This is a genomic window from Endozoicomonas sp. ALD068 (assembly GCF_049310145.1).
Classification (GTDB): Bacteria; Pseudomonadota; Gammaproteobacteria; order Pseudomonadales; family Endozoicomonadaceae; genus Endozoicomonas_A.
On sequence record NZ_JBLYNU010000004.1, the window covers coordinates 6,425,589 to 6,483,259 of the forward strand.

A 57,671-nucleotide genomic window follows, 5' to 3' on the forward strand; every position below is an offset into this window, starting at 1 on the left:
GCATAGCCTTCCGGGGCAATGGCAGTAGGGCTCAGCCATTCGCTGATATTACTCTGGTTAATAATGATTGGGTTTCCTGGTGCATTATCAGAGCAGGAGAGGCTTTGAAACAGTGAATAAAGCTCGTCATTGCCAACCGGCATTTGATAAAACTGAACATCGTCGGGTAACGGACAGACCTTGCCATTGCTTTCAAAGCACTGTTGCGCCAACAGCTGTCGAATCGTCTGCTCAAAAGTCAGGTCCTGCCAGTCGGCTCCTTTCAGAATGACCCGTTGTCCGGCTTTCAAAGACTCAAGCCTGCCGGGTATATGCTGGATTCGCCCCTGTTTATCGACTCCGGGACCGCCCATCAGTAACTGTCGCCAGTGACTGTGCAAGTGACAGTTAATTAAAATTGTGTTGTCGTCTATAGTGCTTTCGCTGGAGGGGAGTTCAGCCAAAACCGGAGGAACCTTGTTGACAGTCATCGACGGGTGATTGCTGATTCGAGCTTCGAACTGCCAGGTATTACCTGGCCGATTAATGCGCCGCCAAAAGTCAGCGCCTGGTGCGCCGACCGGCGAAGCTTCGTCACGCTTGCCAAGCGATGCCAACTGTTTAGGGTCTGCCACAACCAGCACAGAAACATGCTCACCCAGAGGGCGTTTCTTCTGGCTGACTTTGTCGTACAGACAGGGGGTGTCCGGGTCCAGCAGATCGTTAAATTTGGGTAAATCCTCGCTGCTGAGTTTTCGGATATCTATCACCAGGGTTGATGGCTTTGAACCTTCAAAGAGCTTGCCTGAATGCAGAGTATGGCGACCCTCCCCGGAAATGCTCAACCGGGTCACCAGATTAGCCTGTGAAAGGTCATCGGGGTGAGAAATGAGGGTGACATCCTGATGTTCATCGCAGGTTCGGGCAACCAAAAGCTGTCGGACCTCATCATCACTGGCGACAAAACGAAAATCGAAGGCGTGAGGTTTTTTTTGCAGTGAGGAATCGGCTGAGGATACGGTTCTCGCTTTGTCAGGCATTGCCACCGAAGAGGGCGATGTTTTCAGTTTGCACTTCACCTGGTAGCAGATTTCTATGCCCTTTTCCTTTTCCTCTGATGGTGGCTTGGCTGGCACACGTCCATCAGGCACGTATCTCTCAGGAACAGGACTGTCTGTTTTTTCACCTATCTGATCATGCATAGTCAATCTCTCTCCCGGAGGACTGCTTGAAGTTGTTTAATCGTTTGACCTTCAGACAGGAGAAAAGTTCTATTGGAGGGTTATCCGAAACCATTAAAGGGAAATCACTGGTCTCGAATAACTCATCACGATCCGGCTACTACCTGGTCCATCACTGCGTCACAAAGCGAATTCAAATTCACGCTGTGCAAAAACTCCTTGGCAATTTTTGTCAGCTCGTGGGGTTTGAGCACCAGGGCGGTGCTGGCGTTTTGAACCTGCTTTAAGTAGTCAACCTTAACAAAACACTGAAAATCGAAAGAGCTTCCAATTCGATCCATCATGGCATACAGCTCTTTGGCTGAGGATGGGTCACGAGAGCCATAGCAGCTGCCCGGATCATGCGACCCGTTGATGAGTGCATTACCCCAGCAATACGTTAAATGACCACCCTCCGAGAGTGTCAAGTCACAGAGATAATGACAGAAGGCCTGCTCAACCGCTTCCCGACATTTATCTTTCAGGCTATATTGCGTATCTGTCGCAAAAAAGTTATTTATCCTCCCATCTTCGAAGAACTGCTTCATGCGAGGGCTGTTGCTGACTTTTTGAAACAGGGCTTCATACTTTTCACACATGTCTCCGTCGCCCCAGTTAGGTTTCCCCAAGATAATCACCGGACGGCGGTTCACCTTGCCCGACTTTAACTGCTCAAACGCAGGATCATGTACCAACATTCGTTCTATATTCGGAATGCCCTCAGGTACCTCAGTCCAGGCGATCTGCATAGATGGATCGAGAATTTTCTTTTCAAGGAGTGACGAACTGCCATCATGACAATGAGTGATGAAGAAGGCGTTATTTTTTTGCTTTTGGAAGCTTTCATAGACCGGCGGCCATACCTGGCTACTCTTTCCTCTGGGCAATAATTTCCTGTACCACATTTTCAGGCAGTGGGCGGCTCTAACCTTGAGTTCATCGATTCTTTCCAGAGTCAGCAACAGATTATGATGTTCTCTGGTCATCGTAACAGGGTTCTCATCGTCCGGAAGTGGATTAAGCCAACCCGATTTCAGTGCTTCATCGGCAAGGCGAATAAACGAAGGGGTTTCCTCATCACTCTTTGCCAATATATCCACTATTGATTTCATCCACTGGTGAGGGCTGGCTCTGCCCTGAACAATCATTTTTGAATACAATGACCTGAGTGGATCAGTGACCTGATCTTCGTCACTGTCGGACAATATTTGCTTTACTGCTTCCGACATCGGTTTATAGGTATACCCAGGGCCGTAACGCACATCACCGACCAATGCCTGCTCGTCAGGGCCCAGTGCTTCTGCCTCTAGCGACTCTAATAGTGAAACACCCGTTGCAAAACCGGTTAAATCTTTTTTCTCCCAAAGTTTCCTTACTATTTGGGCTTGGCTCAGATCATCGGTTACTGGCAATGCACCGCCTGTTTCAAGAGCTTTCTTCAGCTCCTCAATGCTGATACCACAGGCTTCAGCCAAAGCCTGCTGTTGTGCCGAATCAGCCCCTTTCAGGAGATTCTTAATCCTCCTTGACTCAGTGCCACAACCACTGGCCCAATGGGTGGGCTGGAAGTCAGGCAGGATTTCTGTTGCCTCGACAGGCTCCCCGCCCAAATCCACGAACTCCCAGGTTTGGCCTCCGTCCAGCGAATACTCTGCAAAGGCGTGATCGCAGTTAACAATTTGTCGGCATGGAATCTCAAAATAACGACAAAGAGCGACAAAAACAGGCGTACGGTGACGACAACTGCCTTGCCGCTGTGTTACCAGGAATCGAAACAAATTTTCACCGTACGCTGGTACAGAATCACCGGTAAACTGTTCACAATAGTCCTTGATTGCCTGGATTTGTTGCCTGTTGTCTCTGGCTTTTTCCACTGTCTGCAAAAGCTGCTTTAATTCCTCAGATTGGTCCTTAGTGGCCACAAACGGTTCTTCCAGCACTGTTTTCATACCTTCGCAGCAGTAGGCGTCAAATCGTTTTGATTGTTCCGATAGGGCTTCTTCAGCGGATGTTTTTATGCCAGGCTCCCTGGGTTCTACGACATAAGCAAATTTAATTATCTGGTTGGCTTCGGCTTCTGCAACTGTCAGTGTGTGAAGCCCGGTATATCGGTCCCTGACCAGGGTAAATGGCAATTCGGGTGTTATGCGCAGGGCTACGATATAGTCGTCAGGCGTCAGGCTGGGCAATGCATATCGACCATCGTCCGATGACCATTCAAAGGTCGCCAGCGTTTGATCTGTGGTTAATGTCACTTCCTGGTCAGATTCTGGTAACAGGTCCGGTATCAGGACTTCGGCCCCCTGCATGTGTCGATCATTAATATCGATCCATTTGATATCGCCCCCGGCAGACACAAAAATATCCTTTGCCCACCACCGATACATTCTGGAAGGAAGGCCCGGCCTGTTAAAAATTATATGATTGTCAGTCTGTGACTTACCCCGTTGCCCGTAGCTTGTTCTCCGGTCCAATACCAGAGCTTCTTCCTCGTGGTCTTCCGGATTGTATTTTTCAGGCCTGTTATCATCGCCAGTGCTCAAGGCTTCGTTAACAGGTTGTGGCTCATGGCTCGTGCTCTGAGACAATGCCGGAGCCTGTTCCTCGTCGATTTTTGCAGCCCGCGCCTGGTCAACATAATGGTCAGCCAGATGGCTCGGCAGATCACTCAGCTGATGCCAAAATGCAGGCCATAGTTGCACGGGATTGGCGTTCCATGCACTTATCCGCCGATCAGCCTCCCGAAGGTAAGGCTGGTTAGCCGTTAATTTCAGCGTTTGTTGCTGCTCTTCCGTAAGGGGAAATACACGATTAGCGTTTATAGCCGTCTGGCCAAACTCACGATCAAACCAGCTTTGCTGCCAGTGACGGTATATTGCCCCGGTAAGAATATCGGCTGACTCATACGGCTTCAGGGAAAGACCGGATGCCTGCCATCTGGCCTGAGCTACCCTGTCGATGATTTCCGCTTTGGTTTCCTCATCGGTCTGAAGAGCGTTAAAGAAAATTTCATGGTTTTTTTCATCCATACTGATGTGATCGCTGCGTTGTATCAACCAGGGGCGATCAATGCCCGGTATCGTTCGGTTGAACCACTCGCAAAACTCAGTATCAAGCTTACCTCTGGCCATGGCAAAAGCCGATGACCCGGGCAGTTGCTCCAGCGTTCTTCTGGCTGCCATCAGGTAAAGCCTGTAGTGCTGATTGAGGTATTGATGAAGTCTTGTTTTGGTAAAATCACCCCCTCTGTTAATGGCCTTCGCCACATTCTGTAAATCAAGGCTGGTGGGCTGCAACGGCAGTTTTTTCTCTTGCAGGCAGGCCCTCAATCGACAATGCTGCCGGGTCAGCTCTTCAGCTACGCTTTTCCCCTGCTCATTGTGTGGTAACACTTTCTGGGCAATGGTCTGCAGTTCGGTCGGGATGTACTGCCGGATGGGCAAATGTCGAAAACGTCCTTTGAGTGCCGGTGATAAGGGTTTTCGGCCACTGTACTCAGGCGGGTTGATGGTAGCGAACAGGTGGAAACCCGGATGGGCGTCACCGGCCAGAATATCGTTTAACTCACCTTCCAGATGCTGGCTGTCGATCAGATTCATTTCCGAAATGACCAGGATGCCGCCATCGACTTTTGCCTTCTGGATCGTTTCACACACTTTGTCCCAGGAACAATCACAGGCATTCAGGTAAAAGACCTCCGGCATGGATTCTTGCCGTTGCTTTGCCTGCTGTCTGACACTTTCAATCATCAGATTCAGCGTGGCATCCTTACCCCGTCCAGCCGGGCCTGCAATCAGCGTCGCCTGTCGTCCGCCGTGTTTCCTGTCGAGGTGATAAGCCTGCTGACAGCGGCTTAAATCTTGCCCAATCTGTTGCACCAGTTCACTGACTGCCGATCCGGAGGTATCAAACTCAGGTCGGTTTTTTTCAGTGAATTGCATGAAGGGTTGCTGTATATCCTTGAGGTTCTGTGTACGAACTTTGTCGCTCAGGGTGTTGTCCAGTTGGTAACGGGCAGCAAACCAGATTTCCAGTGCCAGCAGGGCATCCTGATAAGTCTCGGTGATCTCGGGACCCAGAAGATCCCTAAAGCTCTGCTGGATCAAACTGTTTATTTGCTCACAGGTAACAGGGGCAACGGTGGGCAGCGCACGATCCAGATACCAACCCACCCAGCTGCAGATATCCGTTAAATCCCTGGGGGTAAACTCATGTTCTGGTAACAGTTCCTGATAATATTGCCAGAGAGCCATCACGCTCCCGGTGGTAGTGTGTGCAATGTCGTTTATTTGATGGCGTTGCAAATGACTGAGCAAAGCGGGTTCCACTACTCTGTCCCGAAGGAAAGCCCGGTCCAGACGTGGGTAGTAAGCCCTTGGCAGTTTCTCTTTCAGGGCCGGGTCCATTTGGCGCCCGGCGTAATGATCCGGGTTGCCGGTGAGAATCACCCGGTGTTTCGGGCCGACCTTGACAGGATGACCATTCACATAAATACAGGGTTCCGGTTCCCATAAGCCGTTCAATGATGCCAGTAATCCGGTTTTGGCCAGGTTGGCCTCATCCAACACCAGTGTTATGTATTCGTCGTCTTTGTCGGATTCGATCTTGGCCCATTCCATCAGCGCCCTGTTTTGCTGCGCCATAGAGCGGTCGCCGTCGGCGTGCTCTTGCCACTGCCAGCGTTTCATCAGGGTCTGTTCGCTGTCGGAAGGTCCAAGGGAAATGACCTTGGCCTGTCCTGAAGCCCTGGCCATTTTGGCAGAAAAGTAACTTTTCCCGGTGCCGGTTTCTCCCTGCAGGAATATAACGGGAGAGTCCGCAAATCGTTCATGGAGTCGCGACAATCGACGATTTTCACGATCCTTCTGACTCGTCTCGCCGTGATAAAGATCCCGGGCCAGTGCTGACAAGGGCTTATCAATGGAGCTGGTCCATTTCAGTGATTCAGACAGTCGCTGTTCTACACGTTCAATGCCTTCTGTCCTGGAATTCGTTGTTCTGGCTATGTGAAAACAATCGCTGGCCAGAGCCTGAATGGCATCGGATCGGGTCTGCCCCAGCGGCAAGGACAACTGCCAGCCAGAGGCCAGTGCATCCTGTAAACGTTTAATCTGTCTGGTTGGTCTGATGGCTAACGATTGACAGGGCTCTGTTGCCTTCGGATCAACTTCCAGCTGATAGGCCATTGCCTGTTGTTTTTCTTCAGGAGTATGGGCCAGGAGCATGGCACAGAAACTGTCCGGGACTCCTTCTTCGTACCATTGCGGAAATGGATTTTCAAAGGACAGCTGTAAGTCGCCATTAAAGACTGCCGGGTCAAAGGCTCTCGCCAGAGGCCACAGGTTCTGCTCGACAAACGTTCTATCCAACTGCAGGGTGCTACTAATGATGTCATTTAATTGATCCGGATCTACCGAGGCGGCTTGATCCTCATCCGGCGTCTTATCCGGTAACAATTGCCAACAGGCCACTTTCATAAAATCTCGCACGGAGGGGTGCTGCCGGGTGCCATGGGTAATGACGCTATTGATTGCCTTGCGCCAATGGCAGGGCAGGAGATGTGGCGACTGGTCAACCTGCTGTGCTCGCCTGGCGGCCAGAATCAGGTTATTCAATAACCCTTCGGTCATTTCAGGCAGAGGGTTACAAAGGTCAGCAGGTACGGTTCTAAAGGCTGCGTAAAGTTCATTAAGCGCTTGTTCTGGCAGCTCAGTCCGGGAGATTTTATGCCTGAGGACATTGATACCCCAGATATCGATCTCAGGACAAGGGGTGGCTGCGGCTACCATCGAACCGAATACTGAAGATGGGCTGTTCGCAGACTCAGGCCAAAGTATTGTGACATGAGCCTGTGGGTAGGCCTGTAATTGGCCATTCACCATCAGAGGTTGCCCGACAATCAGGGGCTCCAACAGCTGCTGAAGGCTTGGGTTACCCTCGAGACCCAGCATTACAACCGGCTTGCCAGCCGTTAATGCCTCCTGCAATTGACTCTGGCGTCGCCTGAAATGGGCCTTTAGTTCCGAGGTGATATGGATCTCATCAAATAGCTGGCTGAGGCTGGTCTGGTCATTGACCTGAATGATCAAAGGGGCTTCCAGGTGATCTTTTATCCACTGACTTACCTGGGCATGGTGCTGATAAGTGACGGTACTAAAAGCGGCCTGATTCCTGCCTTTTTTATCTTGCTGATGGCTCCCGGGGAGCGGGCACTCATCATTTTCTGTCAATCCCAGGGCTTCCGGTTGTTGCCTTGAATTGACCACCTGAAGCCGAGGCTCCATGCCGGTCGTTTCGCGAATGGTCTGCAGTGAACCCAGCAAACGAAACCAGAGTGCCTCGGTGAGGGGAGAAGTTACGGTGACGATCCCCCCCGCCTGAACCTGTTCCAAAAGACAGGTGTTAGGGACGGCATAACCTTCCGGGGCAATGCTAATCGGGCTCAGCCATTCCCTGATATTGCTCTGGTTAATGATGATCGGGTTTCGTGGTGCGTCGGGGGAAAGTCCTTCCTCATCGTGTTTGTCAAAAGAGCAGGACAGGCTTTGGAACAGTGAATGAAGCTCGTCATTCCCCACCGGCATTTGATAAAACTGAACATCGTCCGGTAACTGACAGACTTTCCCGTTGCTCTCAAAACACTGTTGCGCCAGGATTTGTCGGATCGTCTGTTCAAAGGCCAGGTCCTCCCAGTCGGCCCCTTTCAGAATTACCCGTTGCCCAGCCCTTAATGACTCAAGCCTGCCGGGGGTGTGCTGGATTCGCCCCTGTTTATCGACTCCGGGGCCGCCCAGCAGCAACTGTCGCCAGTTATTGTGAAAGTGGCAGTCAATTAGAAGGGTATTGCCGTCTATAGCGCTTTCGGCAGAAGGGAATTCAGCCAATACCGGAGGAACCTCGTCGGTTTCCATCAACGGCTCATTGCTGGTTTTTGTGTCAAACTGCCAGGTATTGTCCGGTCGATTAATTCGCCGCCAGAAGTCTGCACCCGGTGCGCCGCCTGCGGGCGCATCGCCATGCTGGCCAACCGCTGCCAATTGCCCGGGGTCTGCCAGGACCAGCAGAGAAACATGGGGTCCTAAAGGGCGTTTCTGCTGACTGACTTTGTCATACAGACAGGGGTTATCCGGGTCCAGCAGGTCGTTAAATTTTGGTAGCTCATCGCTGCTGAGTTTTCGGATATCTATCACCAGAGTTAATGGCTGTGAAGTGTCAAACAGCTTGCCTGAACGCAGAGTCTGGCGACCGTCGCCGGAAATGCTCAACCGGGTCACCAGATTAGCCTGTGAAAGGTCATCGGGGTGAGAAATGAGGGTGACATCCTGATGTTCATCGCAGGTTCGGGCAACCAAAAGCTGTCGAACCTCATCATCACTGGCGACAAAACGAAAATCGAAGGCGTGAGGTTTTTTTTGCGGTGAGGAATTCGTTGAGGATACGGTCCTCGCTTTGTCAGGCATTGCCAACGGAGAGGGCGATGTCTTTAGTTTGGACGTCACCTGGTAGCAGATTTCTATGCTCTTTTCTTTTTCCTCCGATGATGGCTTGGCTGGCACATGTCCATCAGGCACGTATCTCTTAAGAGCAGAGCTGTCTGTTTTTTCACCAATCTGGCCATCCATAATCAATCTCTCTCCCTAAGGACTGCTTGAAGTTGTTTTGTTGTTTGACCTTCAGACAGGAGAAAAGTTCTATTTGCAGGGCTCTGTAGGGGACACTCGGGGATGACAAGGCTAGAGGGGGCACCGGGCAGTATGGTTCTGGTGGTGAGTCAGTTTGGATTCCCGCCTTCGCGGGAATGACGGGAGTGAAGCTGGGAATGACGGGAGTGAAGCTGGGAATGACGGGAGTGAAGACGGGAAAGAGTATGTGGTCGTCATTCCCGCGAAGGCGGGAATCCAGCGCCAACATAGGGTCACCGACTTCTCCGGCATGACAAGGTCAGGGAGTCACCGGGCAGTATGGTTCTGGTGGTGAGTCAGTTTGGATTCCCGCCTTCGCGGGAATTACGGGAGTGAAGCTGGGAATGACGGGAGTGAAGACGGGAAAGAGTATGTGGTCGTCATTCCCGCGAAGGCGGGAATCCAGCGCCAACATAGGGTCACCGACTTCTCCGGCATGACAAGGTCAGGGAGTCACCGGGCAGTATGGTTCTGGTGGTGAGTCAGTTTGGATTCCCGCCTTCGCGGGAATTACGGGAGTGAAGCTGGGAATGACGGGAGTGAAGCTGGGAATGACGGGAGTGAAGACGGGAAAGAGTATGTGGTCGTCATTCCCGCGAAGGCGGGAATCCAGCGCCAACATAGGGTCACCGACTTCTCCGGCATGACAAGGCCAGGGAGTCACCGGGCAGTATGGTTCTGGTGGTGAGTCAGTTTGGATTCCCGCCTTCGCGGGAATGACGGGAGTGAAGCTGGGAATGACGGGAGTGAAGCTGGGAATGACGGGAGTGAAGATGGGAATGACGGGAGTGAAGCTGGGAGTGACGGGAGTGAAGACGGGAAAGAGTATGTGGTCGTCATTCCCGCGAAGGCGGGAATCCAGGGCCAACATAGGGTCACCGACTTCTCCGGTATGACAAGGCCAGGGAGGCACCGGGCAGTATGGTTCTGGTGGTGAGTCAGTTTGGATTCCCGCCTTCGCGGGAATGACGGGAGTGAAGCTGGGAATGACGGGAGTGAAGAAGGGAATGACGGGAGTGAAGACGGGAAAGAGTATGTGGTCGTCATTCCCGCGAAGGCGGGAATCCAGCGCCAACATAGGGTCACCGACTTCTCCGGCATGACAAGGTCAGGGAGTCACCGGGCAGTATGGTTCTGGTGGTGAGTCAGTTTGGATTCCCGCCTTCGCGGGAATGACGGGAGTGAAGCTGGGAATGACGGGAGTGAAGCTGGGAATGACGGGAGTGAAGCTGGGAATGACGGGAGTGAAGAAGGGAATGACGGGAGTGAAGACGGGAAAGAGTATGTGGTCGTCATTCCCGCGAAGGCGGGAATCCAGCGCCAACATAGGGTCACCGACTTCTCCGGCATGACAAGGTCAGGGAGTCACCGGGCAGTATGGTTCTGGTGGTGAGTCAGTTTGGATTCCCGCCTTCGCGGGAATTACGGGAGTGAAGCTGGGAATGACGGGAGTGAAGCTGGGAATGACGGGAGTGAAGATGGGAATGACGGGAGTGAAGACGGGAAAGAGTATGTGGTCGTCATTCCCGCGAAGGCGGGAATCCAGCGCCAACATAGGGTCACCGACTTCTCCGGCATGACAAGGTCAGGGAGTCACCGGGCAGTATGGTTCTGGTGGTGAGTCAGTTTGGATTCCCGCCTTCGCGGGAATGACGGGAGTGAAGATGGGAATGACGGGAGTGAAGCTGGGAATGACGGGAGTGAAGAAGGGAATGACGGGAGTGAAGACGGGAAAGAGTATGTGGTCGTCATTCCCGCGAAGGCGGGAATCCAGCGCCAACATAGGGTCACCGACTTCTCCGGCATGACAAGGCCAGGGAGTCACCGGGCAGTATGGTTCTGGTGGTGAGTCAGTTTGGATTCCCGCCTTCGCGGGAATGACGGGAGTGAAGATGGGAATGACGGGAGTGAAGCTGGGAATGACGGGAGTGAAGATGGGAATGACGGGAGTGAAGCTGGGAATGACGGGAGTGAAGACGGGAAAGAGTATGTGGTCGTCATTCCCGCGAAGGCGGGAATCCAGCGCCAACATAGGGTCACCGACTTCTCCGGCATGACAAGGTCAGGGAGTCACCGGGCAGTATGGTTCTGGTGGTGAGTCAGTTTGGATTCCCGCCTTCGCGGGAATGACGGGAGTGAAGACGGGAATGACGGGAGTGAAGCTGGGAATGACGGGAGTGAAGCTGGGAATGACGGGAGTGAAGACGGGAAAGAGTATGTGGTCGTCATTCCCGCGAAGGCGGGAATCCAGGGCCAACATAGGGTCACCGACTTCTCCGGTATGACAAGGCCAGGGAGGCACCGGGCAGTATGGTTCTGGTGGTGAGTCAGTTTGGATTCCCGCCTTCGCGGGAATGACGGGAGTGAAGATGGGAATGACGGGAGTGAAGCTGGGAATGACGGGAGTGAAGCTGGGAATGACGGGAGTGAAGACGGGAAAGAGTATGTGGTCGTCATTCCCGCGAAGGCGGGAATCCAGCGCCAACATAGGGTCACCGACTTCTCCGGCATGACAAGGCCAGGGAGGCACCGGGCAGTATGGTTCTGGTGGTGAGTCAGTTTGGATTCCCGCCTTCGCGGGAATGACGGGAGTGAAGCTGGGAATGACGGGAGTGAAGATGGGAATGACGGGAGTGAAGAAGGGAATGACGGGAGTGAAGACGGGAAAGAGTATGTGGTCGTCATTCCCGCGAAGGCGGGAATCCAGCGCCAACATAGGGTCACCGACTTCTCCGGCATGACAAGGCCAGGGAGTCACCGGGCAGTATGGTTCTGGTGGTGAGTCAGTTTGGATTCCCGCCTTCGCGGGAATGACGGGAGTGAAGATGGGAATGACGGGAGTGAAGCTGGGAATGACGGGAGTGAAGATGGGAATGACGGGAGTGAAGAAGGGAATGACGGGAGTGAAGACGGGAAAGAGTATGTGGTCGTCATTCCCGCGAAGGCGGGAATCCAGCGCCAACATAGGGTCACCGACTTCTCCGGCATGACAAGGCCAGGGAGGCACCGGGCAGTATGGTTCTGGTGGTGAGTCAGTTTGGATTCCCGCCTTCGCGGGAATGACGGGAGTGAAGATGGGAATGACGGGAGTGAAGCTGGGAATGACGGGAGTGAAGCTGGGAATGACGGGAGTGAAGCTGGGAATGACGGGAGTGAAGACGGGAATGACGGGAGTGAAGATGGGAATGACGGGAGTGAAGATGGGAATGACGGGAGTGAAGATGGGAATGACGGGAGTGAAGCTGGGAATAGTGGAGGTAAAACTCGGGGGGGGATTTTGCAAGCGGTCACTGAATATTATCCCACAGGTTGTTCCATTGTGGGTTTTCTTTTTCAATCAAATCAATCTTCCACTGGCGATTCCATTTCTTCAGCTGTTTTTCGCGGATAATGGCCGACTCCATCGTTTCATGCTGCTCAAAGTAAACCAGCTTGTGAACGCTATATTCTGCTGTAAAACCAGGAGCCAGGTTGTTTTTGTGTTGCCATATCCTCTGAATCAGGTGACTGGTTACACCAATATACAGTGTTCCATTTCTCTTGCTGGCAAGAATGTAAACGCAAGGCTGCTTAAGCATTGATACTCCTTCGATCGTCATTCTCTCAAAGGCGGGAACCATTCAGCTTGAGTTAATAAGCTTGCAGTTATACCTGCTGGCGAGTGCCCACTCTCCCTTTTCTATCAAGATTCGTTACGAAATTGTCCCCTCAGAGTTTGGAGGGCTACCCGAAACCATTAAAGGAAATCACCGGTCTCGAAAACTCATCACGATCCGGCTACTACCTGGTCACTCAATGCGTCATAAAGCGAATTCAAATTCACGCTGTGCAAAAACTCTTCGGCGATGGTGCTCATCTCATCGGATTTGAGTACCAGTGCGTTATTGGCGTTGTGTGCCTGACGCAAGTAGTTATCCTTAACAGATTCCTGAAACTCGGAAGAGCTATCTATTTCAAGCATTATGGCATGCAGCTCTTCTGGTGAGGATGGGGCATGAGCGCCATAGCTGTGTTTTTGCCAGCCCTCCACATCAGCATCGGCCCAGCAATAGGTTAAGCAACCGCCTTTCGAGTGTGTCAATCCATAGAGATAATGACTGAAGGCCTGCTGAATCGCTTTCCTGCAGTTGTCTCGTAAATTTCCCACAAGAACATTCTCCCTGAGTGAAAGCTTAAGGGTTTCCAGAATGGCTTCGTACCTGCTTAGGATAACAGACCTTTTTTTCTGATATTCTTCTTCCAGAGTTCGATCTCGCAGACGATCCGGGACTTTGTTGCGATCTCTTAGCAACGCTGCAAGAGTGTTTTGGAGTTGCTTTTCTGTTGCCTGCACTTGATTGAGTCTTTCCAATAAATGCTTCAGGTCTGGACGGTTCTCAGCGAGTTGTTGTAACAGGGCATCGACCTTTTCATTTAACAGTGTATCGTCCCAGGAATTGCCCCAGGAAGGCTGCCCCAAGATAATCACCGGACGATGATTCGCCTTGCCCGAGATTGACTTCACAAAGGCAGGATGGCGCAGCAGCATCCGATCTATACATGGAACGCCCTCAGGTTCGTCCGTCCAGTCTTTTTTTACAGATGAGCTGATAATTTGATCTTCCAGAGATCGTGAAAAACCATCATGACAATGAGAGACCAGCGAGGTCCTGACTTTTCCCCACCGGGGGTTTTCATAAGCCCGCTGCCATAGCCCGCAATTTTTTTCTCTGGACAGAAATACCCTATAGAACTTTTTCAGGCATTGGTCGGCTGCAACCTTCATTTCATCGATACCTTGCAGACGCACTAATAGCTCATGGTGCTCACGGAAATCTGCATGATTTCTAAAAAAGGTCGGCACACTATCCAGCCAACCCGATGTCAAAGCCTTTTGGGCAAAGTCAATAACCGGGGGCCTGGTCAGGTCACTGTTTATCAGAATTTTCACCATTGAAAACAACCAATGTATAGGGTTTTCTTTGCCCTGAACAATCATTTTTGAGTGCAATATCCTGAGTGGTTCAGTGACTTGGTCTTCATCACTGTCAGACAAGATTTGTTTGACTGCCTCCGACATCGGTCTTCTGTAGGTATTTAAATCCCTGTCAGACACAAGACCGACCAGACCTTTCTCTTCAAAGCTCAATGCTTCTGTCTCCAGCGACTCCAGGATTAAGACACCCATGGAAAAACCGGTTAAATCTTTTCTGTTCCAAAGGTTCACTACCATTTTGGCAATGCTTAGATGGGCTGCAGGCAATTCACAGCCTGTCTCAAGAGCTTTGTCCAGTTCTTCAGGACTTATGCCACAGGCTTTGGCCAGGGTTTGCTGTTGTGCCAGATCAGCACTCTTCATAAGACCCTGCAGGAGATTGCTTTTCTTCTTTAACTCAGTGCCAGAACCAGAGAACCTTTTGATGGGCTGGAAGTCAGGCAGAATTTCTGTTATTACGCCAGGCCTCCCGCCCAAATCCGCTGACGTCCAGGTTTGGCCGCTATCCGTGGAATACTCTGCAAAGGCGTGGACATTGTTAACCATTTGTCGGCATGGAATCCCAAAATAACGACAAAAAGCAATAAAAACAGGTACACGATGACGACAGCTCCCCTGCCGCCGGGTTACGAGGAAGTGAAAGAAATTTTGATTGTGCCCGGATGCAGCAGCGCCGGAAAACTCTGTGCAATAGTCCCTGATTGCCCTAATCCGTTCCGTCGTGTCTTTGGCTGTTTTTATTCTCAGCAGGGGCTCCTGTATTTCGGTTGGTTGCAGGCTGATGTTCTCAAGCACTCCTTTCATTACTGTCTTCATAGCTGCGGAACAGCGGGCGTCAAGACGTTTTGATGCGTTTGATCGGACTTCTTCGGTAGAAGTTTTTTTGTCTGGTTTTCGGGATTCTACGACATAAGCAAATCGAATACTCTGGTTGGCTCTGGCCCCCGGAACAAACACTGTATGAAGCCCGGTATATCGGTCTCTGACCAGGGTAAATGGCAATTCGGGTGTTATGCGCAGGGCCACTATATAGTCATCAGGCTTCAGGCTGGGCAAGGTATAGCGACCATTCCTCGGTGTACAGTCAAAGGTCCCCAGCGTTTGTTTGCTGGCTAATGTCACTGGCTGGTCATGTTCTGGTAAGAGGGCAGGTATGATGACTTCGGCCCCCTGTATGTGTCTGTCATTGATGCTGATCGCTTCGACTTCGCCCTCAGGAGACACATAAATATCTTCTGCCCACCATCGATACAGCTCGATAGAAGGGTAATTCTGATGAAAAATTATATAATCGATATGCCGTAACTCACCCAGGTTCTTATAGTCAGTGATATGGTCCAATGTCGGAGTCTGAGCTACAAGGGCTTGCGGATTGCATTTTTCAGGCGCTTTATTTGCAGGCTGTGGCTCATGGTTCGGTCTCTGACCCAATGCCGGAGCCTGTACCTCGTGGACTTGTGGCATGTCTTCTGCGGGAGCCTTATCACCGCCAACAGCTGATGCCTGGTTGCTAAAATCGTCAGTCAAATGATTCAGCAGAGCACTGATCTGAAGCCAGAACCCGGGCCAACATTGAACTTCATCGTCTTTCCACGCGCTTATCCGCTGATCAGCCGCCTGAAGATAAGGCTGGTTAGCTGTCATTTTCAGCGTTTGTTTCTCTTCTGCCGTCAGGGGAAATACGCTGGCAGCGTCAACGCCCGTCTGGTCAAACAGACGGTCGAACCAGCATCGCTGCCAGTGTCGGTACAGTGCCCGGGTGAGAATATCGTCGGACTCATTCGGCTTCAGGGAAAGACCAGATGCCTGCCACCTGACCTGAGCCACCCTCGTAATGATTTCCTTTTTGGTTTGCTCTACAGAAAGATCAGTGTTGATACAAATTTCATGGTTTGTTTCATCAATACTGTTGCGATCGCTGCCTCGTATCAACCACGGGCGATCGATCCTGGGGACCTTTTCGTTGAACCATTGGCAAAGTCCGGAATCAAGCTCATTTTTACCCATGGCAAGCGTTGCTGACCTGGGCAGTTTGTCCAGTGATAGGTTGGCGGCCATCAGATAAAGCCGGTAGTGCTGATTGAGGCATTGATGAACGGCTTTTTCGGTATAATCGCCTCCTCTCTTAACAGCCATGGCGACATTCTGTAAATCGCGACTGGTCGGCTGTAACGGCAGGTTTTTCCGTTGCAGGCAGGCCCTTAAAAGACAATGTTTTTCTGTTAGCTTTTTAGCGACGAATTTCCCTTTTGAGGACTCTGGCAACACTTTCCCGGCAATGTTCTGCAATTCTGCCGAGTTATACTGGCGGATCGGCAAATGTCGAAAACGCCCTTTGAGCGCCGGTGATAAGGGTTTTCGTCCGCTGTATTCTGGCGGGTTGATGGTGGCGAACAGGTGGAAGCCCGGATGAGCATCGCCGGCCAGAATATCGTTCAACTCACCTTCCAGGTGCTGGCTGTCGATCAGGTTCATTTCTGAAATCACCACGATGCCGCCTTCGACTTTTGCTTTCTGGATCGCTTCACACACTTTATCCCAGGAACAATCACAGGCATTCAGGAGAAATATCTCTGGCATGGTTTCTCCCTTTTTCTCAGCCTGCTGTTTGACACTGTTGATCATCAGATTCAGCGTCGCATCCTTACCCCGCCCGGCCGGGCCCTGAATCAGGGTCGCCTGACGGCCGCCGTGTTTTATCTCGCGATGATTAGCCTGCTGACAGCGACTTAAATCCTGTCCCAGCCCTTGTACCAGCTCAATGACTGCTGATCCGGAGGTATCAAACTCAGGTCGGAATTCTTTGGTGAATGCTTCGAAGTCCCGCTGAATATCTGGCAGGGTGTGGTTATGAACTTTGTTGCGCAGGGTGTTGTCCAGTGGGTAACGGGCGGCAAACCAGATTTCCAGTGCCGAAAGGGCATCCTGTTGAGTCTCGCTGATTTCGGGACCCAGTAGATCCCGGAAACTTTGCCGGATCAAACTGTTCATTTGCTCACAGCTAACACTCTCTCCTTCGGATAACGCACGATCCAGATACCAGCCCACCCAACTGCAGATATCGGTTAAATCCCTGGGGGTAAACTCATGCTCGGGCAACAGCTCCTGATAATATTGCCACAGTGCCATCACGCTCCCGGTAGCATCGGGTAGAATTTTGTTTATTTGAGGTCCTGTCAGATGCCGTTGTAACTGATTGACCAGCGCCGGTTCCACCACTCTGTCCCGAAGGAAAGCCTGGTCCAGACGTGGGTAGTAAGCTCTGGGCAGTTTCTCCTTCAGCGCCTGGTCAAGCTGGCGTCCGGAGTAATGATCCGGGTTGCCGGTCAGGATTACCCGGTGTTTTGCGCTGACTTTGACAGGATGAGCATTCACATAAATGCAGGGTTCCGGTTCCCACAAGCCGTTCAATGACGCCAGCAATCCGGCTTTGGCCAGGTTAGCCTCATCCAGCACCAGGGTTATATAGTTTCCTCCAACATAGCCTTCATCTTTGTCGGATTCGGTATTGGCCCATTCCATCAATGCCCGGTTTTGCTGCGTCATAGAGCGGTCGCCGTCAGCGTGTTCTTGCCACTGCCAGCGTTTCATCAGGGTCTGTTCGCTGTCAGAAGGTCCAAGGGAAATGACCCAGGCCTGTCCTGAAGCCTTTGCCATTTTGGCGGAAAAGTAGCTTTTCCCGGTGCCGGTTTCCCCTTCAAGAAAGATAACGGGAGAGTCTGCAAGACGGTCATGGAGTCGGGATAATCGACGACTTTCACGATCCTTCTGACCTGTCTCGCCGTGATAAAGATCATGGGCCATTGCTGACAGGAGTTGATCAGTGGAACCCGGCCATTGCATTGATTGAGACAGTCGTTTTTCTATGCGTTCAATGCGTTCTGCGACGGGATTCTCTGTGACATATTCTCCCCTGGCAATGTGGAAACAATCGCTGGCCAGAGCCTGAATAACATCGGATCGGGTCTGACCTGATGGAAGCTTTAGCTGCCAGCCAGAAGCCAGTGCATCCTGTAAACGTTTGATCTGTCTTGATGGCCTGATGGCTAACGCTGGACATTGCCTTGTTGCCTCCGGAGGGACTTGCAACTGGTACGCTATTGCCTGTCGCTGTGCTTCAGGCCCATGGGCCACGATCAGGGCACAGAGCCTGTTGAACACTTCTTTTTTATCCCACGTAAAAAATGGTTTTTCATAGGACAGATAAAATGTTTCATTAAATGCAGCCGGGTCAAAGGCTCTGGTCAGTGACCACAGGTTCCGCGTCACAAACGCTCTATCCAACTGCCGGGTACTGTTGATGATGGCCGCTAACTGATCCGGGTCTGCTGTGGCAGCCTGATCCTCATCCGGTAGTAACTCCCTGCAAGCCCATTTCATAAAATCACGTACTGACGGATTCTGCCGGGTGCCATGGGTGATGACACTATTGATAGCCTTGCGCCAGTGGCGGGGTAAAAGCTGCAGGGAGTGGTCAACCTGCTGTGCTCGTCGGGCGGCCAGTATCAGGTTATGCAACAACCCTTTGGTCATTTCAGGCAGAGGGTTAGATAGTTTGTCTGGCACGGTTGCAAACGCTTCGTAAAGCTTATCAAGCGCTTGCTCTGGCAGCTGGGACCGGGGGATATTATGCTGGTCGGCATTGATATCCCAGAGATCGATTTCGGGGCAGGGTTTACCCGTGGCAAGCTTCGAACGAAAGACTGGCGATGGGCTTTTGGCAGACTCAGGCCAGAGCAGGGTGATATGGGCCTGCGGGTAGGCCTGTAATTGGCCATTCACCAGCAGAGGCTGTCCTGCAAACAGAGGTTCCAGCAGCTGCTGAAGGGTTGGATTACTTTCGAGTCCCAGGAATACCACCGGCCTGCCAGCGGTTAATGCTTTCTGCAACCCACTCTCACGTTGTCCAAAATGGGCCTTTTGCTCCGAGGTGATATGGATATTATCAAACAGCTGGCTGAAGCCGGTCTGTCCATTGATCTGGATGACCAGAGCTGTCCCACAGTGACGGTTGATCCAATGACTGGCCTGGGCAGGTTGTCGATATGTGACTGCCTCAAAAGCATTGTGATCTCTGACTTTTTTCTGTAGCTGAGGGCTTTCGGACAAAGGGCCCTCATCGTTTTTTGCTAATCCCAGGGCTTCCGGCTGCTGTTGCGAATGAGCCACCTGAAGTCGCGGCTCCAGGCCGCTTGTCTCACGAATAGTCTTACGAATTGTCCGCAGTGAACCCAGCAAACGAAACCAGGCTGCCTCAGTGAGGGGAGAGGTTAGGGTGACTGTCCCACCCGCCTGAACCTGTTCCAACAGACGGGTGTTAGGCACGGCATAGCCTGCCGGGGTAATGGCAATCGGGCTCAGCCAATCGTTGAGGTTACTCTGGTTAATGATGATCGGATTTTCTGATGAATGATCAGAGCAGGACAGACTTTGGAACAGTGAATGAAGCTCGTCCTTCTCTACCGGCATCTGATAAAACTGAACATCGTCGGGTAATGAACAGATCTTCCCATTGCTCTCAAAGCATTGTTGCGCCAGCATTTGCCGAATCGTCTGTTCAAAGGCCAGGTCCTGCCAGTCGGCCCCTTTCAGAATCACCCGTTGTCCAGCCCTTAATGACTCAAGCCTGCCGGGGATGTGCCGGATTCGTCCCTGTTGATCCACCCCGGGGCCACCCAGCAGCAACTGCCGCCAGTTGCTGTGTAAGTGACAGTCAATTAGAAGGGTATTGTCGTCGTCCATAGCGCTTTCGGCAGAAGGGAGTTCAGCCAATACCGGAGGAACCGCGTCGATTTTCATCGATGGCTCATTGCTGGTTTTTGCGTCAAATTGCCAGGTATTGTCTGGTCGATTAATTCGTCGCCAGAAGTCAGCTCCCGGTGCGTCGTCACGCTGGCCTACCGATGCCAACTGTTCAGGACCTGCCACGACCAATAGAGAAACATGCTCGCCCAGAGTGCGTTTCGTCTGGCTGACTGCGTCATACAAACAAGGGTTATCCGGGTCCAGAAGATCGTTAAATTTAGGCAGTTCATCGCTGGTGAGCTTTCGGATATCCATTATCAGGGTGAATGGCTTTGAACCTTCAAACAACTTGCCTGAACCCAGAGTGTGGCGACCATCGTCGGAAATGCACAACCGGTTCACCAGGCTGGCCTGTGAGAGGTCATCGGGGTGGGAAATAAGTGTGACATCGCGATGCGCATCGCAGGTTTGGGCAACCAAAAGCTGTCGAACCTCATTATCATTGGCGACAAAACGAAAATCGAAGGCATGAGGGGACTTTTGTGAGGCTACAGCTCTCGCCTTGTCAGGCGTCATAATCTGAGATGACGATAGATTAAGTTGGTCACTGAAATCAGTGCAAACAGCTTTAACCGTAGGCGATAAGTCCAAATCCAGCCTTGGCCTCTTGGCTGGCACGTCACTACCCGGAACGGGTTTGTTGATTTCTCTACCAATCTGACCATCCATAATCAATCTTTCTCCCGGAGGACTGCTTGAAGTTGTTTAATCGTTTGACCTTCAGACAGGAGAAAAGTTCTATTTGGAGGGTTACCCGAAACCAGTAAAGGAAATCACTGGTCTCGAAAAATGCATTATGACCAAACAATTAACAAGTATTCAGTGACTCACAAAGCGAATTCAAATTCACACTGTGCAAAAACTCTTGGCAATTTTTGTCAGCTCACGGGGTTTGAGCATCAGGGTGTTGCTGGCGTTTTAAACCTGCTTTAAAAGACGTCAAAAATTGCGTTCATGGTAAATACATAATATATACTTTGTTAGTATCAAACAAAGTGAGAGTTGCCCATGTCAAAACAATCTGTTTTCACCATGAAAATTGATTCTGAGCTCAGAGCTGATTTCATTGCAGAAAGCGAGGCTATTCACCGGCCTGCATCGCAGGTAGTCAGGGAGCTAATGAGAGAATTTATTGAACGTCAAAAAAAAGCTCGCGAATATGATGAATACTTGCAAGCCAAGGTAAATGCAGGAAGAAAGTCCATGAATGCCGGTAATGGTCGGGATAATCATGAAGTTGAAGCGGAATTTGCAGCGCTTCGCGCAAACGCAGCAAATCGTTCATGAGAGTAATTTGGACACCTGAAGCCAGTCAAGACCGTATGGATATTTGGGATTACTTGGTTGCTAAAAACTCGCAAGCGGCGATAGATATGGATGAACGATTCAGTGAAGCCGCCGAAATTCTGGGCACTCATCCGATGTCTGGCCATCGGGGGAAAATATCAGGGACACGTGAACTGATCCCGCATGAGCACTATCGGCTTGTTTATGAAATAGCGGCTGATACAGTCTGGGTACTGGCATTGGTACATACTTCCAGACTGTGGCAATCCGACAATGGTGGCTGTACTTGACATCCTCCCCGCCGTAAAGAGGGTGTCGCAAAACTCTCTACAGCTTGGGAACGAGGTGATCTCAAAACATCCGCCGCACGATTTACTCCGAAAGTGTCAACTTGCAGCCATCCCGTTCCCTCGCTCTGAGGCTGTCGCAAAACTCTGGTTCCCGCCTTCACCCCCGTCATTCCCAACTTCATTCTCGTCATTCCCGATTTCATTCCCGTCATTCCCGATTTCATTCCCGTCATTCCCGATTTCATTCCCGTCATTCCCGATTTCATTCCCGTCATTCCCGCGAAGGCGGGAATCCAGCGCCAAAGGTGGATCTCTGCCTTCTCGGGGATGACAAGGCCAGGGGGACACCGGGCAGTATGGTTCTGGTGGAGAGTCAGTGTGGATTCCCGCCTTCGCGGGAATGACGAGAATGAAGCCGGCAATGACGGGAGTCAACGCGTTCCCACGCCGGAGAGAGTTTTGCAACACCCTCGCTTCTGCGTGGGAATGCATACCTCCCCTGAAAAGCCTACTCTGCAGCGCGAGATGGGTATGGGTTCCTGCGCTGGGACCCAAAGGCCTGAAAGCATGGGAGCCAGAGTTTTGCGACAGCCTCCCAAAGTACGTGGTTTTGCGCTTATTCGATAATCACCGCAAAAAATAGTTCATTCGTTCAAGTACAATTCAGCCATCCCATCCAGACGACTTTTGACTTCTTTCCAGTGCGGCATAACTTGTTTCAGTAAACGCCAGAAGCGCTCACTGTGGTTATGTTCAGCAATATGGCACAGCTCATGGAGTACGACATAATCAATGCATTCCTTTGGGGCTTTCACCAGATGAGGGTTGAGTAGTAGTGAACCTTTTGCAGAGCAGCTACCCCATTGTTTCTGCATCTTCATAATGCGGAAACCGGGGATGTTTGTGACCCATGTAGCTTGAGGCAGCAAGTGGTTTAAGCGCTCCTGAAAAATGATCTCCGCCCGGTATTTATACCAGTCTTGAAGCAGCCCTTTGACTAGCTTGCCTTTATTGCTACCAAACCGTGGCAGTGTGACCAGCAGCTTTCCTCGATCCATCTTTACAGAAGCCGTTGACTCTTTATCTTCCACTACTTTCAGTACATAACGTTTGCCGAGGTAAAAGGTCATTTCGCCACTGATATACTGTTTGTCCTGCACGAACTTTTGATGACTTCTGAACTCTATCAGGGCATTCCATATCCATTTTGAACGTTTAAGGACCGCCTCATGAATGTCGGAGTTCACCGCATCATCAGGGGCAGTGACTAGCACCTGGCAGTCGGGGTGAACACGGATACTGATCTTTCGTTTCTTTCCCTCAGGGTGAGGCTTTCTGACAACCTCATAGGATACAGCTTCATCTCCATAGACAAAGCTGTACTCTTCCCTGGAACGTTCATCGGAACAGACGGATGCCATTATTTGTTAAGTCCTGACAAACCTGACCGTGTGATTTGCACGACATCCGTAATCAATGCCTGAGCCTTATCAATCCCGATATCACCAAACAGCAGTGGCAGAAGGCCAATAGTAATTTGGTTCTCGATTTCCTGTGGGTTAATGCTGAACTCGGCAACAGACTTCCTGACCACTTCATCAATTTTCAATGCATGCTCAAAGCACTGAGCTTCCGATGGAGTATCGTGACCGTCAGGAGGTAGTTGTTCACCCAGGTGCTTCAGGAACAACCCGTAATACGCCTGAACCTGCTGCCTGATCTGGGATTCCAGAGATTCAAACCGATCTGCTGGAATGCTTGCAACTCTACGCTCTTTCACCTGCTGCTCAAAGTCAGCAAAGATCAGGTACTGCTTCACCGGAGCGTCGAACATAGCCTTGGTTTGCTGAATGGCTTTCTTAAGCAGTTTGGAGAAATACTCCTGTGCATACGGGTCATCAGCCAGATCCTGATCAATCATCTTGCTAATGCGGCCAGTAATCTTATCTTTCTGGTTCCGGGCTTCGTCGTCGGACATTTCCTCAGGCTTGGCGCTTTTGCCCATGTTGCCAACCAGATAAACGCCTTCAGACTCCCTGACTTCAACGCCGCCAATATGCTTATCCAGCAATGCCCGGATATCTTCTGTGTAGTCATCGTAATCGACGGTTTCTTCTGCATCCTCCCGCACTTGCTTACGCAGTTGCGACATCATCTTCAGCGTATCTTTGTAATGCTGGCGGGTAGTGGTATAGGTCCCGGGAAATAGCAGGTCAAAACTTTTGTCTTCAAAGTAAGTGGCAGATTGCAGTGCAACCTTCATGCAGTTGGCAAATGCGGTGAGTGCCGTATAAAAATCATCCCGTTTTTTCAGATGGGTATCCGTAAGCTGTCCATCAACGGTGTCAATCCTGGGAGCCAGTGCTTGTCGTAAAGCCTGTCCATCCTGCTTGTTCTTGACGCTATCGAAAATAGCCCACAGATCAGCATACAAACTCGGTAGTTTTTTATATTCGGTGTCCATGCGGTTATAGAGACCTTTCAGGTCATCTATATCAAAGCCGCCCTGAGTGCGTTCCGCCAGATTTTGGTACTTTTCAATGGTGGCATCCAGCTCTTTGAGAATGCCCCTGTAGTCGATCAGATATCCAAACTGCTTTTTGCTATGAAGGCGGTTAACCCTTGCGATGGCTTGAATCAGGTTGTGTTGCTTCAGCGGCTTGTCGACATAGAGCACCGTGTTTTTTGGCTCATCAAAACCCGTGAGGAGCTTATCCACCACAATCATAATGTCTGGCCCATCTTCCTCACCAAACTCTGCAATGATTTTCTTGGTATAGGCTTTCTCATCCTGACTGCCAACGGTTTCTTTCCACCAGTTCTGCACCAGATCGGTACTTTCCTGATCAACACAGTCGTGCCCCTCACGGGTATCCGGTGGTGACATGGCAACAACAGAAGTGACCTTGCCAATCTCATCCAGCAATCTTTTGTATTGAATGGCTGAAGCCTTGGAGTCGCAGGCAAGCTGGCCTTTTAACCCCTGCTGCTTAAAGTTTTGGAAGTGGTCGGAAATATCATGGGCAATCAACTCAATCCGACCTTCAGTCTGATAAATCTGCCCCTTTTGAGCAAATTTCTTTTTCAGGTCTGAACGTTGTTTTTCGGTCAGCTTCTCGGTGATTCGATCAAACCACGCATCAATGGCTTTATCATTGGTAGAAAGTTCAGGAATACGCTCTTCATACAACAATGGTGTTACAGTGCCATCTTCTACTGCCTGCTGCATGGTGTAAGAGTGGATGATCCTGCCGAACTTATTTTCAGTTTTGTCATCTTGCAGCAAAGGTGTGCCAGTGAAGGCAATATACGCCGCCTTGGGTAAGGTTTGCTGCATGCGGATATTGTTTTCACCATTCTGGCTCCGGTGCCCTTCATCAACCAGCACAATGATATCCGGGCTGTCGTTGTAGCAATCCGGTAGTTTGATGGCTGTCCCGAACTTATCAATGATGGAGAAAATGATTCGCTCATTGCCCTTACCAATTTGTTCGGCCAGCCGCTTGCCAGTGGTTGCCATGGCATCTTTTTTATCTTTGCCGGAGAGAGCACCGCCAGAGGCAAAAGTACGGGCAAGCTGATCTTCCAAATCAACCCGATCTGTTACCACCACAACCCGACACTTCGCCAGTTCAGGCAACCAGATCAGTGCTTTGGACAGAAAGACCATGGTGAAGGACTTACCAGAGCCTGTGGTATGCCAGATCACACCACCATTACGTGCTCCCCGTCGTTCACCCGGTAAAGAGTCATCAAAGGAGGTAATGCGTTTGACCAGTGCTTTAATACCAAATACTTGCTGGTAACGGGCAACAATCTTGCCTGCTTTTTTATCGAACAGGGTAAACAGCAGGGTGAGTTCTAACAGCCGGTCTGGGCGCAGCATGGAAATCAATAAACGGTCTTGGTCAGTTACTACCAGGTCGCCACCGGAAGTCAGAGAAAGAAATTCAGTCTTTACCTTCTCTGGTCTGTGGGCAAACAAGGCTTTAATCTGAACTTCTGACAGAGGCTTGTTTTTCAATTGAGCAAACTCTGCCTCAGGGATCTCTTCCTCTTTCCACTTCGCCCAAAATTTTGCCGGTGTGCCACAGGTGCCATAAAGTCCATCGCTGCCATTGATAGACAGTAATAACTGGCTGTATGCAAACAGGTGTGGAATTTCACCCACCTTTTGGTTGCGAATATTCTGCGAAATCCCTTCTGCAACCGTCGGTTTGCCAGTAGTCGAAGCATCGGGGCGTTTCGCTTCAATCACCACCCATGGCAAACCATTGACGAAACAGACAATATCTGGAATTCGCTTGCCTGTACCTTGACTGTTCTCAACGTCTAGTTCTTCAGTGAAGTGGTAAACGTTATTTTCCGGGTGCTCCCAGTCAATAATCTGAATGGTTGGGTTGGCTTTTTTACCCTCTATGAATTCAGTAACACCGATGCCGTAGGTCAGGGCGTTATAGAGCTTCTCATTGGCGGCTCTCAACCCTTCGTTCATGGCTGGGTTGGAAAGTTCCTGTACGATTTTGTCGATAGCGGCTGGGGAAAGTGGGTGCTCTTTTCCCATAAAACAAAATGTTTTTTTGGCCAAAATACCACGAAGTACCGATGGCAAAGTGACCGCAGAGAGGCTGCCACGTTGAGCAACACATTGTGTGGGAGCAATAAACTCGTAGTCTAAATTGCTCAAGAGGGTTAGTGCAGGGATTTTGGCACTCTGCTCTTCCTTAAAGTTAGCAAGGTTTTGCATTACAACTTTCCTATCCCTGACTTATAACTGCACAGGCAACTGATATGAAATCAATAAAATAAATTGCTGAGGCTATGCCTACGATAAAAATGCATATCATCATTGAGAGGGGAACTTTATCTCTCCAAAAACTAAAGTGTTTTTGCTCATCTATCCATTTAATTTGCTGCTCCCAAAAGAATTTGTAGTGAGCAAACCAACCACTGAACAGTATCTGCTTGGAAATGCTTGCTGCAGAGTACTTTTCCCTCAGGGCATCAAAAGTTTGAATATGGGCTGCATAATCGATCGGATCTTCACTTTTAACAGTAAAATAAAGCTTCTTTAGGTCATCAAATATTCTGGTTAGCTCAACCGCTCTGGTGAGATAATTCTCTTTGTCATGGTTATAAAAGGCAATATATAGTCCAAGAACGCCCAGTACAACAAAGGTTGAAGACAAGAAATCAGTTGGAAGACCATCGAAGGCTAAGGAGTAGATACCGAAGGTGATAGAAATGAACCCTATCAAATTTGGGAAAAAATCTACAATTTCATATGTTGAAAAATGCTTCTTTGCTCCAAACCCTACATTGTAAGCAGTCTCGGCTATCACTCTTAAAAAGTCATCCTTATCCATTTAAATCACCTGATTGGAACGTGAATTCGATCTTTAGCGACAACCACACCATTCTTGACGGCGTAGCACTCGACAATATGCCTGCCTACAAAATTGGCAGTCTCCCGATTGTTCATATGCCCTTTATCGGGAAAAATTTGACCTCTAATGCAGTTTCGCCTTTCTGCTTCGTAGCCTCTGTTGAGCACTTTCCAGTGGACTTCATAATCACCAGGGATATTGTGGTCGTTTACATAAAAGTGGAGCTCTTTTTTGGGAAGTAGTGGGGTTCCCATCTGTAACATGCGGCTAAGAAAATTGTCTCTGAAACCATTCTGGGATACTTTGCACTCCAAACTAATATCAAAGCGAATATCAATGGGGAATAAGTCTTCAACAAACTGTTCTGTATTGGAAAACAGTGACTGAAACTTTTTGGCTTCTTCTGCTGATGCGTTTGGAAATGGTCTGCCAAAGATAGCCTTCCATTTTTTATGAGCAGAGTTAGAAGTACCTGCCTCAATCGCCTTGAGGGAAAGGTTATAGGCTTTTTTTGCTTTTTTCTGGAACTTTTTCTTCACCTTGACTTGCTGGTTACTTCCCAGAGCGAGGTAGTAATCTTTATCTGGTTCCTCTGAAAGGTACTTAAAGAAGTCTCGGCACATCTCGTCGTAGTAGGCGAAGCTCTTATTGTCATAAGCATTAGTGGACTTGAGAAAGTTATAAGCCAGTGTGTCTATCAGTAAACCACCCATACCCACGCCATGCTTGTTTTTCCAAGCTCTGGTCATTTTGCAGAGTTTTCGTAAATTCTTATTCTTCTGCTCAACAAACTCCTTCATAGCCTCTATTTCTAGCCGAGGCTTGGTAGGTTTCCACTGTCCGTCACCATATGTGTCAGGGTATTGGAAGCTGCCATCGTCGTTTTCAAAAACAGGCTGAACTTCCACCATGAAGCTCTTGTAGACAACTTGTACAACTAACCGGTCTACCTTTAATTTGGTGGATGGATAACGTGCTTTTATTGCTTCCTTTGTATCCTTCAGCAGCTTACTTTGATCGTTCTTGTATGTTTCCCACTTGCCAACAGGCATGATATACAGCATGTCTAAGTCGGAAATGCCCCGAATACCTGTCCATCGACCATATGAGCCAACTTGAAGGCTATTAGCAGTTTTAGAATCAGTATCACGAAACTTTTTATTCAGACTGGCAGTGATCTCGCCGTATCTTTCGCTAATCGTTGATGCGTTATTTATAGCTAGTTTTTCGAGAAACTGTGTAAACATTTCTGATATTGTCATAATCCTTCACCTGTAAGAAAAAGGGTTCTGTTTAATCTGCTAATAAAATATGACGCATTAAGTGGCTTGCTCATCCGCAACTTTTACCCTGCGATTACCTGTCAGAAGCTGCTGCATGAGTGCTTTTTTCTCTTCTTTGAGCAGCTTTAGCTTTGCTTCCAGCTTTTTCAGCTCCAGTGAAGATGCATGAAGCACATCAGCAATTCTCACTTGCTCTTGATAGCTAGGCACAGGTACCACTGTGTTGAGGAACTCTGCTGGTTTGATATTGAGCAAGCCGTTATTTCTGACTCCAGTATTGACCAACCCTGCAAGTTGAGGTTTCAGGTAGTCCGCTTCAAACAGATACTTGAAGTAACGGTGGCTTAATCCTTCTTTGAGTTTGAAGCACACATAAACGTGGGGAACTAAGCCTGAATCAAAGGTTTCAAGATCAAAAACACAACCAAATTGATATGTTTTGGAGTTGCCTTTGTTGTAGGCGAACTCCCCTCCCTTGAGGAGAATGTAATTTTTAACACTTTTTCCAGCCATATAGCGACTGTACTTTTCAGCCTGTGTGACAAAGCCAGCCAGTGAGGAGATAGTTAGAACTGGGTGCTCTTGACCATCTGATTTTCTTTGGATGCGGGTTGATATGTCTTTTATAGGCTGATAACGCCATCCTTGCTCAAACCCAGCCAAGCGCTTTTTCCCTGTCAGTAACTGCTGCATCAGGGCTTTTTTCTGCTGCTTATTGGTCTCAATCAGCTTTTCTGTGATCGCAATGGCCTTGTCCCAAGTGCTGAGGATTTTGGCGATTTTGCGTTGTTCTGATAGAGGAGGAAGTAGAAAAGAAAACTCTTTGATCTGTTGAGCGCTAATGTGAGGAACTGCTGTTTCGGTTTGAACAGACTTCACATATTGCTCAAAGCGGTGTCCTGAAAAATACTGTTTAAGTAACGATTGATCTAACGTATCAAGCGCTCGAATTCGTGAAACCCTTTGCACTAGCAAACATGGAAGATCAGATATCGAGATTTCAGAAACCTTCACACCCGACGAGACCCAAGTACGATCCATTGCAATTACAAAGTCATGCTCTTGTAACTTATATCTCTCGTACTTGTGAAGTTCTGAGGCAGGCCACCTTTTTGCGTTTCTCCACCTTAATGAGTTAGGAACGATGTTGTCACCTCGAAGTAATCGTACATCTTCATCGTTTTCTGTATAACCAGCACTTTTGAAAGCACAACCACTCAGCAGGTCAATATGCTTTTCAAATGTAGATAAAATCCAACCCTTAGGCACCATAACCCAACTCCTCCAGGTATTCAGCCATTTCCGCTTCCAGATCAGCCCGTTCAGTTGCACCAAAAAGCCATTGTGCAACGGTGCGTTGCACAAAATAAGCAGGCAGGAAAGAAAGGTGCGACATTGTCGCACTAATCCTGTTTATCATCGTTTGACACCTCCAGAACAGCGGATAACTCAGTTTCCAGCTCTTCAATAGTGGGCAGACTGGAGCGCAGGTCTTCAGGTAGCTGACGAGTCAGGGCTTGTTGCCAGTTGGCGACACCAATGGGTTTGTTATGCCCCGACAGGGCGTATTCAACGACCAGGTTGTTTTTCTCTTTGACCAGCAGTAAACCAATGGTGGGTTGGTCATTATCGTGGCGCATCTGGTCATCAATGACGGCCTGATAGAGATGAATTTTGCTGACAAATTCTGGCTTGAAAGAGCCCGTCTTCAGTTCCACCACCACATAGCAACGCATTTTCAGGTGGTAGAACAGCAAATCAGCGTAAAAGTCCTGATTCCCTAATTCGAGGTGTACCTGCCTTCCGACAAAGGCAAAGCCCTGGCCAAGTTCCACCAGAAACTCTTCCAGGTGCTGCAACAGACGATTTTCCAGCTCAGCTTCCCGTTTAGGCGCATCCAACCCTATAAAATCAAACAGATAAGGATCTTTGAATAGCTGGGTCGCCATATCCGACTGAACCGGTGGCAGGGTTTCAGGGAAGTTATTGATGGCTTTTCCCCGGCGGTCAAACTCGTTGCTGTCGATATGCACCACCAGCATATCCCGGCTCCAACCTTGTTCCAGGGCTTCCCTGGCATACCAGACCCGGGCATTTGGCTCCTTGACCTTGTCCAGCAGGGCGCAATTACTGCGCCAGGGCAATTGTGCAACGGTGCGTTGCACAATTTCGAAGTCAGGCCAGCTGGCGGCAAATTTTGCCATATATTTCAAGTTCCTGGGGCTGAATCCGGACAGCGCAGGCAGTTGTTTTTTCAGATCCTGGGACAGGCGATCAATGACCTTTGCTCCCCAGCCAGCCTCCTGTTGTTTGGTTAAAATCTTTTGTCCCAGATGCCAGTACAGGAGAATTTGCTCCACATTGACTTTTTGCAGGGCTGTCATTCTTCGGCTGGCAATGGTTTCAACCATCAGGGCCAGAAATTCGGGATAATCACCAGGCAGGTTGCTCAGGGTCTCACCCACAGGAAAGCAAACACCTTCACGTTTGGGGTCCACTCGCTGCTTGCGTTTGCCTTGCTTATTACCCTTATCACTCATACCCAAGCTCCTCCAGGTAACCCTGCATTTCTTTTTCTAAACCTGCCAGCTCCAGCTGTAACTCCAAACGTTCAGCGCGCACCGTCATCAAGTCAATCTCCTCTTCCTCTTCAAAGGTATCCACATAGCGGGGAATATTCAGGTTGTAATCGTTCTCCTGAATCTCTTCCAAGGTAGCGAGGTAGGCGTATTTATCTACTGTCAGACGATCCTGATAGGTATCTACAATCTTCTGGATATTTTCAGGAGTAAGCTGATTCTGGTTCTTGCCAGACTTAAACTCACGAGAAGCATCAATAAATAGAACTTTGTCGTCAGTTTTCTGTTTCTTGAATATAAGAATGGCAGCAGGAATTCCAGTTCCAAAGAACAGCTTCTCTGGCAGGCCTATCACGGTATCCAGCAGGTTCTCATCAATCAGTTGCTTACGGATTTTCCCTTCAGACGATGCCCGAAACAAAACGCCGTGAGGCACAACCACACCCATGCGGCCCGTTTGTGGTTTCAGGGTTTCAATCATATGGCTGATAAAGGCGTAATCACCTTTGGTTTTTGGTGGAATACCCCGGCGGAAACGGCCAAAGGGATCGTGCTCAGCATCATCATGCCCCCACTTATCAAGGGAGAATGGTGGATTGGCAGTCACCACATCAAAGTGCAGCAGACCTCCGTTTTGGTCCTGTAATTTGGGGTTGCGGATGGTGTCGCCCCATTCAATACGATGATTATCTTCCCCATGGAGAAACATATTCATCTTTGCCAGAGACCATGTAGAACCAATGGCTTCCTGACCAAACAGAGCGTATTTTTTGGAGCCGTTGTAGTTCTTCTGGATTTGCTTGCCGCACTTCATCAGCAGAGATCCAGAACCACAGGCAGGGTCACAGATCTGGTCGCCTTCTTCAGGCTCCAGCAAGATGGATAAAAGATCAGATACTTCAGGTGGGGTATAGAACTCACCGGCAGATTTACCACTACCCGCTGCAAAGTGCTTAATGAGGTATTCGTAGGCGTTACCAATCACATCCAATGAACCCACACGGCTTGGTCTGAGATTGAGGGTTTCTTTGCCAAAATCTTCCAGCAGGTGACGCAGAATATCGTTTTTCTGCTTTTCATCGCCCAGCTTGTCGGTATTGAAGCTGATGTCCTGAAACACGTTTTTCAGCTTTGTGCCGTTGGCTTCCTCAATGGCATGGAGTGCCTGGTCGATACGGCTACCGTTACCTGCCTCATGACGTTTAGCGTAAAGATCCCAGAAGGTGCAGCCAGCAGGGATTTTGAAAGACTGGCTCGCCAACATCGCATCAACCATCGCCTGGTTGCCAGCAAACTGGGTGGACAGCTCATCGAGCCTGTCTTGGTGTACGTCTGAGATGTACTTCAGGAACAACATCGTCAGGATGAAATCTTTATAAATGGAAGGGTCAACCGTGCCTCGGAAAGTGTCGCAGGCTTTCCACACTGTATTGTTGATTTCCTGCTGGTTAATGGGAGTGTTTGGCATATCTGCTCTCAACGTCTTCTGTCTATGTGTCAGGTAAAAAGTGTCAGGTAAAAAGTATCAGGTAAATTGGGTTATGCTTTGGTGATCAGGTCATTGGCAATAATGCTTAGTTGCTGCTGACGGTTAACGATCAACCGTTGTAGCAGGGCATTCTCTTTAATGCTTGCCCGGTACAGTTTGGCAATGGTGTTCTGGGTTGTAAGGTCTGGCAGGGTGACTGCGGTTTCTGCAAGCACCGGCTTGCGGATATTGACCTGATGACTGCCTTCGGCACTGTTGCGAAAGTAGCGTTGAACAGGAGACTGGTTTAGCTGCCAGGTCAGAAACTCAGGATTCACCCTGCCTTTACAGGCAGAATTGACCCGAAGCAAAAATAAACTGGGAGCCAGCGTTACCTGCGGCATTTCGTCAGCGATATAGCTGGCAATATACCGGCCTCCCTTGGCAATAAACAGAATGTCACCCTGTTGAAGCCAGTCGGCCTTGCGCTTACCTGTCAGTTCTGTGGTGATCAGGTTCTCAGTGCTCAGCTCACCCAAGTCAGAAATATCCTTTGCCTGAACTACCCGAACATAGCCGTTTGCCACTTTTGTGATCGCACCACGGAACGGGTAGCCAGCCTGGATGCTGACCACTTCAGATAAAGCGATTTGATGTTCAGGAGAACTGTTTTTGACCACTGTTGGCATAAAAAGAGTCTGGATCGTAAGTCTGAGGAGAGTATTGCAGTACGATAGTAATAGTTCAATAAAAAAATGCAGTATTTATTTTATGCAATTTTATTTTTGCTGTTCTCGTGATGCGTATCTCTCGCTTTTTGCATTATGGATTGATGATTATGAATCTACTTTAGAGGGCGTCAAAAATTGCGTTCATGGTAAATACACATGAAGTTGAAGCGGAATTTGCAGCGCTTCGCGCAAACGCAGCAAATCGTTCATGAGAGTAATTTGGACACCTGAAGCCAGTCAAGACCGTATGGATATTTAAATAGCATGAAAGTTCAACTTAAATAGTTGTTCGTTTTCATTGTGGGAAGTCAACGGTCTCGAAAAACTCATCATGACCAAACCTTTAACAAGTATTCAGTGACTCACAAAGCGAATTCAAATTCACTCTATTCAAAAACTCTTCGGTAATTTTTATCAGCTCCGCAGATCTGAGTACCAGGGCGTTACTGTCGCCCAGTGTCTGTCGTAAGTAGGTATCATCAACCGATTTCTCAAACCACTCGGATCGATCAATTTCAGAGAACATGGCATACAGCTCTTCCGGAGAAGATGGGTCATGGGCGCCATAGTGGTTCCGATGAGGCTCAAACCGGACAGGAGCATCGCCCCAACAATAGGTTAAACGACCACCCTTCGAGTGTGTCAATTCATACAGGTAATGACAGAAGGCCTGAAGAATCGCCTGTTTGCATTTGTTCTCTAAATCACTGGCAAACTCTGCGTCTTTGTGTAACACGTCACCAGACTCAGAAATGGGTCTGTAGTGGTTGTAAATACCATTCATGTAGCCTCGGTTTGAGACCACATTATCCTGTTTGACTTTTTCCAATAACCGCTTTAAATCAGGGTTTTTCTTAGCTTTCAGTTGCAACAGGTCTTGGGCTTTTTTATCAATTAATGTGCTGCTCAGGAAAGGGTGGCCCAGGATAATCAGCGGACGGTGTCTGGCTCTGACCGAGCGCAACTGCACAAATGCGGGCTGGTTCACCAGCATTCGTTCTATATTCGGAACACCCTCAGGGTCATCCGTCCAGGCGGTATCTAAAGATGGGTTGGTAATTTTATCATTAAGGGATGGCGAAGCCCCTTCGTGACAATGACTGACGAGCATGTCATTGCCTTTTCTCCTCAGAAAGTCTTTATAAATCGACCGCCAGTTATGGCTTTTTTTCCCCCTTTTCAGTAATGTCTGATGCCACATTTTCAGGCAATTCATAGCTTCAACCTTTAGTTCTTCGACACCTTTCAGACGCATCAACAGCTCGTGATGTTGAGTGGGCATAATAATGCTGCGGCTATACCTTGGCACTGGATCCGGATCCAGCCAACCCAATTTCAGAACTTTAAGGGCAAAGCGAATAATCGAGGGGTTGGTCAAGTCAGTGTCCTCAAGTATATCCACCATTGAGCCCAACCAGTCGAGGTAGTTTGCTCTACCCTGAACAATTATTTTTGAATGCAATAATTGGAGTTGTTCAATGATCCGCACTTCATCACCGTTAGATAATATTTTTTTGACAACCGCCGACATCGGCCTGGAAGGCCAATCGCGATAAAAAAACTTACCGACCAGTTGCCACTCGCGAAAGGTCAATGCTTTTGTCTCCAGCGACTCTAAAATTGAGATCCCAAGGGAGAAACCGGTTAAATCTTTTCCTTCCCAAAGCTTCAATACTGTTTCGCGGATATCCAGGTTTTTTCCCGGTAATGCGCCGCCTGTCTCAATGACCTTGTTAAGTTCCTCAAGGCTCAGACCATAGGTCTTAGCCAAAGTTTGTTGTTGTGCTGAATCAGCACCCTTCAGAAGACCCTGCAGGAGATCCCTCGCCTTCTTTAAATCACTACTGACTTTTTTGTTGTGCTGAAAGTCAGATGGGAATTTTCTTACCTCTAAAGGCACCCCGCCCAAATCCACTGACTTCCAGGTTTGGCCTCTATCCATGGAACACTCGGCAAAGGCGTGAGAAGGGTTGCCAATTTGCCGACACGGAATCCCGAAGTAGCGACATAAAGCGACAAAAACAGGCACACGATGACGACAGCTTCCTTGCCGTTTTGTTACCAGGAATTGAAAGAAATTTTCATTGCTCTCTGCTACGGCGGTACCGGAGAACTGTTGGCAATAGTCCTTGATCGCCTCAATGCGTTGCGTCGTGTTTTTTGCGTTCATTATTGCCTGCAAAGGCACCTTTATTTCAGGCAGTTGTTGTTCAACCTCATCAAACAGTTTGTTCAATACTGCTTCCATACCTTTGGAGCAGCGGGCGTCAAAACCTATTGATTGTGCTGGCTGGACTTTTTTAGTCAGTGTTTTTTTGCTCGCCTCTCTGGGTTCCACGACATAAGTAAATTCAATAATCTGACCGGCTTTGGCTTCGGGAACTGACAGTGTGTGCAGCCCGGTATATCGATCCCTGAGCAATGTATACGGCAAAGCGGGTTCAATACGCAGGGCCACGACATAGTCTTCAGGCGTCAGACTGGGCAATGCATATTGACCATTGCTTGATGGCGCTTTGTAGTTTGCCAGTGTTTGGTTGTTGGCTAACGTCAGTTCCTGGTTACGCCCCGGTAACTCTTCGGGTATAAGGGTTTCGGTCCCCTGAAGGTGTTGATCACTCATTTCGGTCAGCACGACCTCACCCCCGGCAGATACACTAATATCCTCAGCCTGCAGGCGATACATATGGCGAGGGTAATCCGTGTCAAAAATTTTATAGTCGTCGACTTTTGACTTCTTACTGCACTCATAGTCCGTGTCACGGTCCAGGGTCTTACCCTGTTTCCCGCGAGCTTTTGAGATGTATTCTTCAGGAGCGTTATCACCGTCAATCGTTATATCTTCGTGAGTATGATCGTTCACACAATGGTTCAGCAGATCACTGATCTGATGCCAGAACGCAGGCCACCATTGAACTTCACTGGCCTTCCACGCCCTTATCTGCTGGTCAGCCGCCTCGAGATAAGGCTGGTTGGTTGACGTTTTCAGCGTTTGTTTCTGTGCATTCGTCAGTGGAAATATGCTATTAGCGTCCACGCCCAACTGGCCATACTCGCGATCAAACCAGCGTTGCTGCCAGTGTCGGTAAAGTGTCTGGGTGAGAATATCGTCGGATTCATCCGGTTTCACTGAAAGACCCGATGTCTGCCAGCGGGTACGTGCCAGCATCCTGATAATTTCCGTTCTGGCTTCCTCACCATTCAGATCAGTTTTGATACGAATTTCATGGCGTTTTTCATCCGTACTGTTGCAATAACTGCGTCGTATCAACCAGGGTCGATCAATACCTGATACCCTTTGGTTGAACCATTCGCAAAGTCTGGTATCAAGTGCTTCGTTACTCATGGCAATAGCCGATGACCCGGGCAGTTCTTCCAGCGTCAGCCTGGCTGCCATCAGGTAAAGCCGGTAGTGCCGTTGGAAGCATTGATTCAGTCCGTTTTCGGTAAAATCCCATGCTCTGATAACAGCCCTGGCGACGTTTTGTAAATCACGACTGGTTGGCTGTAACGGCAGTTTTTTGCGTTGCAGGTGAGCCCTTAAAAGACAATGTTTTTCTGTTAGCTTTTTAGCGGCGAATGTCCCTTCTAAGGACTCTGGCAACACTTTCCCGGCAATGGTCTGTAATTCTGTCGGGTTATACTGCCGGATGGGCAAATGTCTGAAGCGCCCTTTCAGCGCCGGTGACAAAGGTTTTCGCCCGCTGTACTCAGGCGGGTTGATGGTGGCAAACAGGTGGAAACCCGGATGGGCATCACCGGCCAGAATGTCGTTTAACTCACCTTCCAGATGCTGGCTGTCGATCAGGTTCATTTCTGAAATTACCACGATGCCGCCCTCTACTTTTGCTTTCTGGATCACTTCACACAGTTGCTCCCAGGAACAATCACAGGCATTCAGGGGAAAGACCTTTGGCATGGTTTCTTCCCGTTCTTTAGCTTGCTGTTTGACACTTTCGATCATCAGATTCAGCGTGGCATCCTTACCCCGTCCGGCCGGACCTTCAATCAGCGTTGCCTGACGACCGCCGTGTTTTCTGTCGTGATGATAAGCCTGCTGACAGCGGCTTAAATCCTGTCCCAGCCCTTGCGCCAGATCAATGACTGCCGATCCGGAGGTATCAAACTCAGGTCGGATTTCTTTGGTCAATGTTCTGAAGTCCTGCAGAATATCTGGCAGGGTGTGGTTATGAACTCTGTCTCGCAGGGTGTTGTCCAGTTCGTAACGGGCAGCAAACCAGATTTCCAGTGCCGAAAGGGCATCCTGTTGAGTCTCGCTGATTTCGGGACCCAACACATCCCGGAAACTTTGCTGGATCAAACTGTTCACTTGCTTACAGTTGGCACTGTCGCCTTTGGATAACGCACGATCCAGATACCAACCCACCCAGCTGCAGATGTCTGTTAAATCCCTGGGAGTAAACTCATGCTCGGGCAACAGCTCTTGGTAATATTGCCACAGTGCCATCACACTCTTGCTGGCAATGTGTGCAATGTCGTTTATTTGATGCCGTTGTAACTGACTGAGCAAAGCCGGTTCCACTACTCTGTCCCGAAGGAAAGCCTGATCCAAACGCGGGTAATAAGCTCTGGGCAGTTTCTCTTTCAGGGTCGGATCCATTTGGCGCCCGGCGTAATGATCGGGGTTGCCGGTGAGAATTACCCGGTGTTTTTCGCTGACCTTGACAGGATGACCATTCACATAGATGCAGGGTTGCGGTTCCCACAGGCCGTTCAATGACGCCAGCAATCCGGCTTGGGTCAGGTTAGCCTCATCCAGCACCAGGGTGATGTATTCTCCGTCTTTTTCGTCGGATTCGGTCTTGGCCCATTCCATCAACGCCCGGTTTTGCTGCGCCATAGAGCGGTCGCCATCGGCGTGCTTTTGCCACTGCCAGCGTTTCATCAGGGTTTGTTCGCTGTCAGAAGGTCCAAGGGAAAGCACCGTTGCCTGTCCTGAAGCCTTTGCCATTTTGGCGGAAAAGTAGCTTTTCCCGGTTCCGGTTTCCCCCTCAAGGAATATAACGGGAGAGTCCGTAAGCCGGTCATGGAGTCGGGATAAGCGACGGCTTTCACGATCCTCCTGACTCATCTTGCCATGATAAAGATCCCGGGCCAGTGCAGACAGAGGCTCATCAGCGGAACCCGTCCATTTCAGTGATTCAGACAGCCGATTTTCTATGCGTTCAATGCCGTCTGCCTCAGAACTCGCTGTTCTGGCCCTATGAAAACAATCGCTGGCCAGACCGTGGATGGCATCGGATCGGGTCTGCCCTGAATGCAAAGGTAACTGCCAGCCAGAAGCCAGTGCATCTTGCAAACGTTTAATCTGTCTTGTTGGCTCGATGGCTAAGGATTGCCAGGGCTTTGTTGCCGCCGGATCGACTGCCAACTGATACGCTATGGCATCTCGTTGTTTTTCAGGCGCGTGGGCCAGGATCATGGCACAGAGCCTGTCCATAACTTCTTTTTCACCCGACTCTGGAAATGGACTTTCATAGGACAGTTGTAATTCGGTACCTATAAATACTGCCGGGTCAAAGGCTCGGGCCAGTTGCCACAGGTTCCGTTTGACAAACTCTCTATCCAGTCGCGGGTCGCTATTGATGATGGCAGCTAACTGATCCGGGTCTGCGGAGGCGGCTTGATCCTCGTCCGGCATCTTACCCGGTAACAAGTGCCAACAGGCCACTTTCATAAAATCCCGCACGGACGGATGCTGTCGGATGCCATGGGTGATGACACTATTGATGGCCTTGCGCCAGTGGCGGGGCAGGAGCTGCAGGGAGTGGTCAACCTGCTGTGCTCGACGAGCAGCCAGTATCAGATTATTCAACAGCCCTTCGGTCATTTCAGGCAGAGGGCTGCAAAGGAGGTCAGGTACGGTTTTAAACGCTTTGTAAAGCTGTTTAAGCGCTTGTTCTGGCAGCTCAGTCCGGACGATACCATGCCTGCGAGCATTGATATCCCAGAGATCGAGCTCAGGACAGGACTTACCCGTGGCGACCATCCCATGAAATACTGAAGAGGCGCTTTTCACAGACTCAGGCCAGAGTATTGTGACATGAGCTCGTGGATAGGCCTGCAACTGGCCATTCACCAACAGAGGTTGCCCAATAACCAGGGGTTCCAGAAGCTGCTGAAGCGTTGGATTACTTTCCAGTCCTCTGAATACCACGGGTTTGCCAGCGGTTAATGCCTCCTGCAACTCACTCTGAGATCGTCTGAAATGCGCCTTTTGTTCCGAGGCGATATGGATATTATCAAAGAGCTGAGTGAAGCCAGTCTGTTCATTGACCTGAATGACCAGAGGGGCTTGTGGCTGATGATTAATCCAATGACTGGCCTGGGCATGTTGCTGGTAAGTGATGGTATCAAAGGTGGCATGGGCTCTGGCTTTTTCATGCAGGTTGGACAGAAAGCGCCCATCGTTTTCTGCCAATCCCAGGGCTTTTGGCTGCTGTCTTGTATGAGCCACCTGAAGTCGGGGCTCCAGGCCGGTGGTCTCGCGAAGGGTTTGCAATGAACTCAGCAAACGAAACCAGAGGGCTTCAGTAAGTGGAGATGTTACGGTGACGACACGCCCCGTCTTAACCTGTTCCAACAGGCAGGTGTTAGGGATTGCATAGCCTTCAGGCGTAATGGCAATCGGGCTCAGCCATTCTGTGATATTCCGCTGGTTAATGATGATCGGGTTTTCTGCGGCGTGCTCTTTAGACTGACTTTGGAACAGCGAATGAAGCTCGTCCTTCCCCACCGGCATCTGATAAAACTGAACATCGTCGGGTAATGGACAGACTTCCCCATTGCTCTCAAAGCACTGTTGCGCCAGCATCTGTCGAATGGTCTGTTCAAAGGTCAGATCCTGCCAGTCGGCGCCTTTCAGTATCACCCGTTGTCCGGATGTCAACTGTTCAAGCCTGCCAGGAATGTGCTGGATTCGCCCCTGTTGATCGACACCGGGAGCACCCAGCAGTAATTGTCGCCAGTTGTTGTGCAAGTGGCAGTCAATAACCAGGATAGTGTCGTCGTCCATGGCGTTTTCGGCACTGGGGAATTCAGGCAATAGCGGCGGGGCCCGGTCAATGTCCATCGATGGTTCATTGCCAGTCTCAGCCTCGAACTGCCAGGTATTGCCCGGTCGGTTAATTCGCCGCCAGAAGTCAGCGCCCGGAGCGCCGGCCGCAGGTGCCTCGTCATGCTGGCCAACCGATGTCAATTGTTCAGGGGCTGCCAGAACCAGCAGAGAAACATGCTCTCCCAGAGGGCGTTTCTTCTGGCTGACCTTGTCGTATAGACAGGGGTTATCCGGGTCCAGCAGATCGTTAAATTTTGGCAGATCCTCACTGGTGAGTTTTCGGATATCTATCACCAGGGTCAATGGCTGTGAACCTTCAAAGAGCTTGCCTGGGCGCAAAGCGTGGCGACCATTGCCGACAATGGTCAACCGGCTCACCAGGTTAGCCTGTGCAAGGTCATCAGGGTGGGAAATAAGCGTGACATCGCGATTTTTATCGCAGGTCTGGTCAGCCAAAAGCTGACGAACCTCATCATCACTGGCGACAAAACGGAAATCGAAGGCATGAGGGTTTTTTTGGAGCGGGGAATCCGTTGAGGATACGGTTCTCGCCCTGTCAGGTGTCATAATCTGAGATGACGATAGATTCAGTTGGTAATTGAGACCAGAGCAGACAGCTTTGACGTTTGATGGTAAATCTAAATCCTGCCCTGACCTCCTGGCTGGCCTAGCCGGAACGGATTTGTTAATTTCTCCACCAATCTGACCATCCATAGTTAACCTCACTACTACCATCTGAAGGATTGCATTAAAACTGTTTAATTATTCGACCTTCAAATAATACAAAAGTTTCATTTTGGTACTGGCTCGTTGCCATTGTGGGAAGTCAACAGTCTCGAAAAACTCATCATGATCAAACCTTTAACAAGTATTCAGTGACTCACAAAGCGAATTCAAATTCACACTATTCAAAAATTCTTCGGTAATTTTTATCAGCTCTGCGGATCTGAGCACCAGGGCGTTACTGTCGCCCAGTGTCTGTCGTAAGTAGGTATCATCAACGGATTTCTCAAACCACTCGGATCGATCAATTTCAGAGAACATGGCATACAGCTCTTCCGGGGAAGATGGGTCGTGAGCGCCATAGTAGTTCCGATTGCTCACAAACCGGACAAGAGCATCGCCCCAACAATAGGTTAAACGACCACCCTTCGAGTGTGTCAATTCATACAGGTACTGACAGAAGGCCTGAAGAATCGCTTGTTTGCATTTGTCCTCTATATCACTGGCAAACTCTGCGTCCTTGTGTAACACGTCACCAGACTCAGGAATGGGTCTGTAGCGATTGTAAATACCATTCATGTAGCCTCGGTTTGAGACCACATTATCCTGTTTGACTTCTTCCAATAACCGCTTTAAATCAGGGTTTTTCTTAGCTTTCAGTTGCAACAGGTCCTGGGCTTTTTTATCAATTAATGTGCTGCTCAGGAAAGGGTGGCCCAAGATAATCAGCGGACGGTGTCTGGCTCTGACCGAGTGCAACTGCACAAATGCGGGCTGGTTCACCAGCATTCGTTCTATATTCGGAACACCCTCAGGGTCATCCGTCCAGGCGGTATCTAAAGATGGATTGGCAATTTTATCATTAAGGGATGGCGAAGCCCCTTCGTGACAATGACTGACCAGCATGTCATTCCCTTTTCTCCTCAGAAAGTGTTCATAAATCGACCACCAGCTCTTGCTTTGTTTTCCCCTTTTCAGAACAGACTGATACCACTCTTTCAGGCAATTCGAAGCTTCAATCTTCAGTTCTTCGATACCTTTCAGATGCATCAACAGTTCGTGATGTTGAAGGGGCATAATAATTTCGTCGCTGTACCTTGGCAGTGGCTTCAGCCAACCCAATTTCAGAACTTTAAGGGCAAAGCGAATAACCGAGGGGTTGGCCAGGTCACTGTGCTCAAGTATATTCACCATTGAACCCAACCACTCGAGGGGGCGTGCTTTAGCCTCAACAATCATTTTTGAGTGCAGTGATTGGAGTTGTTCGATGACCCGGACTTCATCACCGTCAGATAATATGTTTATGACAACCGCCGACATCGGCCAGAAACTCCAGTCGCAAGAAATAAACTTACCGACCAGTTGCTGCTCGAAATAGCCCAATGCCTCTGTCTCCAGCGACTCTATCATTGAGACACCCATGGAGAAACCGGTTAAATCTTTTCCTTTCCAAAGCTTCAATACCGTTTTGCAGATACTCTGGATTTTTCCTGGTAATGTACCGCCTGTCTCAATGATCCTGTTAAGTTCCTCAAGGCTCATACCATAGGTTTTAGCCAGAGTTTGTTGTTGTGCTGAATCAGCACCCACCAGAAGACCCCGCAAGAGATCCCTCGCCTTCTTTGACTCACTACTGACTTTATTGGTGCGCTGGAAGTCAGATGGGATTTTTTTTAGCTCACCAGGCGCCCCGCCTAAATCCACTGACTCCCAGGTTTGGCCTCTATCCACAGAATACTCTGCAAAGGCGTGGATATGGTTGATCATTTCCCGACATGGAATCCCAAAATAGCGACAAAAAGCAATAAAAACAGGCGTCCGATGACGACAACTGCCTTGTCGCCGTGTTACGAGGAAGTGAAAGAAATTCAGATGATGCCCTGCTGGTTCAGCACCTCCGGAAAACTTCAGGCAATAGTCCTTGATCGCCCTGATGCGTTGCGTCGTGTTTTTTGCGTTCATTATTGCCTGCAAAGGCACCTTTATTTCAGGCAGTTGTTGTTCAACCTCAGCAAACAGTTTGTTCAATACTGCTTCTATACCTTTGGAACAGCGGGCGTCAAAACGTATTGATTGTGCTGGCTGGACTTTTTTAGCCAGTGTTTTTTTGCTCGGCGCTCTGGGTTCCACGACATAAGTAAATTGAATAATCTGACCGGCTTTGGCTTCGGGAACAGACAGTGTGTGCAGCCCGGTATATCGATCCCTGAGCAGGGTACATGGCAAAACGGGTTCTATACGCAGGGCCACGATATAGTCTTCAGGTGTCAGACTGGGCAATGCATATTGACCATTGTTTGATGACGCTTTGTAGTTTGCCAGTGTCTGGTTTTTGGCTAACGTCAGCTCCTGGTTATACCCCGGTAACTGTTCGGGTATAAGGATTTCGATCCCCTGCAGGTGTTGAACACCCATATCGGTCAGCTCGACCTCACCCCTGGCAGATACATTAATATCCCTCGCGCGCAAGCGATACATGTTGAAAGGGTAGTTCGTGTCAAAAATTTTATAATTGTCGAATACTCTCTTCTTCTGGCGCTGATAGTCCGTGGCCCGGTCCAGGGCATTGGCCTGTTTCCTGCGAACTTCTGAAATGCATTCCTCAGGAGCCTTGTCACTGTCGATCACTATATCCTGATGAGTATAATCGTGCGCACAATGGTTCAGCAGATCACTGATCTGATGCCAGAACCCAGGCCAAAATTGAACTTCACTGGCTTTCCACGCCCTTATCTGCTGGTCAGCCGCCTCGAGATAAGGCAGGTTGGTTGACGTTTTCAGCGTTTGTTTCTGTGCATTCGTGAGGGGAAATACGCTATCAGCGTCCACGCCCAACTGGCCATACTCACGGTCAAACCAGCGTTGCTGCCAGTGTCGGTAAAGTGTCTGGGTGAGAATATCGTCGGACTCATCCGGTTTCACTGAAAGACCCGATGCCTGCCAGCGGGTACGTGCCAGCATCCTGATGATTTCTGTTCTGGCTTTCTCTCCATTCAGATCAGTTTTGATACGAATTTCATGGCGTTTTTCATCCATACTCTGGCAATCACTGCGTCGTATCAACCAGGGTCGATCAATGCCTGGTACCCTTTGGTTAAACCATTCGCAAAGCCTGGTATCAAGTGCTTCGTTAGTTATGGCAATAGCTGATGACCCGGGCAGTTCTTCCAGCGTCAGCCTGGCTGCCATCAGGTAAAGCCGGTAGTGCCGTTGGAAGCATTGATTCAGTCCGTTTTCGGTAAAATCCCATGTCCTGATAACAGCCCTGGTGACGTTCTGTAAATCACGACTGGTTGGCTGTAACGGCAGTTTTTTGCGTTGCAGGTGAGCCCTTAAAAGACAATGTTTTTCTGTTAGCTTTTTGGCGGCGAATGTCCCTTCTAAGGACTCTGGCAACACTTTCCCGGCAATGGTCTGTAATTCTGCCGGGTTGTACTGCCGGATGTGCAAATGTCTGAAGCGCCCTTTCAGCGCCGGTGATAAGGGTTTTCGTCCGCTGTACTCTGGCGGGTTAATGGTGGCAAAGAGGTGGAAGCCCGGGTGGGCGTCACCGGCCAGAATATCGTTTAACTCACCTTCCAGATGCTGGCTGTCGATCAGATTCATTTCCGAAATCACCACGATGCCGCCTTCCACTTTTGCTTTCTGGATCGCTTCACACACTCTGTCCCAGGAACAATCACAGGCATTCAGGTAAAAGACCTCCGGCATGGACTCTCCCCGTTGCTTGGCCTCCTCTCTGAAACTTTCAATCAACAGGTTCAGCGTGGCATCCTTGCCCCGTCCGGCTGGACCTTCGATCAGTGTCGCCTGTCGTCCGCCGTGTTTCCTGTCGAGGTGATAAGCCTGCTGACAGCGGCTTAAATCCTGTCCAAGCTGTTGCACCAGTTCACTGACTGCTGTTCCGGAGGTGTCAAACTCAGGTCGGATTTTTTGGGTGACTGTACTGAAAGTCTCTTGAATATCTGACAGGGTCTTGTTGCGAACTCTGTCGCTCAGGATGTTCTCCGGTTGGTAACGGGCAGCAAACCAGATTTCCAGTGCTGACAGGGCATCCCGATGAGTTTCGGTGATTTCTGGCCCCAGCACATCCCGAAAACTTTGCTGGATTAAACCTTGCACTTGCTTGCAGTTAACCCTGTCACCTGGGGATAACGAACGATCAAGATACCAACCTACCCAGCTGCAGATATCCGTCAGATCCCTGGGAGTAAACTCATGTTCTGGCAACAGTTCCTGATAATACTGCCAGAGTAGCATTAAGCTCTCGGTGGCAATACGTGCAATGTCGTTTATTTGCTGAGACTCAGGCAGATGCCGTTGTAAATGATTGAGCAGAGTCGGCTCCACCACTCTGTCCCGAAGAAAAGCCTGGTCCAGACGAGGATAGTAAGCCCTGGGCAGTTTCTCTTTCAGGGCAGAATCCAACTGGCGTCCGCCGTAATGAATGGGGTTACCGGTGAGAATCACCCGGTGTTCTTTGCTGACCGGGACAGGATGACCATTGACATAAATGCAGGGTTCCGGTTCCCATAAGCCGTTCAATGACGCCAGCAATCCGGTTTTGGCCAGGTTGGCTTCATCCAGAACCAGAGTGATATATTTTCCTTCAACATAGCCTCCATCTCTGGGGTGTGAGGTCTTGGCCCATTCCATCAGCGCCCGGTTTTGCTGTGCCATAGAGCGGTCGCCATCAGCGTGTTGCTGCCACTGCCAGCGTTTCATCAGGGTCTGCTCGCTGTCAGAAGGTCCAAGGGACAGCACCACAGCCGATCCTGAAGCTTTTGCTATTTTCGCTGAAAAGTAACTTTTCCCGGTGCCGGTTTCGCCCTGCAGGAATATAACGGGAGAGTCTGTAAGCCGGTCATGGAGCCGGGATAAACGACGGTTTTCACGATCCTTCTGACTCGTCTCACCGTGATAAAGATCCCGGGCCAGTGCTGACCAGGGCTCATCAGTCAAACCCTGCCATGCCAGTGATGCAGACAGTCGATGTTTTATACGTTCAATGCCTTCTGTTTCAGAATTCGCGGTTCTGGCCATCTGAAAACAATCAGCAGCCAGTGATTTAATGGCTTCGGATCGGGTCTGCCCTATGGCTAGAGATAACTGCCAGCCAGAGGCCAATGCATCCTGTAAACGTTTAATCTGTCTTGATGGCCTTATGGCTAACCTTTGATAGTGTTCTGCTGCCTGCGGATCGACTGCCAACTGACAGGCCATTGCCTGTCGATGTTTTTCAGGGGTATGGCTCACGATCAGGGCACAGAGTCTGTCCAAAGCGTCTTCTTTACTCCGCTCTGGGAATGGATCGCAATAGGACAGTTGCAATTGCTTTAAGACTCTAGGGTCAGAGGCTGCTCTGATCAGCGGCCACAGGTTCTGCTTCACAAACTCTCTGTCTAACCGTGGGGCACTATTGATGATCTCATTTAACTGATCCGGATCGACCGAGGCAGTTTGATCCTCATCCCGCTTCCCGGGAGCATCTGGCAGCAACATCCAACAAGCTACTTTCATAAAATTACGCACCGGCAGACTCTGCCGCAGGCCATGGGTGATGACACTATCGACGGCCTTGCGCCAGTGGCAGGGCAGGAGCTGAAGTGAGCGGTCAACCTGCTGTGCTCGCCGGGCAGCCAGTATCAGGTTATTCAACAAGCCTGCGGACATTTCAGGCAGAGGGTTACAACAGTTGGCAGGTACGGTTTTAAACACTTCGTAAAGCAAGTTAAGGGCTCGTTCTGGCAGCTCAGTCCGGGGGATATCATGCTTGAGGGCATTGATATCCCAGATATTGACCTCAGGGCAGGGTTTACCTGTGGCAACCATCGAATTAAAGACTGCAGATTGGCTTTTCGCAGATTGAGGCCAGAGTATTGTGACATGAGCTTGTGGGTAGGCCTGTAACTGGCCATTCACCAGCAGAGGTTGGCCAACAACCAGGGGTTCAAGGAGTTGTTGAAGTGTTGGATTACTTTCGAGCCCCCGAAATACAACCTGCGTGCCAGCGGTTAATGCCTTTTGCAAGTCACTCTGATCTCGTCCAAAAAGGGCCTTTTGTTCCGAAGTGATATAGATATTATCAAATAGCTGGCTGAAGCCGGTCTGTTCATTGACCTGAATGACCAACGGTGCTGGCTGGTGTTTATTTATCCAACGACTTGCCTGGACGTGTTGCTGATAAGTGACGGTACTAAAGGTGGCCTGATCTCTGATTTTTTCCTGCAGGTTGGGCACAGACTGTTCATCGCTTTCTTCTAATCCCAGAGCTTTCGGCTGCTGTCTTGAATGGGCTACCAGAAGTCGCGGCTCCAGGCCCGTTGCCTCGCGAATAGTCTGCAATGAACCCAGCAAACGAAACCAGGCCGACTCAGTGAGGGGAGACGTGACGGTGACCGTACCACCTGCTCGAACCTGTTCCAACAGACAGGTGTTAGGGACTGCGTAGCCTTCCGGAGCAATGGCAATGGGGTTTAGCCATTCTGTGATATTACTCTGGTTAATGATGACCGGGTTTCCTGGTGTGTGCACTTGAGACAGGCTCTGAAACAGTGAATAAAGCTCATCCTCACCCACCGGCATCTGATAAAACTGAACCTCGTCCGGTAACTGACAGACCTTCCCATTGCTCTCAAAACACTGTTGCACCAGCATCTGTCGAATCGTCTGCTCAAAGGCCAGATCCTGCCAGTTGGCCCCTTTCAGAATCACCCTTTGTCCGGCCCTCAATAACTCAAGCCTGCCGGGGAGATGCTGAATTCGTCCCTGCTGATCCACACCGGGGCCCCCCAACAACAACTGTCGCCAGTCGTTGTGCAAGTGGCAGTTAATAAGAACGGTAACGTCGTCGTCCATGGCGCTTTCGGCAGGGGGGAGTTCAACCAATAATGGAGCAATCTCGTCTATGTCCATCGATGGGTCATTACCAGTCTGGGCCTGGAACTGCCAGCTATTTTCCGGTCGATTAATTCGCCGCCAGAAATCAGCGCCGGGTGCGTCGTCACGATGACCAACCGATGCCAACTGTTCAGGATCTGCCACGACCAATAGAGAAACATGCTCGCCCAGAGGGCGTTTGTTTTGGCTGACTTTGTCGTATAGACAGGGGGTATCCGGGTCCAGCAGATCGTTAAATTTTGGCAAATCTTCGCTGCTGAGTTTTCGGATATCCAGCACCAGAGTCAGTGGCTGTGGACTTTCGAACAGCTTGCCAGAACCCAGAGTGTGGTGGCCATCGACAGAAATACTCAACCGTCTTACCAGATTGGCCTGTGCGAGGTCATCGGGGTGGGAAATAAGGGTAACATCCCGATGTTCATCGCAGGTTTGCGCCACTAAAAGCTGTCGAACTTCATCATCACTGGCGACAAAACGAAAATCGAAGGCATGAGTGGTCTTTTGGAGCGAGGAATCCGCTGAGGATACGCTTCTCGTCTGGTGAGGCGAGATCCCCGGAGCTGATGATTTATTGAGTCTGGGAGTTACATCTGAGCAGACCTCTGCAATCCTTGACGGTGCATCCAGCTTTGCTCTCTTGTCTGGCACGCTGCCATCAGGTAAGGGTTGTTTATTTCTCCAGCCAATCTGGCCATCCACGGTAAATCTCGCTCCTGTTATTTGAAGGACTGCATTGAAATGGTTTGATTTCGTATGGTTGAGTACTTATGTGACCTTCAGGCGGGAGGAAAGTTCCATTGGGTTAGTTAGACGCAGGGCAATGGCATCAATCAGGATTATCAGTTATCCAATGACTCATAAATCGAATTCAAATTCACGCTGTTCAAAAACTCTTCATTAATTTTGGTCAGATCATCGGACCTGAGTATCAGAGCGTTACTGATGTTGAGTGCCTCTTTTAAATAGGCATCCTTGGCAGATGACGGAAATTCGTAAGATTCAATTAATTGCATCATGGCATACAGCTCTTCCGGTGAGGATGGATCATGAGTGCCATACCATTTTATTCTAAGTATCTGGTCACTGACAATTGCTTCGGCCCAACAATGGGTCAAGGAACCGCCTTTCGAGTGCGTCAAACCATACAGGTAATGACTGAAGGCCTGCCCAATCGCTTGCCTGCATTTGATTTTTAGATCACGTACAAGCCCTTTTTCCCGGTGTTGCAGCCCAATGGAATCCAGAAGGGGTTTGTAATGACTTTTGATAGCAAGTTTTTGTTTCTCATATTGTTCTTTTCGAGTCTGGCATTGCTGATCAGGAAGCATTGATTGTTCATGGCTTGAATGATCACTGTACCAATTATCCAGGTCAGCCAGAGCTTTGTCGTATTCATTATCAATCTCCCTGTACTGTTTGACTTTTTCAAACGACCGCTTCAATTCCGGGCTGCTCTCAACTTTTAGTTGAAGCAGAGCTTCGGTTTTTTCACTCATTGCTTCGCTGTACCAGCGAGGTTGCCCCAGGATAACCACCGGTCGGTGGAGCGTCCTGCCAGAGTTTAATCGCACAAACGCGGGATGGTGTACCAGCAACCGCTCTATATTCGGAATGCCTTCAGGTTCGTCCGTCCAGGCGTCTTGTAAAGCTTTACGGACAATCAGCTCTTCCAGGTATGGCGAAAAGCCACCATGACAATGGGTCATCAGGCAGGCATCTTCTCTCGTTTGGAAGTCTTCATAGCTCAGCCGCCATTCCTGACTGTTTTTTTCTCTGGAAAACAACTGCTTGTATAAATTTTTCAGGCAATGGGTGGCTTTAACTTTTAATTCATCAACGCCTTCAAGGCGTAACAATAGCTCATGCTGTTCACGGACCCCGTTAATCTTGTGGTCGTATTCCGGCAGTGGATCCAGCCAACCTGATTCCAGGGCTGCGAGGGCAAGTTGAATAACCGAAGGCCTGGTTAAGTCACTGCCGTTCAGTATATCCACCATGGAACTCATCCACTGCTGAGGTCTCTCTCCGGCCTGAACAATCACTTTTGAATGGAGTAACTTGAGTTGTTCAGTGACCTGGTCCTCATCACTGTCGGACAATATTTTTGCTACTGCCTCCACCATGGGTTTATAGGTACTCGCCCCGTGTTTTATATGCACAGCACCAACCAATGCCAGCTCGTAATTGTTCAATGCTTTTATATCCAGTAAAATTGAGACGCCCATGGAAAATCCGGTCAAATCTTTTCTCTTCCAAAGTTCCCTCACCATTTTGGAGGTGACTTTAAATGGATTTGATGAGGCACTACCTCTTTCAAGGGCTGTGTTCTGTCTCTCAGGATTCTTGTCAATGGCTTGTGCCAGAGCTTCTTGTTGCGCTGAATCAGCCCCTTTCAGAAGATCCTTAAACCTCTTTGACTCACTGCCGGAACTACTGAGCTGCCTGGTGGGCTGGAATTCAGATTTGATTTCTCTTACCTGTGCGGGCCCCCCGCCCAAATCCACCGATTCCCAGGTTTGACCTCTATCCAGTGAATACTCGGGAAACTCGTGGGTAAGGCTATGAATTTGCCGACTGGGAATCCCGAAATAACGACAAAAAGCAACAAAAACAGGCGCGCGATGACGGCAGCTACCCTGCTGCTGAGTGACGAGGAATCTAAAGAAATTTTCTTCCGGCTTCGGTTCAGTCTTACCCGAAAACTGTCGGCAATACTCCGTGATCGCCTCAATTCGTTGCCGGGTGTGTCTGGCGTTTTTTATTTTCTGCAAACTCATCTGTAGTTTGGCCGGGTGCTCTTTTACGGGCGAAAACAGTTCGTCCAGCACGGTTTTAATACCTTCTGAACAGTGGGTGTCAAAACGTATTGATTGTTTTGGCCGGGCTTCTTCAGCCGAAACACTGTCGTCCGGTTTTTTGGGCTCTACGACATAAGTAAATTGAATAGTCTGTTCGGTGTTGGCTTCTGGAATAATCAGTATGTGAAGCCCGGTATACCGATGCCTGATCAGTTTAAATGGCAAATCGGGTTCTGTACGCAGGGCCACGATATAGTCGTCAGGCGTCAGGCTGGGTAACACAAATTGACCTTTCTTCGATGTCCACTTAAAGGACGCCAGGGTTTGGTTGCTGGTTAATATCACTTCTTGGTCAGGCCCTGGTAACCGGTCCGGCATGAGGGTTACGAAACCTTGAATGCGTGGATCATTAAGATCGGTCCGTATGATATCGCCCCTGGCAGTCACACAAATATCCTTTGCCTCCCAACGATACATACGGGAAGTGGGTCTCTGCGTTTTAAAAACGGGTAAATCGTATAGTAGTGGCAATCTCAGGCACTCATAGTTTGTTCTCCGGTCCAGTACCTTATCTTTTTTCGAGGGAGCGTTTAGACAGTGTTTATCAGGCGCATTACCAGAGCCAGTCGCTAACTTTTCATCCATGTAATCGTCAAGCCAATGGTTCGGCAGGTTACTTATCTGATGCCAAAAGGCAGGCCACCATTGAACTGCGTCGGCTTTCCATACACCAATCAACTTATCAGCCTCCCGGAGAAAAGGCTGGGAGGTCGACATTTTCAGCGTTTGTTTCTCTTCTTTGGTCAGGGGAAATAAGCAATTGGCGTCCTCGCCCGTCAGGCCGAACTCACGATGAAACCAGCGATGCTGCCAGTATCGGTACAGTGCCCGGGTGAGGATATCGTTATACTGATCCGGCGCCAGTGAAAAACCGGATGTCTGCCACCTCGCCTGAGCCACCCTCTTGATGATTTCAGTCCTGGCTTGCTTTTTATCCAGACCAGCCTCAACAAGAATTTCGTGGCCTTTTTCATCAATACTGTTGCGATCACTCTGTCGTATCAACCACGGACGATCAATGTTCGGTACCTTTTGATAGAGCCAATGGCTCAGATCAGAAGCAAGCGCTCCTTTGCCCATGGCAAGAGTCGATGACTCCGGCAGTTCCTCCAGCGACAGGTTGGCGGCCATCAGGTAAAGCCGGTAGTGCTGATTGAAGCATTGATGAAGTGCTTTTTCGCTAAAATCGCCTCTTCTTTTGACAGCCATGGCGACATTCTGTAAATCGCGACTGGTGGGCTGTAATGGCAGGTCTTTGCGTTGCAGGCAGGCCCTTAAACGACAATGTTTTTCAGTCAGCCGTTTAGCCGTGATTTTTCCCTGCTCATTCTCTGGCAAGACTTTCCCGGCAATGGCCTGCAATTCGGTCGGGCTGTACTGCCGGATCGGCAAATGTCGAAAACGCCCTTTCAGTGCCGGTGATAAGGGTTTTCGCCCGCTGTACTCAGGCGGGTTAATGGTGGCAAACAGGTGGAAGCCCGGATGGGCGTCACCGGCCAGAATATCGTTTAACTCGCCTTCCAGATGCTGGCTGTCGATCAGATTCATTTCCGAAATCACCACGATGCCACCATCGACTTTTGCTTTCTGGATCTTTTCACACACTTGGTCCCAGGAACAATCACAGGCATTCAGGAGAAAGACTTCCGGCATGGACTCTCCCCGTTGTAGAGCCTGCTGTCTGACACTTTCAATCAACAGGTTCAACGTGGCATCTTTACCCCGTCCGGCCGGGCCTTCAATCAGTGTTGCCTGACGACCGCCGTGTTTTCTGTCGTGATGATAAGCCTGCTGACAGCGGCTTAAATCCTGTCCCAGCCCTTGCGCCAGATCAATGACTGCCGATCCGGAGGTATCAAACTCAGGTCGGATTTCTTTGGTCAATGTTCTGAAGTCCTGCAGAATATCTGGCAGGGTGTGGTTATGAACTCTGTCTCGCAGGGTGTGGTCCAGTTCGTAACGGGCAGCAAACCAGATTTCCAGTGCTGAAAGAGCATCCTGTTGAGTCTCGCTGATTTCGGCACCCAGTACATCCCGGAAGCTTTGCTGGATCAAACTGTTCACTTGCTTACAGCTGGCACTGTTGCCTTTGGATAACGCACGATCCAGATACCAACCCACCCAGCTGCAGATATCCGTTAAATCCCTGGGAGTAAACTCATGCTCGGGCAAAAGCTCCTGATAATATTGCCACAGTGCCATCACACTCTTGCTGGCACTGTGTGCAATGTCGTTTATTTGATGCCGTTGTAACTGATTGAGTAGAGCTGGTTCCACCACTCTGTCCCGAAGGAACGCCTCATCCAAACGTGGGTAATAAGCTCTGGGCAGTTTCTCTTTCAGGGTCGGGTCCATTTGGCGCCCGACGTAATGATCCGGGTTGCCGGTGAGAATTACCCGGTGTTTTTCGCTGACCTTGACAGGATGACCATTCACATAAATGCAGGGTTGCGGTTCCCATAAGCCGTTCAATGATGCAAGTAATCCGGTTTGGGCCAGGTTGGCTTCATCCAGAACCAGGGTAATGTATTCTCCGTCTTTGTCGGATTTGGTATTGGCCCATTCCATCAGCGCCCGGTTTTGCAGCACCATAGAGCGGTCGCCATCGGCGTGCTTTTGCCACTGCCAGCGTTTCATCAGGGTTTGTTCGCTGTCAGAAGGTCCAAGGGAAAGCACCGTTGCCTGTCCTGAAGCCTTTGCCATTTTGGCGGAAAAGTAGCTTTTCCCGGTTCCGGTTTCCCCCTCAAGGAATATAACGGGAGAGTCCGTAAGCCGGTCATGGAGTCGGGATAAGCGACGACTTTCACGATCCTTCTGACTTATCTCACCATGATAAAGATCCCGGGCCAGTGCAGACAGGGGCTCATCAGCGGAACCCTGCCATTTCAGTGATTCTGACAGTCGATTTTCTATGCGTTCAATGCCGTCTGCCTCAGAACTCGCTGTTCTGGCCCTATGAAAACAATCGCTGGCCAGACCGTGGATGGCATCGGATCGGGTCTGCCCTGAGTGCAAAGGTAACTGCCAGCCAGAAGCCAGTGCATCTTGCAAACGTTTAATCTGTCTTGTTGGCTCGATGGCTAAGCATTGCCAGGGCTTTGTTGCCGCCGGATCGACTGCCAGCTGATAGGCTATAACATCTCGTTGTTTTTCAGGTGCGTGGGCCAGGATCATGGCACAGAGCCTGTCCATAACTTCTTTCTTACCCCACTCTGGAAATGGATTTTCATAGGACAGTTTTAATTCGGTACCTATAAATACTGTCGGCTCAAAGGCTCGGGCCAGTTGCCACAGGTTTCGCTTGACAAAGTTTCTATCCAGTCGAGGGGTGCTACTGATGATGGCAGCTAACTGATCCCGGTCTCCGGAGGCGGCTTGATCTTCATCCGGCAGTAACTGCAAACAGGCCACTTTCATAAAATCATGGACGGACGGATGTTGTCGGGTGCCATGGGTGATGACGCTATTGATGGCCTTGCGCCAGTGGCATGGCAGGAGCTGAGGGGAGTGGTCAAACTGCTGTGCCCTCCGGGCAGCCAGTATCAGATTATTCAACAACCCTTCGGTCACTTCAGGCAGAGCATTACAAAGGCCACCGGGTACGCTTTTAAAGGCTTCGTAAAGTGAGTGAAGTGCTTGTTCTGGCAGCTCTGCCCGGGAGATTTTATGCCTGAGGGTATTGATATCCCAGAGATCAATCTCGGGACACCGGCTACCCGTGGCAACCATCGAATTAAATACTGAAGAGGCGCTTTTCACAGACTCAGGCCAGAGTATTGTGACATGGGCTTGTGGGTAGGCCTGTAATTGACCATTCACCAACAGAGGTTGCCCAATAACCAGGGGTTCCAGAAGCTGCTGAAGCCTTGGATTACTTTCCAGCCCTCTGAATACCACCGGCTTGCCAGCGGTTAATGCCGCCTGCAAATCACTCTGAGATCGTCTGAAATGCGCCTTTTGTTCCGAGGCGATATGGATGTTATCAAATAGCTGGCTGAAGCCAGTCTGTTCGTTAACCTGAATGACCAGAGGGGTTTGTGGTTGATGATTAATCCAATGACTGGCCTGGGCATGTTGCTGATAAGTGAAGGTATTAAAGGTGGCGTGACCAGTGACTTTACTGTGTGGGCTGGACAGAAAGCGCCCATCGTCTTCTGCCAATCTCAGGGCTTTCGGCTGCTGTCTTGTATGAGCCACCTGGAGTCGGGGCTCCAGGCCGGTGGTCTCGCGAAGGGTTTGCAATGAACCCAGCAAACGAAACCAGAGGGCTTCAGTGAGTGGAGACGTTACGGTGACGACACCCCCCGCCCTGATCTGTTCCAACAGGCAGGTGTTAGGGATTGCATAGCCTTCAGGCGTAATGGCAATGGGGCTCAGCCATTCTGTGATATTCCCCTGGTTAATGATGATTGGGTGTTCTGCGGCGTGCTCTTTAGACTGGCTTTGGAACAGCGAATGAAGCTCGTCCTTCCCCGCCGGCATCTGATAAAACTGAACATCGTCGGGTAACGGACAGACTTCCCCATTGCTCTCAAAGCACTGTTGCGCCAGCATCTGTCGAATGGTCTGTTCAAAGGTCAGGTCCTGCCAGTCGGCGCCTTTCAGTACCACCCGTTGTCCCGACGTCAATCGTTCAAGCCTGCCAGGGATGTGCTGGATTCGCCCCTGTTGATCGACACCGGGACCACCCAGCAGTAACTGTCGCCAGTTGTTGTGCAAGTGGCAGTCAATAACCAGGATAGTGTCGTCGTCCATAGCATTTTCGTCACTGGGAAATTCAGGCAATAGCGGGGGAGCCCCGTCAATGTCCATCAATGGTTCATTGCCAGTCTCAGCCTCGAACTGCCATGTATTGCCCGGTCGGTTAATTCGCCGCCAGAAATCAGCGCCCGGAGCGTCGGCCGCCGGTGCGCTGGCCGCAGGCGCGCCGCCATGCTGGCCAACCGATGTCAATTGTTCAGGGGCTGCCAGAACCAGCAGAGAAACATGCTCTCCCAGAGGGCGTTTCTTCTGGCTGACCTTGTCGTATAGACAGGGGTTATCCGGGTCCAGCAGATCGTTAAATTTTGGCAGATCCTCATTGGTGAGTTTTCGGATATCTATCACCAGGGTCAATGGCTGTGAACCTTCAAAGAGCTTGCCTGAGCGCAAAGTGTGACGACCATTGTCGGCAATGCTCAGACGGCTCACCAGATTAGCCTGTGCGAGGTCGTCGGGGTGGGAAATAAAGGTGACATCGCGATTTTTATCGCGGGTCTGGTCAGCCAAAAGCTGTCGAACTTCATCATCGCTGGCGACAAAACGGAAATCGAAGGCAGGGTTCTTTTGGAGCAAGGAATCCGTTGAGGATACGGTTCTCGCCCTGTCAGGTGTCATAATCTGAGATGACGATAGATTCAGTTGGTAATTGAGACCAGAGCAGACAGCTTTGACGTTTGATATTAAATCTGAATCCTGCCCTGACCTCTTGGCTGGCAAGCCACTAGCCGGAACAGGTTTGTTAATTTCTCCACCAATCTGACCATCCATAGTCAATCTCCCTACAACCATCTGAAGGACTGAATTGAATCCCTTTAATGATAAGACCTTCAGAGGCCGGGAAAGTTCAATTTGGGTACTGGTCCGTTGCTATAGTGGGAAGTCAACGGTCTTGAAACCAAACGTTTATCACGTATCCAATGACTCACACAGCGAGTTCAAATTCACACTGTTCAAAAACTCTTCGGCGATGGTTGTCAGCTCATCGGATTTGAGCACCAGTGCGTTGCTGGCGTTGTGTGCCTGCTGCAGCAGGCGGGCATCCTTCACTGGCTGCTGAAAACAGAAAGAGCTCTCAATTTTACATATCATTGCATGCAGCTCTTCTGGTGAAGATGGATCATGAGCGCCGTAGTAGTCTGAATTCATGGAGTCTGCGATGGAAGCGTCAGCCCAACAATAGGTTAAACGACTGCCTTTTAAGTGCGTCACTTCATAAAGGTAATGACTGAACGCCTGCTGAATCGCCTGCCTGCATTGGTTTTTTAAAGTACCCAAAAAGCTTTCGTCATCCCATGACAGCTCAAGGCACTTTAAAATGGGTTCGTGACTGCCTGTGGTAGCAAAACGTCTTTTCTTATATTGTTTAATGTCTTCCAACAGCGCCTTCAATTCCGGGCTGTTCTCAATTTTTCGTTGCAACAGGGCTTCAACCTTTTCATTAAACACCTCGCTGTCCCAGGAAGGTTGCCCCATGGTAATCACCGGACGATAGCCAGCCTTGCCCGAGTTTAACTTCACAAATGCCGGCTGATGCACCAGCATTCGTTCTATATTCGGAACACCCTCAGGTTCGTGCACCCAGTCGATCTGTACAGATGGATTGAGCATATTTTTTTCAAGGGATGACGAAACCCCATCATGACAATGAGTGACGAACATGGCATCACTTTTTCTTCCCTGAAGGTCTCTATAAGCCACCCGCCATACCTGGCTATTTTTTTCCCTGGACAAGAGTGTCTGATACCACTTTTTCAGCTGATGGGTGGCTTCAGCCCTGAGTTTGTGGACACCTGCGAGACGCACCAATAGCTTATAATGATGATCGGCCTTCATAATAGGGCTCTTATAGGTCGGCAGTGGCTCCAGCCAACCCGATTTCAGGGCTTCGTGGACAAAGTGAATAACCGAAGGGTTGGCCAAGTCACTGTTCTCGATTATTTCCACTATAGAACTCAACCAATCAAGAGGGCTTGCTCCGCCCTGAACAATCATTTTTGAGTGCAATAACCTGAGTTGTTCAATGGCCTGATCGGAATGACCGTTGGACAATATTGCCCTTACTGCTTCCGACATCGGTTTACAGGCATTCCCCTCATGGTCATAGATAACTCCGATCAATCGCTTCTCACAATGTCTCAGGGCTCTCGTCCCCGAGGCCTTTAACGTTGACACGCCCATGGAAAAACCGGGCAAATCTTTTTCCTGCCAAAGTTTCTGTACTGCTTCAAAAAGACTTATATTGGCTTCTGGCAATGCACTGTCTGTCTCAACGGCTTTGTTCAACTCCTCAAGGCTTATACCACAGGCTTTAGCAAGAGCTTGTTGTTGTGCTAAATCAGCCCCTTTAAAAAGATCCTTCAGGAGTCCCCTGATCTCAATGTTGTAAACGTTTTCTTCCAAGATAGGCTGACTGTCATTCCCCTGGAAGTCAGGGGCAATTACTGTGAACGGAAGATATGACCCACCCAAATCCACTGACTTCCAGGTCTGATCTCCATCCGGGCAATATTCAACAAAGCTGTGTAAAAGGCTTCTGATTTGCCGGGATGGAATCCCAAAATAACGACAAAAAGCCACAAAAACAGAACTACGATGACGACAGCTACCTTGCCGCTGTGTTACGAGGAATTCAAAGAAATTTTTACCGGGCTCTGGTTTGCTCTGG

At 49.7% G+C, this 57,671-nt stretch carries 27 protein-coding genes (2 of these 27 cut by a window edge); 2 read left to right on the forward strand and 25 right to left on the reverse strand.

The window, feature by feature from the left end:
• From ACO6V5_RS23285 to ACO6V5_RS23335, 11 genes are all read right to left on the reverse strand, one after another.
• On the reverse strand, nt 1-1,181 hold the beginning of the coding sequence (locus ACO6V5_RS23285; RefSeq protein WP_422411705.1) for an AAA family ATPase. It extends 6,277 nt beyond the left edge of the window; the window shows 1,181 of its 7,458 coding nt (coding positions 1-1,181); its start codon is at nt 1,179-1,181; the stop codon falls past the left edge of the window.
• 125 nt (nt 1,182-1,306) lie between these two features.
• Nucleotides 1,307-8,821 carry an AAA family ATPase gene (locus ACO6V5_RS23290; RefSeq protein WP_422411707.1) on the reverse strand — a complete coding sequence of 2,505 codons (7,515 nt, stop codon included), beginning with the start codon at nt 8,819-8,821 and terminating at the stop codon, nt 1,307-1,309.
• Nucleotides 8,802-9,110: a hypothetical protein gene (locus ACO6V5_RS23295; RefSeq protein ID WP_422135363.1), complete on the reverse strand. Its 309-nt coding sequence runs from the start codon at nt 9,108-9,110 to the stop codon at nt 8,802-8,804. The genes ACO6V5_RS23290 and ACO6V5_RS23295 overlap by 20 nt, the downstream gene beginning before the upstream one ends.
• Nucleotides 9,111-9,140: 30 nt before the next feature.
• Entirely contained in the window at nt 9,141-9,296 is a 156-nt protein-coding gene (locus ACO6V5_RS23300; RefSeq protein ID WP_422135362.1) for a hypothetical protein, read from the reverse strand.
• 30 nt (nt 9,297-9,326) lie between these two features.
• Entirely contained in the window at nt 9,327-9,959 is a 633-nt protein-coding gene (locus ACO6V5_RS23305; RefSeq protein WP_422492175.1) for a hypothetical protein, read from the reverse strand.
• Between the two features lie 30 nt (nt 9,960-9,989).
• Nucleotides 9,990-10,208, reverse strand: a complete 219-nt coding sequence (locus tag ACO6V5_RS23310) for a hypothetical protein (protein ID WP_422492176.1) — start codon at nt 10,206-10,208, stop codon at nt 9,990-9,992.
• A 30-nt stretch (nt 10,209-10,238) separates the two neighbouring features.
• Nucleotides 10,239-10,436: a hypothetical protein gene (locus ACO6V5_RS23315; protein ID WP_422492177.1), complete on the reverse strand. Its 198-nt coding sequence runs from the start codon at nt 10,434-10,436 to the stop codon at nt 10,239-10,241.
• Nucleotides 10,437-10,466: 30 nt separating this feature from the next.
• The gene (locus ACO6V5_RS23320) at nt 10,467-10,913 is read right to left on the reverse strand and encodes a hypothetical protein (RefSeq protein WP_422492178.1); all 447 of its coding nucleotides are present in this window, start codon (nt 10,911-10,913) and stop codon (nt 10,467-10,469) included.
• 30 nt (nt 10,914-10,943) lie between these two features.
• Entirely contained in the window at nt 10,944-12,218 is a 1,275-nt protein-coding gene (locus tag ACO6V5_RS23325) for a hypothetical protein (RefSeq protein ID WP_422492179.1), read from the reverse strand.
• A complete protein-coding gene (locus ACO6V5_RS23330; protein WP_422409598.1) occupies nt 12,169-12,459 on the reverse strand; it encodes a GIY-YIG nuclease family protein in 291 nt (96 codons plus the stop codon). Before ACO6V5_RS23330 ends, ACO6V5_RS23325 begins: the two co-directional genes overlap by 50 nt.
• Nucleotides 12,460-12,647: 188 nt before the next feature.
• A complete protein-coding gene (locus ACO6V5_RS23335; RefSeq protein WP_422409596.1) occupies nt 12,648-20,330 on the reverse strand; it encodes an AAA family ATPase in 7,683 nt (2,560 codons plus the stop codon).
• Nucleotides 20,331-20,669: 339 nt separating this feature from the next.
• Here ACO6V5_RS23335 and ACO6V5_RS23340 point away from each other — a divergent pair, with 339 nt between their 5' ends.
• A complete protein-coding gene (locus tag ACO6V5_RS23340; protein WP_422135355.1) occupies nt 20,670-20,948 on the forward strand; it encodes a CopG family ribbon-helix-helix protein in 279 nt (92 codons plus the stop codon).
• Nucleotides 20,945-21,238: a type II toxin-antitoxin system RelE/ParE family toxin gene (locus ACO6V5_RS23345; protein ID WP_422135354.1), complete on the forward strand. Its 294-nt coding sequence runs from the start codon at nt 20,945-20,947 to the stop codon at nt 21,236-21,238. Before ACO6V5_RS23340 ends, ACO6V5_RS23345 begins: the two co-directional genes overlap by 4 nt.
• A 96-nt stretch (nt 21,239-21,334) precedes the next feature.
• Here ACO6V5_RS23345 and ACO6V5_RS23350 read toward each other — a convergent pair whose 3' ends face one another.
• The 14 genes from ACO6V5_RS23350 to ACO6V5_RS23415 form a co-directional block, all read right to left on the reverse strand.
• Nucleotides 21,335-21,673: a hypothetical protein gene (locus ACO6V5_RS23350; RefSeq protein WP_422492180.1), complete on the reverse strand. Its 339-nt coding sequence runs from the start codon at nt 21,671-21,673 to the stop codon at nt 21,335-21,337.
• Nucleotides 21,674-21,882: 209 nt separating this feature from the next.
• A complete protein-coding gene (locus ACO6V5_RS23355; RefSeq protein WP_422135352.1) occupies nt 21,883-22,659 on the reverse strand; it encodes a M48 family metallopeptidase in 777 nt (258 codons plus the stop codon).
• Complete coding sequence (locus tag ACO6V5_RS23360) at nt 22,659-25,985, reverse strand: type I restriction endonuclease subunit R (RefSeq protein WP_422409589.1); 3,327 nt, start codon at nt 25,983-25,985, stop codon at nt 22,659-22,661. The genes ACO6V5_RS23355 and ACO6V5_RS23360 overlap by 1 nt, the downstream gene beginning before the upstream one ends.
• A gap of 10 nt (nt 25,986-25,995) precedes the next feature.
• Complete coding sequence (locus ACO6V5_RS23365) at nt 25,996-26,604, reverse strand: SLATT domain-containing protein (protein ID WP_422409587.1); 609 nt, start codon at nt 26,602-26,604, stop codon at nt 25,996-25,998.
• 5 nt (nt 26,605-26,609) lie between these two features.
• Nucleotides 26,610-27,887 carry a nucleotide-binding domain-containing protein gene (locus ACO6V5_RS23370; RefSeq protein ID WP_422409585.1) on the reverse strand — a complete coding sequence of 426 codons (1,278 nt, stop codon included), beginning with the start codon at nt 27,885-27,887 and terminating at the stop codon, nt 26,610-26,612.
• Nucleotides 27,888-27,944: 57 nt separating this feature from the next.
• Nucleotides 27,945-29,180 (reverse strand): restriction endonuclease subunit S, encoded by a 1,236-nt coding sequence (locus ACO6V5_RS23375; RefSeq protein ID WP_422409583.1) that lies wholly within the window; start codon nt 29,178-29,180, stop codon nt 27,945-27,947.
• On the reverse strand, nt 29,170-29,328 hold the full coding sequence (locus ACO6V5_RS23380) for a hypothetical protein (RefSeq protein WP_422409581.1): 159 nt from the start codon (nt 29,326-29,328) through the stop codon (nt 29,170-29,172). Before ACO6V5_RS23380 ends, ACO6V5_RS23375 begins: the two co-directional genes overlap by 11 nt.
• Nucleotides 29,312-30,448 carry a PDDEXK nuclease domain-containing protein gene (locus tag ACO6V5_RS23385; RefSeq protein WP_422409579.1) on the reverse strand — a complete coding sequence of 379 codons (1,137 nt, stop codon included), beginning with the start codon at nt 30,446-30,448 and terminating at the stop codon, nt 29,312-29,314. The genes ACO6V5_RS23380 and ACO6V5_RS23385 overlap by 17 nt, the downstream gene beginning before the upstream one ends.
• A complete protein-coding gene (locus ACO6V5_RS23390) occupies nt 30,441-31,955 on the reverse strand; it encodes a type I restriction-modification system subunit M (protein WP_422135345.1) in 1,515 nt (504 codons plus the stop codon). The genes ACO6V5_RS23385 and ACO6V5_RS23390 overlap by 8 nt, the downstream gene beginning before the upstream one ends.
• Nucleotides 31,956-32,026: 71 nt before the next feature.
• Nucleotides 32,027-32,644: a restriction endonuclease subunit S gene (locus tag ACO6V5_RS23395; protein WP_422409577.1), complete on the reverse strand. Its 618-nt coding sequence runs from the start codon at nt 32,642-32,644 to the stop codon at nt 32,027-32,029.
• 385 nt (nt 32,645-33,029) lie between these two features.
• On the reverse strand, nt 33,030-40,478 hold the full coding sequence (locus ACO6V5_RS23400) for an AAA family ATPase (RefSeq protein ID WP_422409574.1): 7,449 nt from the start codon (nt 40,476-40,478) through the stop codon (nt 33,030-33,032).
• A 147-nt stretch (nt 40,479-40,625) separates the two neighbouring features.
• On the reverse strand, nt 40,626-48,086 hold the full coding sequence (locus ACO6V5_RS23405; protein WP_422409572.1) for an AAA family ATPase: 7,461 nt from the start codon (nt 48,084-48,086) through the stop codon (nt 40,626-40,628).
• Between the two features lie 140 nt (nt 48,087-48,226).
• Nucleotides 48,227-55,774, reverse strand: a complete 7,548-nt coding sequence (locus tag ACO6V5_RS23410) for an AAA family ATPase (protein WP_422409570.1) — start codon at nt 55,772-55,774, stop codon at nt 48,227-48,229.
• Between the two features lie 138 nt (nt 55,775-55,912).
• Nucleotides 55,913-57,671: the end of an AAA family ATPase gene (locus ACO6V5_RS23415; protein ID WP_422409568.1), read on the reverse strand. The gene runs 5,726 nt beyond the window's last position; 1,759 of the gene's 7,485 nt are visible here — the last part of the coding sequence; its start codon lies off the right edge, out of view; it ends in the stop codon at nt 55,913-55,915.

What these genes read in the sequence shown, in the direction of transcription:
- ACO6V5_RS23290 (WP_422411707.1), bottom strand. Translation starts at nt 8,821, where the DNA reads ATGGATGGCCAGATTGGTGAAAAAACAGACAGCTCTGCTCTTAAGAGA.
- ACO6V5_RS23295 (WP_422135363.1), bottom strand. Translation starts at nt 9,110, where the DNA reads ATGTTGGCGCTGGATTCCCGCCTTCGCGGGAATGACGACCACATACTC.
- ACO6V5_RS23300 (WP_422135362.1), bottom strand. Translation starts at nt 9,296, where the DNA reads ATGTTGGCGCTGGATTCCCGCCTTCGCGGGAATGACGACCACATACTC.
- ACO6V5_RS23305 (WP_422492175.1), bottom strand. Translation starts at nt 9,959, where the DNA reads ATGTTGGCGCTGGATTCCCGCCTTCGCGGGAATGACGACCACATACTC.
- ACO6V5_RS23310 (WP_422492176.1), bottom strand. Translation starts at nt 10,208, where the DNA reads ATGTTGGCGCTGGATTCCCGCCTTCGCGGGAATGACGACCACATACTC.
- ACO6V5_RS23315 (WP_422492177.1), bottom strand. Translation starts at nt 10,436, where the DNA reads ATGTTGGCGCTGGATTCCCGCCTTCGCGGGAATGACGACCACATACTC.
- ACO6V5_RS23320 (WP_422492178.1), bottom strand. Translation starts at nt 10,913, where the DNA reads ATGTTGGCGCTGGATTCCCGCCTTCGCGGGAATGACGACCACATACTC.
- ACO6V5_RS23330 (WP_422409598.1), bottom strand. Translation starts at nt 12,459, where the DNA reads ATGCTTAAGCAGCCTTGCGTTTACATTCTTGCCAGCAAGAGAAATGGA.
- ACO6V5_RS23335 (WP_422409596.1), bottom strand. Translation starts at nt 20,330, where the DNA reads ATGGATGGTCAGATTGGTAGAGAAATCAACAAACCCGTTCCGGGTAGT.
- ACO6V5_RS23340 (WP_422135355.1), top strand. Translation starts at nt 20,670, where the DNA reads ATGTCAAAACAATCTGTTTTCACCATGAAAATTGATTCTGAGCTCAGA.
- ACO6V5_RS23345 (WP_422135354.1), top strand. Translation starts at nt 20,945, where the DNA reads ATGAGAGTAATTTGGACACCTGAAGCCAGTCAAGACCGTATGGATATT.
- ACO6V5_RS23355 (WP_422135352.1), bottom strand. Translation starts at nt 22,659, where the DNA reads ATGGCATCCGTCTGTTCCGATGAACGTTCCAGGGAAGAGTACAGCTTT.
- ACO6V5_RS23360 (WP_422409589.1), bottom strand. Translation starts at nt 25,985, where the DNA reads ATGCAAAACCTTGCTAACTTTAAGGAAGAGCAGAGTGCCAAAATCCCT.
- ACO6V5_RS23365 (WP_422409587.1), bottom strand. Translation starts at nt 26,604, where the DNA reads ATGGATAAGGATGACTTTTTAAGAGTGATAGCCGAGACTGCTTACAAT.
- ACO6V5_RS23370 (WP_422409585.1), bottom strand. Translation starts at nt 27,887, where the DNA reads ATGACAATATCAGAAATGTTTACACAGTTTCTCGAAAAACTAGCTATA.
- ACO6V5_RS23375 (WP_422409583.1), bottom strand. Translation starts at nt 29,180, where the DNA reads ATGGTGCCTAAGGGTTGGATTTTATCTACATTTGAAAAGCATATTGAC.
- ACO6V5_RS23380 (WP_422409581.1), bottom strand. Translation starts at nt 29,328, where the DNA reads ATGATAAACAGGATTAGTGCGACAATGTCGCACCTTTCTTTCCTGCCT.
- ACO6V5_RS23385 (WP_422409579.1), bottom strand. Translation starts at nt 30,448, where the DNA reads ATGAGTGATAAGGGTAATAAGCAAGGCAAACGCAAGCAGCGAGTGGAC.
- ACO6V5_RS23390 (WP_422135345.1), bottom strand. Translation starts at nt 31,955, where the DNA reads ATGCCAAACACTCCCATTAACCAGCAGGAAATCAACAATACAGTGTGG.
- ACO6V5_RS23395 (WP_422409577.1), bottom strand. Translation starts at nt 32,644, where the DNA reads ATGCCAACAGTGGTCAAAAACAGTTCTCCTGAACATCAAATCGCTTTA.
- ACO6V5_RS23400 (WP_422409574.1), bottom strand. Translation starts at nt 40,478, where the DNA reads ATGGATGGTCAGATTGGTGGAGAAATTAACAAATCCGTTCCGGCTAGG.
- ACO6V5_RS23410 (WP_422409570.1), bottom strand. Translation starts at nt 55,774, where the DNA reads ATGGATGGTCAGATTGGTGGAGAAATTAACAAACCTGTTCCGGCTAGT.